This window comes from Pseudomonas fluorescens (assembly GCF_018614775.1).
GTDB lineage: Bacteria > Pseudomonadota > Gammaproteobacteria > Pseudomonadales > Pseudomonadaceae > Aquipseudomonas > Aquipseudomonas fluorescens_BY.
On record NZ_JAGGOF010000046.1, the window covers coordinates 1 to 56,662 of the forward strand.

Genomic DNA, 56,662 nt, shown 5'->3' on the forward strand with positions numbered 1-56,662 from the left:
GCGCACCATAAAAAAAACCCGAACCTGAGTTCGGGTTTTTAATCAGCCGCTCATCACGCCATCAGAAAACGTTGATCGGGTAATCCACGAACACCCGCAACTCGTTACCACTGACGTTGTACTCGCTGGACTTCTGCGAAACGCGCAGGACGGAGCTGCGCAACCTTACGCTCAGGTCCTTGGCCGGGCCACTCTGGACCACATACTTGAACTGGTTGAAGATCTCGCGCTCGGTGCCGCCTTCACTGGTGGACGTGGTGATGTTATCGCCACGCACATAAGCGACGTTGTACGTCAGGCCGGGTACGCCGAACGTGGTGAAGTCCAGGCCGTAGCCCAACTGCCAGCTGCGCTCGTCTTCGGCGTTGAAGTCGGACCAGTAGGAGTTCGCCAGGTAGATGGTATTACCACCGTCCCCCACGCGATTCTGTCCGCGCTGGTAACCGCCATAGGCGTAACCAAGATTGCTGTCACCGGTGCTGCGCTGGTGGGCGAGCGTGAAGCTGTGCGGGCCGGTGGCGAAGGTAGCCGCCAGGCTCCAGATCTTGTTGTCGTCGCCAGTGACGTTGTTTTCACGTACGTAGCTGTCGTCCAGCTTTGTGCGGTAACCGTTGAAGTCCAGGGTCAGGGACTGATCCTTGGCCAGCGGGAACACATAGTTGGCATTCACGTACTGCTTCTTCAATACGTCTTCGACGTCCGACGCATAGAGCGCCGCCTTGAACTGCTCGGTGAATTGATAGCTGCCGCCCAATACGTTGATCGATTTCAGGCCGCCGCTGTCACGGCCTTCTGCGCTCTTGCGCGATTCGGCGGTGAAGCGACCGGCATTCAGTTCCAGGCCCTTGATCTCCTTGGAAGTGATCAGCGTGCCGGTGTAGCTTTCCGGCAGCAGGCGCCCGTTGTCGTAGCTCAGCACCGGCAGGGCCGGCATCTGGTCACCGTAGGTCAGCACCGTGTTGGAGACACGGAATTTGACCGCTGCGCCGAACTTGGACAGGTCATCGGCGGCGTTACCGCTGTCGCCTTGCTTGAAAAAATCGATGCCTTGCGCGCCGCTGCGCCCCTTGCCGCCGTCCAGGCGCAACGCGTACAAGCCAAACGCGTCCACGCCCACACCGACGGTGCCTTGGGTGAAACCGGACGAGAACGTACCGATGGCCGCTTGGCCCCACTCGGCCTTGTCTTCGTTGCCATCTTTGTAGTCGCGGTTGATGTAAGCGTTGCGCAGCAGCACTTTCAGGCTGCTGTCTTCAACGAACCCCTTGGCCTGTGCCTGGTCGTTGGCCATGGCGTGTGTCGTGCTCAAAATCCCCAGTGCGATCAGACCGATGCGCGTATTCAACATGATTATTTTCCTTGTACGGGTTGATACGCACTGCGACCGGCAGCCGAAATGGCGCTTTTGCGCTCTTTTTCGGACTCTTGCTCCTGAAATAATGAAAAGGCCCGCCCACGAGTGATCGTGTCGGGCCTTTTTATTATTTAAGAGTCATGGCTGTCAGCCACAGGCGTGGGGCGAATCCTAGTCGCGCCCTCAATCGCGTGTCAATTTCGTGAATCGTCTGTAATAAGGCGAAAAACGTCTAAGAACCGATCAGCGGGCACAGCCATCCAGACCGCAGACCATCGACGGAGTAGAGGACTGCACCGGCAGGGCTTGCTGTAACCATTGGCCGAAGGCTTCGGGCTTGCCTAGCCATGGACCGATGTCGATCAACGTGAAGCGGCCATCCTGCTCCAGGGCAAAGGTCGGAAACCCCTGGCCGCCGACTTGGGCGAGCAAGGTGCGACTGGCCTTGATATGCCCTTGCACATCCACCCCGTGCAAGGCCGACTCGAACGCTTGGGCCGGTAGGCCAATGGATTGGGCCAGTTCCAACAATACGCTTTCATCGGCAATACGCCGACCTTCGACGTAGTGCGCGGTTTGCAGGCGCCCGAGCAGTTCCAGGCCATGGCCACCGAGCTGTTCTGCAGCGAGGATGGCGGCGGTCGGCGGGGCGGAATCGAACACTGCGCTGCCGTCCCGTAGCAAGCCCTCGAAATAGGCTTCGCCAAAGGGTTGTCCGGTGTATTCGGCGATGCGTCGGTCGTGGGGCATCACGTAATTGCGCAGCTGCGGCGAGACCTGCTGGCGGTTCGCGCCGGTCATCATGCCGCCGCCATGGGCGATCACCGGCAGCAAAGCCTGGGCAGCCTGCACCAGGGGTTTGGCGCCGTAGCACCAGCCGCACAGCGGGTCGTAGAGGTAATGAAGGGTAGGCATGGAAACTCCGCTCACGGGTGGATTCGATGACAGCAGGGTAGTCTTGAAAGCACTGCGGAAAAATGCCGGAACGGTGTTCAGTGTGTTTCGCGGATCGGGCGAATATTGCCTGAATGCACACGAACTTGTGGGAGCGGGCTTGCTCGCGAAAGCGGTCTGCCAGCCTTCGAACGTCGAATTGAATGCCGCCTTCGCGAGCAAGCCCGCTCCCACACAGACTGTGTGAAAACCTAGCCAACCAAGCGCCAATCCATAAAAATGCCTGCATCGGACGATGCGGGCGTTTTTATGGCTTACATTCAAGGCGAATCCAGAAATCAGACCAGTTTGTTTCCTGTTTCAATCGATGAGCTCATTCCTGAGGACCATTTGGTTCGGGTGATCGATGCCTATGTCGCACGACTTGACCTGGTCAAACTCATGTTCGATAAGGCCATCCCCAAGGGCAACGGTCGGCCGCCTTATCATCCCGGCGATTTACTCAAACTCTATCTGTACGGCTATTTCCAGCGCATCCGCTCTTCGCGCCGGCTTGAGGCTGAGTGCCAGCGCAACATCGAAGTCATGTGGCTACTTAATCGTCTCAAGCCCGATTTCAAAACCATCGCCGACTTCCGCCGAGACAATGCGACCTGCTTTTCCGCAGTTTGCCGAGCCTTCGTGCAGTTCTGCCGTAGCGCGGGTTTGGTCAAGGGCGATCTGGTGGCTATTGACGGCAGTAAGTTCAAGGCCGTCGCTTCTGCCCGGCGCCATATCAGCATCAAACACCTCAAGCGCGATCAGGAAAAGCTTGAGCGTCGCATTGCCCAATATCTAGCTGATATGGATGAAGCTGACCGCAACGAGGCCGGGGAAGTGGTGGACCACAATGCGGTCAAAGCAGTGTTGGAGAAACTCACCGCCAAGCGGGCCAATAATCTGACCTGTCAGGCCCTGATGAACGAGTTGGAAATAACCCAGTTCATTAGCACTGAAAGCGACGCGGATGATGAAGGCCCCACAAGGAATGTGCGTGGCGTACAACGTACAAACCGCAGTGGACGCTGAGCATTGCCTGATCGTGCATCACGAGGTGACTCAGGACAGCGATGACAGACGCCAGCTCGAGCCAATGAGCAAGGCAACTTTGAACGTGCTGGAACAGCCAGAACTGAATGTGACCGCTGACGCGGGGTACTCCAATGCCAGCCACTTCCAGGCCTGTGACGACTCGGGTATCACAGCCTACGGCCCTATTAACAGGACAGTGAACAGCCAGGTTGAAGAGCCGTTATTTTTTAAGCGTGAGGACTTTACCTATGATCAGGCGAATGACTGTTACCAGTGCCCGGCAGGCCATCTTCTGACGCTGTCTCAACGCAACAAAGGAAAGCGTATCTATCACGCGAAAGCCGGCGATTGTGCTAACTGCCCGCTCAAAGCCCAATGTACAAAAGCTCGGCGTCGGTCTCTTAAACGTCATGCTCATGAGGAAGCGTTTGAACGAATGTCACAGCGAATGCAGGCCCACCCAGAGATGGTGGAGCGTCGAAGAAGTATCGTTGAGCATCCTTTCGGCAACCTCAAACAATGGATTTACGGCAATGGCCGGTTCTTACTACGTCAGCTCAGAGGTGCCCGAGCGGAAATGGCGCTGGCGGTGAGTGCTTACAACCTGAAAAGAGCTCTCAATGTGCTTGGAGGGCGCAGAATGCTTGAGTTGCTGGCCTGAGAAGGCCAGTTTTTCCGCGTGTGAATGATCGGATGCCTCAAGCGAGTCGAGGCATCTGGAGATTTGAACTGGTGATTTTGGGTTTTCACACAGTCTGCACAAGAGATCGGTAGTGTTTTCAAATCCGGCGCACAAAAAAAGCGCTGCCATTACGGCCAGCGCTTTTTATCGATCCTTCGAATTCTATCCTTGCATGACGTCCCACAGCGCTTCCAGCTCCGCCTCGCTGAAAAGCCCGGCCGGGTAGCGTTCAACGATCATCCGGCGCGGATCAGGTTCTCTGATCTGACGCGTGCCGTTGGACTTCAACCACTGCGCCAACGCTTGAAGCGACTCACCATTGACTGCCAAGGGATGGCATGTGCGCTCGCTTGTCATATTCATTCCAGCGCCCTCTCCTGGTTGATGAGCGGCCAATTTATCCAAGGTTTATGACAAAACAACTCAGTTCTCTCCCCGGAACTGCAAGCGTTCCGATACAAGAGCTATGCCAATGTATGGGTTGCGCCAATGAGCAGGCACAAAAAAGCCCGCGGCCCAATTGGGCTGCGGGCTTGACAGGATGGATCCAAAACCGCCGGCATAGAGCCTGCGCAGTGGATCTCACCGCGCTGTTACATCGCCACTCATTTTGCCCGCGGCGCGGGCTGTTGTTGGGTAAGGCAGTGGATGTTCCCACCCCCCAGTAACAGTTCGCGCCCCGGCACCATGACCACTTCGTGCTGTGGAAAAAGGTTCTGCAGGATGTCCCTGGCCGGGCCATCCAGCGGATCGTCAAAACTCGGCGCGATGATGCCGCCGTTGACGATCAGGAAGTTCACGTAGGAACCGGCCAGCCGCACCGTCGGGTTGCGCTCCTGGGAGCCTTCCACGGCGTCCACACCTGCGCACTCTTCTTCGGTGGCATACAGTGGCCCCGGAATCGGCATCTTGTGCACGATAAACGGGCGCCCCTTGGCGTCGGTGCTGTTTTGCAGCACGTTCATCGCCGCGTGGCAGCGGCTGTAGTTCGGGTCTTGCGGGTCGTCGGTCCAGGCGAGCAACACTTCGCCAGGGCGCACGTAGCAGCAGAAGTTATCCACATGGCCATCGGTTTCATCATTGAACAGCCCGTCGGGCAGCCAGATGATCTTGTCCACCGCCAACTGTGCGCTGAGCACGGCTTCGATTTCTTCACGGCCCAAGTGTGGGTTGCGATTGCGGTTGAGCAGGCATTCCTCGGTGGTGATCAGCGTACCTTCGCCATCGACATGGATCGAACCGCCTTCGAGGGCAAACCCTTCGGTGCAATACCGCGGGCTGCGCTCCATCTCGAGGATTTTGCTGGCCACCTGCGAATCACGGTTCCACGGCGCATACAGGCCACCGTCGAAGCCGCCCCAGGCGTTGAAATCCCAGTCGACACCGCGCACTTCGCCGCTGTCGTTGATGACGAACGTCGGGCCGGTGTCGCGAACCCAGGCGTCGTCGCTGGACATCTCCACCAAACGGATATTCGGCACGTCGAGGCGCGCACGGGCGTTTTCGTACTGTGCTGCGGACACCGCCACGGTCACCGGTTCGAAACGGGCAATGGCCTTGGCCACCGCCACGTGAGCGGCCTGCGCAGGCTTACCGCCCAAACGCCAGTTATCCGGACGCTCGGGCCAGATCATCCAGACCTGGGTCTGGGTTGCCCACTCGGCAGGCATGTGAAAACCATCCGCGCGGGGCGTGCTGTGCAAAGTTGTCATGGATCAGGACTCCGATGAGTCATCGAGGGCAGTGGCGACTTTATAGACGATAAAAATCGGCTTTAACAGTTACAAAATCGAAAAACCACTAAGAAAGACAAAAAGTACACCAACAAAATTCGAATTATATCGGCAAACCCGATGAGTGCAGGCTTCTGTGGGAGCCGAGCTTGCTCGCGATGGCGATTTTTCAGCTGACATTGGCGTCGACTGACCTGACGCTATCGCGAGCAAGCTCGGCTCCCACAAAACCAAGTCCCCAGGGAATAAGGGGTCAGCCGTTCACCTGGTCAGAGCCCTTCATCCAACACCTTCGTCAACATATCGACGAAGAAATCCACGCTCTGGCGCGAGGTCACCATCGGCGGTTTGATCTTGAGGATATTCAAGTAGTCGCCCGTTGGTTGCATGAAGATCCCCAGCTCTCGCAGGCGGTTGCACAGCGCCGTGGTTTCTTCAGTGGCCGGCTCCAGCGTGTCGCGGTTGCGGATCAACTCCACGCCCAGGTAGAACCCCGAGCCATGCACCGCGCCGACCAATGGATAGCGGTCGATCAAGGCTTGCAGCCGCGCCTTGAAATGGCCGCCGACCACTTGGGCGTTTTCCCAGAGCTTTTCTTCCTCCAGGACATCCAGCACGGCCATGCCGATCTGACAGCTGACCGGGCTGCCACCGGCTGACGAGAAGAAATAGCCCTCGGCTTCCAGCGCCTCGGCGATTTCCCGGCGGGTGATGACCGCCCCCAGCGGTTGGCCATTACCCATGCCTTTGGCCATGGTGATGATGTCCGGCACCACGCCTTGCTCTTCAAAGCCCCAGAAAAATTCGCCCATGCGCCCGTAACCGACCTGCACTTCGTCGGCGATGCAGACCCCACCGCGCTCGCGAACCATCGCATATACCTGCTTCAGGTAGCCGGGCGGGAGTGCAATCCCACCGGCGTTGCCGTACACCGGCTCGCAGATGAAACCGGCCAGTTGGCGCTGGCTTTCGGCGATTTTCGCCAGATTGTGCTCGACGCTGCGCACGTAGTCCGGGGCGCTGTCGAGGCCACGGAATTCGCCGCGATAGGTGTTCGGGGCGGTCACCGGATGCACCCAGTCGGGACGACTGCTCAAGGCCTGGGGATTGTCGGCGATGGAGGTCGACACTGCATCGGCCGCCACCGACCAGCCGTGATAAGCCTCCAGCACGCTGAGCATGTCCCGCCCGCCGCTGTAGGCCCAGGCCAGGCGAATCGCCAGGTCGTTGGCCTCGGTGCCGCTGTTGACCAGAAACACCCGGTCCATATTGGAAGGTGCAAGTGCCAGCAGGCGCTCGGAAAACTCGGCAATCGCCGCATAGTGAAAACGCGAGTTGGTGTTGAGCAGCGACCACTGCCGCGCGGCCACGGCCGCCATGCGTGGATGACCATGGCCCAGCACTGCGACGTTGTTGAGCATGTCCAGGTAGGACCGCCCCTGCATGTCGATCAGGTGGTTGCGCCAGCCGCGCTCGATGCGCGGCGGATCGACGTAATAGTGCTTTTGCGAGCGGGCAAAACTGGCATCTCGACGAGCCAGCAGCGCCTCGGGATCGATCTCCGGCTCGGCATCGCAAGCCAGCCCCAGCAGCGCCGCCGGCGAGGGGCAAAGCGCCTGCCAGGCCGCAGCCCGGGAGGGCGTGCAGAACAACGGCGGATTCAACCCGACGCCACGGCACAACTGGACCTGCAACGGTCCCGCTACCTCGCCCAGCACCTGCCCCTTCACCAGGGCCGCCCCGGAATGCAACGGCGAGGTCACGCCCCACAGCCGAACGCTCAACTGCGCACTGTCCAGCTGCAACATGCCATTGGCGCCCTTGTGCACGACCCCGGCGAACGGTGATTCGAGCGCAGTTCCATCCGGCACGCTCAGGGCCACGTGCAACGGATACGTATCCGGCTCAACGGCACTGTCCAGCCGGGTGCGGGACAACCGGTACTGGCCGTAACGGCTGGCAGCCAGCCCATGGACAGCGGCAGCCTCATCCAGCAGGCGCTGGTCGATCCCCGGCTGCTCCCAATTGCCCGCCTCGAAGTGCGGGCTCAGTACCCCCAGGTCAATCAGCGCGAACTCGCGCCCCACCAGGGTTGGCATCAGTGGCGCGAAGCCTTCGCTGGCGATGGGCGCCAGGCCCTGGCCTACAGCACTGAGGATCGCCGCGTCCATCAGTTCGAAAGGCACGGAGTGGGCGACTCGGAAAATCTCCCATTCATGTCCCAGATTGTCGCGGCTGTATTGGTTACCCGGATCGACAGCGACCTGCTGTTCACCGCTAAGCACCAGGACCGCAGCACGCGCAACGATCAGCGGCCACAGCGCCAACAGTTCTTCGCGCTGCAACGGGTTCACCGCGTGATAGGCCTTGATGGCCGGCAAAATGAAGAACGGATCGCCGTCGGCGTGGTGCAACAGAGCTGCACAGGTCACCGACAGGTCGGTGATCCGCCAGGTACGGATCAGGTCGCCAAAATCGATGACGCCCTGCAGTTGCCACTCGCGCTGGGCATCACGCTGCCAGACCACGTTGTCATCGGTGATGTCCATATGGATCGCCTGCACCGGCAGGCTGGCCTTGAGCGACTGCAAACGCCGTTCGGCCTGCTGCGCAACGTCGGCGATCAACTGGCGCTGCCGATCATCCTGGATCACCGGCAACAGATGCTCGATCAGCGTATTGGCGTGGCGGGCATCCCATTGCAGCGTGCGTTCCAGGCCAGGGTGGTCGAATGTCGCCAGGGCCAGGTCGATTTCCGCGCACAAACGCCCCAGCCCGGTCACCAGTCCACGCCCCAGGTGTTTGAACTGAGTCAGGGACTGGCCGTCGATGTACTCCAGCAGCCGGACATGCACCGCTTGTCCGTCGACCTCCAGCGTCAGCAGGTCCTGGCCGTCGTTGGCGGTTATCACCCGCGGCACCTTTACCGCGCTGTGTTCGGCCAGTTGCTTGAGGGCCGCGTGCTGGGCCTCAAGCTCCTGGACAGCGTAGCTGCCATGGCAGATCTTGAGCACGAACCGTCCGTGGCCGGTGTCGACGCGGTAATTGAGGTCTTGCTGGCTGCCAAGGGGTCGCAGGTCACCGCTGAGTCCGTAATTTGCGCGCAACAGCACCAACGCCTGTTCGGCGCTGACCTGTGGGCTTGGCAAACTGGCACGGTGAACCAACGTAGCGAGTGGCATACAACAACCCCTGTGGTGGTTTTATCGGATGCCTATCACGCCACTGAGTCGGGGGATAAGCAACCCCTCTCTTACCACGAGTTGCCACTGCCCCCTCGGGCTTATCCGAATATCGCGCTTGCGTCCCCCCCCGCCCTGACGACAAGCTATGCTCCTACGCTTTGTCGTCTCACGGAAATAAGGTTTAAACCGGATGCGCATTCTTATCACGGGTGGTGCCGGCTTCATCGGCTCAGCTCTAATACGGCACTTGATCCTGGAGACCGAACATCAGGTCCTGAACCTGGACAAACTGACGTACGCCGGCAATCTCGAATCGCTGAGCAGCGTCGATCACGACAGCCGCTACGAATTCGTGCAGGCCGATATCGTCGACCAGGCGACTGTCAGTGCGGTACTGGCGCGGTTCCAACCCGACGCCATCATGCACCTGGCAGCCGAATCCCATGTCGACCGCTCGATCGATGGCCCGGCCGATTTTATCCAGACCAACATCGTCGGCACCTACAGCCTGCTGGAGGCCAGCCGAGCCTATTGGCAGTCGCTGCCCGAATCGCAGAAGCGCGCGTTTCGCTTCCACCACATTTCCACCGACGAAGTGTATGGAGACCTGCACGGGGTCGACGACCTGTTCACCGAAACCACCGCCTATGCCCCCAGCTCGCCCTATTCGGCCAGCAAGGCAGCATCCGATCATCTGGTACGCGCCTGGCAGCGTACCTACGGCTTGCCGGTGTTGCTGACCAATTGCTCGAACAACTACGGGCCGTTTCACTTCCCCGAAAAGCTGATTCCGCTGGTGATCCTCAATGCGCTGGCGGGCAAACCGTTGCCGGTCTATGGCGACGGCCTGCAGGTGCGTGACTGGTTGTACGTGGAAGACCATGCACGGGCGCTGCTCAAGGTTGTCAGCGAAGGCGCAGTCGGGGAGACCTACAACATCGGCGGCCACAACGAACAAAAGAACATCGACGTCGTGCGCAGCATCTGCGCACTGCTCGAAGAACTGGCGCCGCGCAAACCCGCCGGCGTCGAGGGTTACGCCGACCTGATCACCTTCGTCAAGGATCGCCCCGGCCACGACCTGCGCTACGCCATCGACGCCGGCAAGATCGAACGGGAATTGGGCTGGGCGCCACAGGAAACGTTTGAGACCGGCCTGCGCAAGACCGTGCAGTGGTACCTCGATAACCTGCAATGGTGCCGGCGGGTCCAGGACGGTAGTTATCAAGGCGAGCGCCTGGGCTCGCTCGACAACAAGGAATTGCTTACATGATCAAGGGTATTGTTCTGGCCGGCGGTTCCGGCACACGTCTGCACCCGATAACCCTGGGGGTTTCCAAGCAGTTATTGCCGGTTTACGACAAACCGATGATCTATTACCCGATTTCGGTACTGATGCTGGCCGGCATCAAGGACATTCTGCTGATCTCTACCCCTCAGGATCTGCCGCAATACCGCAACCTGCTGGGCGATGGCAGCCAGTTCGGCGTGCAGTTCAGTTATGCCGAGCAGCCCTCACCCGATGGCCTGGCCCAAGCGTTTCTGATTGGCGAGCAGTTCATTGGCGACGACTCGGTGTGCCTGATCCTGGGCGACAATATTTTCCACGGCCAACATTTCGGCGAACAATTGCTGAGCGCTGCCAATCGGCAAAGTGGTGCAACGGTGTTCGGTTACTGGGTCAAGGACCCCGAGCGCTTTGGGGTGATCGACTTCGACCCCGAGGGGCGGGCGATTTCCATTGAAGAAAAACCGGCCGTGCCGAAGTCCAGCTACGCAGTGACGGGCCTGTATTTCTACGACAATGATGTCATCCGGATTGCCAAGGCTGTAAAGCCTTCCAAGCGTGGTGAACTGGAGATCACCGACGTCAACAACGCCTACCTGCAACGCGGTGACCTGCACGTCGAACGTTTCGGCCGCGGCTTCGCCTGGCTGGACACCGGTACCCACGACAGCCTGCTGGAAGCCTCGCAGTACGTGCAGACCATCGAGCATCGCCAGGGCCTGAAAGTCGCGTGCCTGGAAGAAATCGCCTACCAGCAGGGCTGGGTCAGCCGTGAACATGTCCTTGAGCGTGCCAAGTACTTCGGCAAGACCGGCTATGGACAATACCTGTTCAGCATCGCCGGAGAAGCCCGATGAAGGTTAGCGCTACCTCGTTGCCTGAAGTCTTGATCATCGAGCCAAAGGTCTTCGGTGATGACCGCGGCTTTTTCTACGAAAGTTTCAATGCCCGGGCGTTTGCCGATGCCACCGGATGCACCTTGCCGTTTGTCCAGGACAACCACTCGCGCTCGGCCAAGGGCGTGCTGCGGGGCCTGCATTATCAGATCGAACAGGCCCAGGGCAAACTCGTCCGAGTCACAGCCGGGCGAGTCCTGGACATAGCGGTGGACATTCGCCGCAGTTCGCCGTCATTCGGCCAGTGGGTGGGCGTCCACTTGTCGGCGCAGGACCATCGCCAGCTATGGATACCGCCAGGATTTGCCCACGGTTTTGTGGTGCTGAGCGAATCAGCGGATTTCCTCTACAAAACCACGGACTACTACGCGCCCTCGGCTGAGCGCTGTATCCGCTGGAACGACCCCGACCTGGCCATCGACTGGGCGCTGGACCGCGAGCCGATCCTGTCCTCCAAGGATCAGGCTGGCAAAACCCTGCATGAGGCCGACCTGTTCCCATGAATGCTTCCCTGCGCATTCTGATCATCGGCGAGAACGGCCAGGTATCCCGCGCCCTTCAGTCGCGCCTGGTGGGGATGGGCGAGCTGATGGTGTTGGGCAGCCGCCAGCTCGACCTGGCGCGCCCTGATCTCATTCCACCGTCCATCGACACCCTGCGTCCCGATCTGATCATCAACGCCGCTGCGCATACAGCGGTCGATCAGGCCGAGAGCGAGCCAGAACTGGCGTTTGCGATCAATGCAACGGCCGCGGGCATCCTGGCTCAGGTCGCCGCTGAGCACGGCGTGCCGCTGATCCACTACTCCACCGATTACGTCTTCGATGGTCGCAAACCGGCGCCCTACATCGAGGACGATACGCCGAACCCGATGAGTATCTACGGGCAAAGCAAACTGGCCGGCGAAAACGCCATTCGCCAGGTCGCCGGGCAACATCTGATCTTGCGCACCAGTTGGGTGTACTCCATAGAAGGCCGCAACTTCCTGCTGACCATGCAACGCCTGCTCCAGGAAAAGCCGCATCTGCGCGTGGTAGCCGACCAGATCGGCGCGCCCACCTGGGCCGGCAGCATCGCCGACAGTACCGCTAGGCTCATCGAACGCTGGCAGATGGAACGGTGCGGCGCCTGGGGCACTTATCACCTGACGGCGCAAGGCGAGACCTCCTGGTTCGGCTTCGCCCAGGCCATTGGCGAACACCTGGTCGAGCAACACAAACCTTGCGCGGTGATTGAGCCGATTCCGTCCAGCGACTACCCGACGCCGGCCCCACGTCCGCTGAACTCGCGCCTGGACTGCACGCGTCTGCTCCAACAGTGGGGGGTTAGCCAGCCCGACTGGCGAAGCGCGTTGCAACAGTGTCTTGCCGGGCAAGCGTAGGCATAATGCGCCTGTCCCCACAGGCGCCTGATGCTCATGAACTCCACCCTTCCCCGCAGACCCCGCTGGCGCAGCCTGGCCTTGCTTGCACTGTGCCTGGCGCCATTGTTGTGGCCGCTGGAGCATCTGGCCGAGCGTTATTACCGCAGCGAACTGGCCGGGCAGAACCGCCAGACCCTCGATCTCTATGTCGCCAACCTGTTGGGCACCCTGCACCGCTATGAAGTGCTGCCGCAGATCCTCGCCGATCTCCCCGCGCTGCGCGCCGCCCTGTCGGCCCCGGACGACGGTGTCATCCAAGGCAATGCCAACCGGCTGCTGAAAAATATCAGCACCCAGACCGGCGCCGAAGTGATGTACCTGATGGACGCCAACGGCAAGACCCTGGCTGCTTCGAACTGGGACAAGCACGACAGTTTCGTCGGGCGTAATTTCGCCTTTCGGCCGTACTACATCGAAGCCATGGCCGGGCGCCTGGGGCGTTTCTTCGGCTTGGGCACCACCTCGGCCAAGCGCGGTTATTTCTTTGCCGCCGCGGTGCGCGACCGCGAGAAAGTCATTGGCGTGCTGGTGGTCAAGGTCGACCTGGACCACACCGAAAGCCTGTGGGGCAAAACCCCCGAGCAACTGCTGGTGACCGATCACAATGGCGTGGTCATCCTCACCTCGCGGCAGGATTGGCGATTCCGCGCGACGCGCCCCCTCAGTGATGACGAGCGCAACGCCATCAGCGCCGTGCAGCCCTATCCCACCCGTGATCCAAAGCCGCTGAACCTGGACGCCAACGCCTGGCTGACCCAGACCCAGGCCATCGAAGAAACCGGCTGGAGCGTGAGCATTCTCGCCCCGCGCACATTGATCGACCGCCCGGTGCGCACGGTGCTCACGATCGGCGGCGCGGCGTTGCTGGTGCTGATGCTGTTGCTTGGCTTGATGATGCAGCGCCGGCGCCACTACCTGGATCGAATCGCCTTCGAAGCCAAGGCCCGGCACGAGCTGGAAGGCCGGGTGGCCGAACGCACCAGCGACCTGGAAGGCCTGAACCGACGGCTGAAACAGGAAGTGCTGGAGCGTGAGCAGGCCCAGCAGGAACTGGTCCGGGCCCAGGATGATCTGGTACAGGCCGGTAAACTGTCGGCCCTGGGCACCATGTCGGCGAGCATCAGCCATGAACTCAACCAACCGCTGGCGGCGATTCGCAGCTACGCGGAAAATGCCGAAATCCTGCTCGATCATCAGCGCACCGACGATGCCCGAGGCAATCTCAAGCTGATCAGCGAGCTGACCGGGCGCATGGCGTCGATCATCGCCCACCTGCGCGCCTTCGCCCGCCGCGATCGCCATGCGCCGGAAAGCGTGGCCTTGCAGCCGGCGCTGGACGATGCCCTGGCGTTGCTCGCCAAGCGTCGGCGCAGCATGGAAGTGGAACTGATCCGCGACCTGCCGGCCGCCACGCTGTGGGTGGAGGCCGGGGAAACCCGCTTGCGCCAGGTCCTCGGCAACCTGCTGGCCAACGCCCTCGACGCCCTGACCGAGAAAGGTCCGCCACGCAGGCTCTGGCTCAGTGCCCAGGCCACCGATACTGGCGTCAACCTGTACATCCGCGATAACGGTCCGGGGTTTTGCATGGAGGCCCTTGGCCGGGCCGGCGAACCCTTCTACACCACCAAGACCCGCACCCAGGGCCTTGGCCTGGGGCTGGCGATCTGCGACACCTTGATGCGTGCCTTCGGCGGTGAACTGTCGTTCGCCAATCACAAGGAAGGCGGCGCCCTGATCACCCTCAAACTGCGCGCCGGCGCGCCCGGGGTGAGCCTGCAACCGTCCGAGGACCGAAGTGTATGACCATCGATAACCGGATTGAGGTGGTACTGATCGACGATGATCCCCACTTGCGTCAGGCCTTGAGCCAGACCCTCGACCTGGCCGGCCTGAAAATCCTGCCCCTGGCCGAAGCCAAGGGTGTGGCCGGGCAATTGTCCCGTGACTGGCCCGGCGTGGTGGTCAGCGACATTCGCATGCCGGGCATGGACGGCCTCGAACTGCTGGGCGAGCTGCACGCCCAGGACCCGGAGCTGCCGGTGCTGCTGATCACCGGTCACGGTGACGTGCCGCTGGCGGTGCAGGCAATGCGCGCCGGGGCCTACGACTTCCTGGAAAAACCCTTCGCCAGCGATCACCTGCTCGACAGCGTGCGCCGTGCCCTGGCCTTGCGCCGGCTGGTGCTGGACAACCGAAGCCTGCGCCTGGCCCTCAGTGATCGCCATGAACTCAGCGCCCGGCTGGTCGGCCAATCGACGCCGATGTTGCGCCTGCGCGAGCAGATCGGCGCACTGGCGGCCACCCGCGCCGATGTGCTGATCCTCGGCGAAACCGGCGCCGGCAAGGAAGTGGTCGCCCGTGCCTTGCACGACCTTTCAGGACGCCGCAACGGGCCATTCGTGGCGATCAACGCCGGGGCCCTGGCCGAGTCGGTGGTGGAAAGCGAACTGTTCGGCCACGAACCCGGCGCGTTCACCGGCGCGCAGAAACGCCGTATCGGCAAGTTCGAGTTCGCCAATGGCGGCACGCTGTTTCTCGATGAAATCGAAAGCATGAGCCTGGACGTCCAGGTCAAGCTGCTGCGTTTGTTGCAAGAGCGCATGGTGGAGCGGCTGGGCGGCAATCAGCAGATCCCGTTGGACATCCGCGTCATCGCCGCGACCAAGGAAGACCTGCGCCAGGCCGCCGATCAGGGGCGTTTTCGTGCCGACCTGTATTACCGCCTGAACGTCGCGCCGCTGCGCATCCCGCCCCTGCGCGAACGGGGTGAGGACGCGCTGATGCTGTTCCAGCACTTCGCCAACGAAGCCAGCACCCGCCACGGCCTGCCACCCCACGAGTTGCAGCCGGCGCAACGGGCGTTGCTGCTGCGTCACAGCTGGCCGGGCAACGTGCGAGAGCTGCAAAACGCCGCCGAACGCTTTGCCCTGGGCCTGGAACTGGCCCTGGACAACCAAGCGCCAGACGGCAGCCCCGGCGCCCCGGTGGAAATGGTCAGCGGCGGTTTGAGCGAACAGGTGGAGAACTTCGAGAAAACCCTGATCGCTGCTGAACTGGCCCGTCCCCACAGCTCGGTACGCAGCCTCGCCGAAGCCCTGGGCATCCCGCGCAAGACCTTGCACGACAAGTTGCGCAAGCACGGGCTGAACTTCGGCGACAGCAGCCACGGCGCCGCCGATGAGTCCGATTGAGTTATTGTCATCCTCCTTTCACGCAAGAGGCCCCGTGATGAACCGCGACAGTCGTTACCTGGAATCGATCCTGCACCACGACATCCCGCTGACACGGGACATGGGCCTCAAGGTGCTCGATTGGCAGGCCCGGCAGCTGCGGCTGTTTTTACCGCTGGAGGCCAACGTCAATCACAAGAGCACCATGTTCGGCGGCAGCCTGTATTGCGGCGCGGTGCTCGGCGGCTGGGGCTGGCTGCACCTGGCCCTGCGCGAAGAGGGCATTGAGGACGGCCATATCGTGATCCAGGAAGGGCAGATCAGCTATCCGCTGCCGGTCACCAGTGATGCGACCGTCGTGTGCGACGCGCCGGATGAAAAGACCTGGAAACGCTTCCTGGCCACCTACCGGCGTTACGGACGGGCGCGCCTGGCCTTGCAGACGCGGGTCCTGAATACCGGAAGCGAGGAAGCGGCGGTACAGTTTGAGGGGCAATACGTGTTGCACCGTTGAAACACCGCTGTCCCCCCTGTGGGAGCAAGGCTTGCCCGCGATGGGAGCGATGCGGTATTTCAGGATCGAGTCGCCTGTTTCGCGAGCAAGCTTTGCTCCCACAGAAACCCGCCCCGGCACTCAGGAACGTGCCAGCTCCAGCAGTTTTGCCCGCCACGCAGCCTTCGCCGGCAACGCCAGGAACGACGCATTCAGCAGCGACGCTCGCGCCGGATAGCAGAACGGCTCACCGCTCAAGCCCAGCACCTCGCCACCCGCACCTTCCAGCACGCCTTGGGCGGCTGCGGTGTCCCACTGGGACGTTGGCGCCAGCCGTGGATAGCAATCCGCCGCGCCTTCGGCCACCAGGCAGAATTTCAACGAGCTGCCGATGCTGGTCAGTTGCAACTCACCCAGGCTGCCGCTCAAGCCCTCCAACAGCCGCTCCTGCTCCGGGCTGGTATGGCGGCGACTGGCAACCACGGTGAAGGCTTCGCCCGCCGCCGGTTCGTTGCGAACCGCGACAGGCAATGGTTCGCCCCCCTTGTCACCGCGCCAGGCCCCGAGGTTGGCACCGCCGACGTAGAAGCGGCCATTGGTGGGCATCGACACCACGCCAAACACCACTCGCCCGTGTTCCACCAAGGCAATGTTGACGGTGAATTCCTCGCTGCCGGAAATGAACTCCTTGGTGCCATCCAAGGGGTCCACCAACCACCAACGCTCCCAGCCGGCGCGCACACCCTGGGCAATGTCTGCGTCCTCTTCGGAGAGAATCGCAATGTCGGGCGCCAGCGCCGCCAGCCCGGCGACGATCACCTCGTGGGCCGCCATGTCGGCGGCGGTCACCGGCGACTCGTCAGCCTTGTGGTTGACCTGCACGTTGGCACGCCAGAACGGCAAAATCGCCTCACCAGCCTTGAGCGCCAGCTCAACCACGGGGGCCATCAGGGGATGGGGGAAATTCATGACAAGAACGCTCCACGCTGGGCCAGCAGATCACGGGCCAGGTACAAGGCGGCCAGGGCTCGGCCTTCCGTGAATTGGGGGTTTTGCGCAAGGGTCGACAGCTCACGCAGATTGACCTTGTCCACGCGCATCGGCTCGGGCTCATCGCCCTCCAACCGTTCTTCGTACAGGTCGGTCGCCAGCACCACCTGGATCTTCTGGCTCATGTAGCCGGGGGACAGCGACAGTTCGGTCAGGTGTTCCAGCTGACGCGCGCCGAAACCTGCTTCTTCCTTGAGCTCGCGCTCGGCGGCCGCCAGTACGTCCTCACCCGGTTCGATCAAACCCTTGGGCAGGGACAATTCGTAGGCATCGGTGCCACCGCAATACTCCTCCACCAACACCGCGTGGTCGGCGTCGAGCATCGCCACGATCATCACCGCGCCGTAACCCGCCCCCTTGCTCGCCAAACGCTCGTAGGTGCGTTCCACACCGTTGGAAAAACGCAATTTCAGCTCTTCCACGCAAAACAGACGGCTGGTGGCGACGATCCGACGATCGAGTATGGTGGGTTTCTGGCGCATAAACGGCTCCCTGGGCGATAGCGGGCTACTATACCCGGCCTATTCTGATTGTTTGTGTCGGATATCCGATTACCGCTGGAGAAGTTTTTATGGCCTTGCTGCCCTGGCATGAGATCGATACGGTTCTGCTGGACATGGACGGCACCTTGCTGGACCTGCATTACGACAACCATTTCTGGATGGAACACCTGCCCCAGCGCTACGCCGAAGTGCACGGCGTGAGCCGGGCGATGGCCGAGCTGGAACTGCAGCCGCTGTTCGAACGCAACGCCGGCCAGTTGCAGTGGTATTGCCTGGATTTCTGGAGCACCGAGCTGAAACTGCCGGTGCGCGAATTGAAACTGGAAACCGCGCACCTGATTGCCCTGCGCCCGGACGCCGATACCTTCCTGGCCGCAATCCAGCGGGCCGGCAAACGGGTGGTGATGATTACCAACGCCCACCGCGACTCGCTGTCCCTGAAACTGGAACGCATTGAATTGGCACCCTACTTCGAGCGCCTGATCAGTTCCCATGACTACGGTTTTCCCAAGGAAAGCCGGCAATTCTGGGACGCGTTGCAGGCCGACCTGGACTTCGAACCGGCCCGCAGCCTGTTTATCGACGACACCTTGCCGGTATTGCGCAGCGCCCGGGATTTCGGCGTCGCGCACTTGCTGGCCGTCAGCGAACCGGACAGCCGAAAGGGGCCGAAGGACACGGGGGAGTTTAAGGCATTGGGAGACTACCGAGATCTGATCGAAGGGCTCTGAAAACCAGTCGTCCCCATCGCGAGCAGGCTCGCTCCCACAAGAATTGACAACACAACAGCCCTTGTGGGAGCGAGCCTGCTCGCGATAAAGGCTACGCGGTCCTCTTGCAAAATGTCATTCAGGAATACGCAACACCTGCCCCGGATAGATCTTGTCCGGGTGCGACAACATGGGTTTGTTGGCTTCGAAAATCTTGTTGTACTGGTTCGCATCACCGTACTCAGCCTTGGAGATGGCGCTGAGGGTGTCGCCTTTTTTCACGGTCACGAAACGCGCCGCTTTCGCCACCGGGCCGGTCACCGTGATCTGATCGTCAACACTGCCGACACCGGCGATGTTGCCCACCGCCAACAGAATCTTTTCCTTCTCTTCCTGACTTGCCACTTCACCGGTGACGATGACTTTATCGCCCTCAAGAGTGGCGTGGACATTCGGATTACCGAGGCCGACCTTGTTGATGTGCTGTTTCAACTGCTCGCTCGCATCGGCATTGCCGGGCGTCAGCAGATCGATAAGCTTTTCACCTGCTTCCTTCACAAAACTAAAAATACTCATGGCGCACGCTCCTTGGGTTGATGTGTCCAGACGCAAAAGACTAGACCAGGCCGGGCCAACCCGGTTCCCCGCCGACCAATGACCCCGCCACGCGCAAGCGCTAGAATTCGAGTCTCCCCGCGCCCATGGAGCGAAGATGGACATCAAGCAGCTGAAATTTCTCATCGCCCTGGATGAAACGCGCCACTTCGGCCAGGCCGCCGCACGTTGTCACATCACCCAGCCGACCCTGTCGATGCGCTTGCGCAGCCTTGAAGAGGAACTTGACCTGCCGCTGGTCAACCGCGGCCAGCGTTTTGAAGGGTTTACCGCACCCGGCGAACGGGTACTGGCCTGGGCGCGCACCGTGCTGGCGGCCCATGATGGCCTGCTGGCCGAAGCAGCGGCCTGTCGCGGCAACCTGGCAGGGACGCTGCGCCTGGGCGTGGTGCCGTTGTCGGACTTCGATCCTTTATCGATGATGCAACGCTTGCACGGCGAGCACCCTAACCTGCGTTTCGAATTGTCGTCCCTGAGCTCTGAACAGATCCTCGAACAACTTGCGAACAACCGCATCGACCTGGGCATTTCCTACTTGGAGCGGCTGGATAATGAACGTTTCGAGGCCCTGGCCTTCAGCCAGACCCGCATGGGCCTGCTGTACGACCAGCGTTATTTCTTTTTCGGTGAGCAAGCGCTGAGCTGGCAGGCGTTGATCGAACTGCCCTTGGGCATGCTGACCAGCGGCATGCATTTTCGCCAATCCATCGACTACCACTTCCACAGCCGCGGCCTCACGCCTCAACCGCTGTTGCAAACCGACGCCGTGCATCAGTTATTGCAAGCCGTGCACGGCGGGCTGTGTTGCGCCGTAATGCCGTTGGACAGCGGTTTGGACGTCCTGACCCAGGATTTGCGTATCCAGCCCATCGAAAGCGCGCAGACGCTGGTTCCACTGGGGCTGATCATGCGCCGCGGTGCGCCACGTTCGGCCCTGGCGGAAGCTTGTTTTGCGCTCTATCAGAAATCAATGACAGTCTCTTGATCGACGTCATCTATCGAAAGATCAGTAATAGCGATTAGACGTGGCAGATTGCCGCATTTAGTCTTACCACTATTCCTACTTTCAGTGATGCCCATGAACGACAAGCCGCCTGTCCGTCCGGCCCCCCCGGTGGCAACACCAGGGCCGGCCGCCAGCCAGAGCTATCACTACTGCAATCTGGACCACTCCCAATCGGACAGCGCCGCGCTGGCCGAGGAAGTGGCGTTGGCGATTGCCTATAACGGCATCAGCCAGGCGGTCATGCTGGTCACCCCCACGGACCTTGAAGACTTCATCGTCGGCTTCAGCCTCGGCAGCGGCATCATCGAAGATGCATCGGACATCTATGACCTGCAATTTAGTGGCGCCGGCTCGGCCCAATCAGCCCAAGTGACTATCGCCAACCGTGCCTTCTGGAACCTCAAGCAGCAACGCCGGCAGCTGGCCGGCACCAGCGGTTGCGGGTTATGCGGTGTGGAAGCGCTGGAACAGGCGTTGCCGAACCTCAGGGCGTTGCCCGGCGCGCCATTGCCTGCGGCGCAATGGCTCGATGGCCTGCGGCAACGCATCAGCCAGTTCCAGCCGCTGGGCCAGTATTGCGGCGCGGTCCATGCGGCATTATTCATGAACGCCCAGGGCGAGTTACTGCTGGGCCGCGAAGACATTGGCCGGCACAACGCTCTCGACAAGCTCATTGGCGCGCTGATCCGGCAACAGATCCCGGTCATCGGTGGCGTGGCAATCGTCACCAGCCGTTGCAGCCTCGAACTGATCCAGAAAGTCTTGCGTGCCGGTATCCAGACCCTGGTCAGCCTGTCGTCGCCCACCGGCCTTGCCGTGCAGTGGGCCCGTCAACACAACCTCAACCTTATCCACCTGCCGCAAAAAAGTGCGCCGCGGGTCTACAGCCCTGCGATGGAGAGTCAAGCGTGAGCAATCATCAACAAGCCGACCAGACACCCGTACCGCGCTACAAGCCCTACAAGGGCCCGGCCGGTGGTTGGGGCGCGCTGATCAGCGTTGCCCAGGCCTGGTTGACCAGCGACAACGCGCTGAAAAACATTCGGATGATGCTCAAGACCAACCAGAACGGTGGCTTCGACTGCCCAGGCTGTGCCTGGGGCGATTCACCGGAAAGCGGCATGGTCAAGTTCTGCGAGAACGGCGCCAAGGCGGTGAATTGGGAAGCCACCAAGCGCCGCGTCGATGCAGCGTTCTTCGCCAGGCACAGCGTGACCTCACTGCTGGAGCAGAGCGATTACTGGCTCGAATACCAGGGCCGCCTGACCGAGCCGATGCGCTACGACGCTGAAACCGATCGCTACAAACCGATCAGTTGGGACGCCGCGTTTGCCCTGATCGGCCAGCACCTGCAAGGGCTGTCCAGCCCGAACCAGGCCGAGTTCTACACCTCGGGCCGGGCCAGCAACGAAGCGGCCTACCTGTATCAGCTGTTCGTGCGCGCCTACGGCACCAACAACTTCCCCGACTGCTCGAACATGTGCCACGAAGCCAGCGGCGTGGCGCTGTCCCAGAGTGTCGGCGTGGGCAAGGGCACGGTGACCTTCGACGACTTCGAGCACGCCGACGCGATTTTCGTCTGGGGCCAGAACCCCGGCACCAACCATCCACGAATGCTCGAACCGCTGCGCGAGGCGGTGAAACGCGGCGCCCAGGTGGTGTGCATCAACCCGCTCAAGGAACGTGGCCTGGAGCGTTTCCAGCATCCACAGCACCCGTTCGAAATGCTCACCAATGGCGACAAGCCCACCAATACCGCCTATTTCCGCCCGGCGCTGGGTGGCGACATGGCGATCTTGCGCGGCATGGCGAAGTTCCTGCTGCAATGGGAACGTGATGCACAGAAGGCCAGCGCTCCAGCGGTGTTCGACCACGCGTTCCTCAACGAACACAGCGCCAACGTGCTGGATTACCTGGCCGCGGTCGACGACACCTCGTGGGAACAGATCGTCGAGCAGTCGGGCCTGACCCTGGTGGAAATCGAGCAAGCGGCGCGCATGTACGCCAAAAGCAAGAGCGTGATCATGTGCTGGGCGATGGGCATCACCCAGCATCGCCATTCGGTGGCGACCATCCAGGAAATCGCCAACCTGATGATGCTGCGGGGCAACATCGGTCGGCCCGGCGCGGGCTTGTGCCCGGTACGCGGGCACAGCAACGTGCAGGGCGACCGGACCATGGGCATCAACGAGTGTCCGCCGGTGGCATTCCTCGACGCGCTGGAGCGGCGTTTCCAGTTCAAGGTGCCGCGCGCATACGGCCACAACGTGGTCGAGGCGATCCAGGCCATGGCCAGCGGCGAGGCGAAGGTCTTCATCGCCCTAGGCGGCAACTTCGCCCAAGCCACACCGGACAGCCATCGGACCTTCCAGGCCTTGGCCAACTGCGACCTGACCGTGCAAATCAGCACCAAGCTCAACCGCAGCCATCTGGCCCACGGGAAGGACGCGTTGATCCTGCCGTGCCTGGGCCGTACCGACATCGACCGGCAAACCGAAGGCGCGCAAGCGGTCACCGTCGAGGACTCCTTCAGCATGGTCCACGCCTCCAAGGGCCAATTGCAGCCGCTGTCGAACCAGATGCGCTCCGAACCGTGGATCATTGCCGGCATCGCCGCCGCGACGCTAGGCAGCCGCCCGGTAGACTGGAACTGGCTGGTGGCCGATTACAGCCGCATCCGCGATCTGATCGCCGACACCGTACCCGGCTTCAGGGACTTCAACGAAAAGCTCAAGAACCCTGGTGGGTTCTACCTGGGCAACAGCGCCGGTTCGCGTCGCTGGAACACCCCGTCGGGCCGGGCCAATTTCAAGGCCAACCTGTTGCCGCACGACCTTGTGCATGAACGCACCCGCGCCACCGGCCAATTGCCCGACCTGATCATGCAATCGATGCGCTCCCACGATCAGTACAACACAACCATCTATGGCCTCGATGACCGCTATCGCGGCGTGAAGGGCCAGCGGGACGTGCTGTTCGTCAACGAGGCGGACATCATTCGCCTGGGCTTCAAGCCGGGGCAGAAAGCCGATATCGTCTCGCTATGGGACGATGGGCGCGAACGTCGGGTCAAGGGCTTTACGCTGTTGGCGTTTGACATCCCTGCCGGACAGGCTGCGGCCTATTACCCGGAGGTCAATCCCCTGGTACCGCTGGAAAGTGTTGGGGACGACAGCCACACACCGACATCCAAATTCGTGGCGATCCGCCTGGAGGCGGCGAGAGAAAGTGGTTTGATCCTGGCCAAGTCGGCCTGATGACGTCTGTGGCGAGGGAGCACGCTCCCTCGCCAGGCATATTTTTCAACGCCCACAAAAAAGGCCGTTTCCCAAAGAAAACGGCCTGTCCGAAGTAGCAAAAGACCGGCCAAACGACCTTAAGTTCCGGACTAAAAACAATAACTTAGAGAATTGTGCAGCAGTCGTGTTACTCGTCGGATTTCGATTGTCACCCAACGAAGCCAGCCTCAGGATCGCGCCGTCATCCCTTTGAGGCTCCTCTATGAAGTTCTCCTCCATTCTCTTGTTGTCCCTTGGCCTGTTCAGCGGCATCGCTTCTGCTGGCGGTACTGCCGAAGCAGGCGTTGGCGGCGCATTGGGCGGGGTTTTGGGTTCGGTCGTCGGCCAGTCCCTGGGCGGCAACACCGGCTCCACTATCGGCGCGTCCCTGGGCGGCGCAGGCGGTAGTGCGGTCGGCGCAGACAAACACAGCCGCGGCGAAGCGGCCATCGGCGGCGCGCTGGGTGCAGCCGGCGGTAACGTGGTCGGTCGCAGCGTAGGCGGCAACACCGGCAGCCTGATCGGTGCGGCAGCGGGCGGTGGTGCTGGCGGCGCGCTGGGTAACTACATGGGCAAGGACGACGACGATGACCGTCGTTATGACAATCGCCGTGGTGACCGTCGTTACTACCGTGACGACCACCCGGGTCGCGGCCATGCCTACGGGCATCGCAAGCATAGGCACCACTATCGCGACTGATCGCTGAGTTTCAGTAGCCGCGATAGAAGGTCGCAGCCCGCGCCGATGCATCCAGGATGCCCGCCCGCAGGCTGCGATTTTTCGTTTCAGACCACCAGGTTTTCCAACGCCCCACGCAGCTGATCCGGAATGGCCACGGGCCGATTCGACGCCCGGTCCACGAACACGTGGACAAAGCGCCCCGCCGCGCACGCCTCCTCCTCGCCCGCCTTGAAGACCGCCAACTCGTACTGCACTGAGCTGCTGCCCAGTTTCCCGACCCGCAAGCCGATTTCAATCCGGTCCGGGAATGCGATCGACGCAAAATAATCGCAAGCCGAACTCACCACGAACCCCACCACCTCCCCATCATGGATATCCAGGCCGCCGACTTCAATCAGGTAGGTATTCACCGCCGTGTCGAAAAAGCTGTAGTAGGTGACGTTGTTGACGTGACCGTACACATCGTTGTCGTGCCAGCGCGTGGTGATGGGTTGCAGATGCGGGTATTCGCTACGTTGCGGCATCAGGTGTCCTTTGTGGTGGTTAAATGGTTTGGGGCGCGACCTGCCGTTGCGCGAAACCCTTGCCCTGCGCTGCCAGTTCGCCGATCAGACGCGCAGGCTTCCACTGGTCGCCCTGCTTCGTTTCGAACTCCAGCAGGCGCGCGTGGATTTCTTCAAGCCCCTGGCTGTCCGCCCAGGCCATCGGGCCGCCCTTGTCCGCCGGAAAGCCGTAACCGTTGAGATAGACCAGGTCGATATCGTGGGCCGACTCGGCAATGCCTTCCTGCAGGATCTTTGCGCCTTCGTTGACCAACGCCAGCAAGCAACGCTCGAGAATTTCCTCCGGGCTGATCTCGCGACGCTGGAAACCCAACGCTTCGCTGACCTTCTGCACCAGCGCATCGACTTCAGCATCCTGCTCGGCCTGCCGACTGCCGGGTTCGTAGTGATAATAGCCGTTGCCGCTTTTCTGGCCGAACCGTCCCAGCTCGCACAAGCGGTTGTCCACCTGCACCTCAGGCGCATCCTGGCCCTGTCCCGCCAGCTCGCGGGCGCGCCACTCCAGGTCGATGCCCACGACGTCGTACATGCGGAACGGCCCCATGGCGAAACCGAAGCCCTGCAAGGCCGCGTCCACTTGATGGGGGAACGCACCCTCCAGCAGCATCTTGCGAGCTTCCAGCACATAGGGATGGAGCATGCGGTTGCCGATGAATCCATGGCAATTGCCCGAGACCACGCTGACCTTGCCCATGCGCTGGCCCAACACCAGCGCCGCATCCAGCACCGCTTTGGACGTTTGTTCGCCGCGAACGACTTCCAGCAATTTCATGATGTGCGCCGGGCTGAAGAAATGCAGGCCCAACACCTGGGCGGGCCGCCGGGTCACGGCGGCGATGGCGTCGATGTCCAGTGCCGAAGTGTTGCTCGCCAGGATCGCCTCCGGCTTGAGCAGGCCATCCAACTCGCGAAAGATGTTCTGCTTGAGTTCGAGGTTCTCGTAAACCGCTTCGATCACCAGGTCCACATCGCGGATCGCCGCGTAATCGTCCGCCCGCGTCACCCGGCCGATCCGGGCATCGGCCTCGCCCTGGTCGATACGGCCCTGGCGCACGTTATGGGCATAGGTCTCGGCCACGGCAACCAGCGCCTGCTCGAGCATCTGGGGGTTGTTGTCGACCCACTGCACCGTCACGCCGGCATTGGCCAGGCACATGACGATGCCTCGGCCCATGGTGCCTGCACCGACCACGGCGGCGCGCTGAATATCGAAGGGTGTCTGGCTCATGTCTGTTCTCTTGTTGGCGGCTCGAAGACAGCGTTCACCTTAGTCAGCGCCCGAATATTTTTGAAATTTATTCGTGTGATGGCGGGCATTCATCGGATGGATGCAGTTCACAGGTGCGCCTGGGCCCATTGCCGGACATCAGCGTAGGGGTACTCCTCCAGTGCCGGGTACCCCCGGATCGTCCGCGCTTTCAATCGAGTGAACAGCGGTACGCTGATGCCGCACAGAAACCGGGTCAGCCGCTCCGCAGAAGGTATTCCACCCGTGTGCTGCTCATGCCTGTGGATAAAATCACCACAGAGCCCGTCGAAGCTTTTATCCACAAGTGCCGGCAAAGGTGGCGGCTCCGGCAGACGTGCAACATGCCCTTGGCACACCGAACAGTGCCCGCACTGCCGGGGCGCATGCTCGTCGCCGAAATACGCCGCCAGCCGATGATCAAGGCAGCGGTCAGTGCCGAACAACTCAAGCATGGCGTGGATCCGGGATGCCCGGCATCCGATGCAGGCGTTGGAGGAGCGGTTCGCCATCGACCTTATCGACTACGACGCGTATCGCTATTTTCAACCCGAAGGCTTCGACGTGTTTTCAAAAGCGCAGGGTCAAGGGCCGTGGTGGGAAAGTGCCGTTGACCATTGTTGAAAGTGCCGCCGTCATAGCGAGCTCGCTCCCACAGGATGAGTCAATCACCAATGAACGAAAGCACAGCAATCAGCGTCATACCCTCCCGTAGGCTAGTGTAGGAAACGTGCCGTCGAGCCCTGCGATTAGTCCTTAGCCGCCTATTCATGTTTAACTTGAACGTTCATTCAAGTTAAACCATCGGTTTGCTGCCCGCTCACAACAGGAGGCTTGTCTTTGCCGACTCCGTTTTCAACCCTCGCTTTTTCGCGTCCCGGGGCGCTTCGCCCATGAGCGCCTCATCCGTTCCACCCAGCGGCCTGGTCCGCGTGAATCCACCGGTCTTTTACTTCGCCGCGACCGTTATCCTGCTGTTCGGCCTGGTGGTGATTACCTTGCCCGAGCAGGCCGGTGCCTGGTTGCTGGCAGCGCAGAATTGGGCGGCCAATACCGTTGGCTGGTACTACATGCTGGCGATGACCTTGTACCTGATCTTCGTGGTGGTCACCGCCTTGTCCGGCTACGGCAAGATCAAGCTCGGCGCCGACCATGACGAGCCCGAATTCAGTTACCTGTCCTGGGCCGGCATGCTGTTCGCCGCGGGCATCAGCATCACGCTGTTCTTCTTCTGCGTCTCCGAACCACTGACCCACCTGGTGCAGCCGCCCCAGGGTGAGGCCGGTACGGCCGATGCGGCGCGCCAGGCCATGCAGATATTGTTTTTGCACTGGGGCCTGCACGGCTGGGGCGTGTTCGCGTTTGTCGGCATGGCGCTGGCGTACTTCGCCTATCGGCACAATTTGCCGCTGGCCCTGCGTTCGGCGTTGTACCCCTTGATCGGCAAACGCATCAACGGCCCTATCGGCTACGCGGTGGACGGCTTTGGCATCATCGCCACCGTGTTCGGCCTCGGTGCGGACATGGGCTTTGGTGTGTTGCACCTCAATTCCGGGCTGGATTATCTGTTCGGCATCCCCCATACCCAATGGATCCAGGTCGGCCTGATCGTGCTGATGATGGGCGCGGCGATCCTCGTGGCGGTGGCCGGCGTCGACAAGGGCGTGCGGGTCATGTCCGACATCAACATGCTATTGGCCTGTGCGCTGCTGCTGTTCGTGCTGTTTGCCGGTCCGACCCAGCACTTGCTCAATACCCTGATCCAGAACCTGGGCGATTACCTCGGCGCCTTGCCGATGAAGAGTTTCGACCTCTACGCCTACAACAAGCCCAGCGACTGGCTGGGCGGCTGGACGGTGTTCTACTGGGCCTGGTGGATCGCGTGGGCGCCGTTCGTGGGGCTGTTCATCGCGCGGATTTCCCGTGGCCGCACCATCCGCGAATTCGTCTTCGGCGTACTGCTGATCCCGTTGGGTTTCACCTTGGCGTGGATGTCGATTTTCGGCAACAGCGCTATCGATCAGGTGCTCAACCACGGCATGAGCGCCTTGGGCCTGTCCGCCCTGGAAAACCCGTCGATGAGCCTTTACCTGCTGCTGGAAACCTATCCCTGGAGCAAGACGGTCATCGCGGTCACGGTGTTTATCAGCTTCGTGTTTTTCGTCACGTCCGCCGACTCCGGCACCGTGGTGCTGTCGACGCTCTCGGCCAAGGGCGGCAGCCCCGATGAAGACGGGCCGAAGTGGCTACGAGTGTTCTGGGGCGCGATGACGGCCCTGGTGACCAGTGCGTTGCTGTTTTCCGGCAGTATCGATGCCTTGAAGTCGGCGGTGGTGCTGACCTCCTTGCCGTTCTCGCTGATCCTGTTGTTGATGATGTGGGGGCTGCACAAGGCGTTCTACCTGGAATCCCAGAAGCAGATCGCGCAGCTGCATTCCCTGGCCCCGGTGTCGGGCTCGCGTCGGGGCACGGGCGGCTGGCGCCAGCGCTTGAGCCAGGCGGTGCATTTTCCGTCCAGAGACGAGGTGTACCGATTCCTCGACAGCACGGTGCGCCCGGCCATCGAAGAAGTGAAAGCGGTGTTCGCCGAAAAGGGCCTGACGGTGGTGACGCAACCAGACCCGGCCAATGACAGCGTCAGTCTGGAGATCGGTCACGGCGAGCAGCACCCGTTCATCTACCAGGTGCAGATGCGCGGCTACTTCACGCCGTCCTTCGCTCGGGGCGGCATGGGCTCCAAGGAGCTCAACAACCGCCGCTACTACCGCGCCGAAGTGCATTTGAGCGAAGGCAGCCAGGATTACGACCTGGTCGGCTACACCAAGGAGCAGGTGATCAACGATATTCTCGACCAGTACGAGCGGCATATGCAGTTTTTGCACTTGGTGCGGTAATCGCTTGCGGGCAGGGGTTCGGGTGATTGCTCCCAGATCAAAGGCTCGCCGAGGCGGCCTGACAGCCGACCTGTTTTTTGGAGAGTACGCGTTCCCCCTGTGGGGGCGAGCTTGCTCGCGAAGGCGGCCTGACAGCCGGCCAGGCTCTTGCGGCTGTACCGCAAACCATTGTGGGTGCGGGCCTGCTCGCGAAACAGCGGTTCAGACCAGTCCGCCGTTGGCCCGCAGGATCTGCCCGTTCACCCAGCCGGCGGCCGGGCTCACCAGGAAAGCGATGATGTTGGCGATGTCTTCCGGCTGGCCGAGGCGTTCCAGGGGCGGCATCCTGGCGAAGTGCTGAATCTGCTCTTCGCTCTTGCCGTGCATGAACAACTCGGTCGCGACAGGGCCGGGGGCCACGGCGTTGACGGTGATCTGGCGGCCGCGCAGTTCTTTGGCGAACACCTGGGTCAGGGATTCCACGGCGGCCTTGCTGGCGATGTACACCGAGTAGCCGGGCAGGTTGAGGCCGACGGTGCTGCTGGAAAAATTCACGATCCGACCGCCGTCGTTCAGACGGGTCGCGGCTTCGCGCAGGGTGTTGAAGGTGCCACGGGTGTTGATGGCGAACGTCTGCTCGAACAGCTCGTCGCTGTGCTCCGCCAGGGGCATCACCTTGAGGATGCCGGCGTTGTTGATCAACACGTCGACCTTGCCCAGTTGCGCTTCGGCTTCATCGAACATCCGCCGGACATCAGCGGCTGAAGACACGTCAGCCTTGATCGCTATGGCTCGATGACCGGCCTGGCGCAACTGCACGACCAGTTGCGAGGCTTCGGTGGCGCTGCTGGCGAAGTTGATGGCGACGGCGAAACCTTCGCGGGCCAATTGCTTGGCGATTTCGGCGCCGATGCCGCGGGAGGCGCCAGTGATGATGGCAACCTTGGGCGTCTGAGTGGTCATGGTGGTGTTCCTCTTCAAGTGGGTGAAGTCAGGCTCACATGTTTACTCATGGCGATAAATGCACGAGAGTTGCCTTGGCTGTTCAATAATCATCAACAATCGGGGCGTGAATGGATCAGGTCAAGGCGATGAAAGTGTTCGTGCGCATCTACGAGCGCAGCAGCTTCACCCTGGCCGCCGCAGACCTGAATCTGCCCCGCGCGACCTTGACCCACACACTCAATCAGTTCGAAGCCTGGCTCGGCGTGCGTTTGCTGGAACGCAGCACCCGTAAGGTGCGTCCGACCCTCGACGGCGAAGCCTACTACCCACGCTGCGTGCAATTGCTGGCGGAACTCGAAGAAGCCGAACTGGCGTTTCGCGGCGTGGCGCCCAAAGGCAAACTCAGGGTAGACCTGCATGGCACCCAGGCCAGGTATTTCGTGATTCCGGCGTTGCCACAGTTCATGGCCCGCTACCCCGAGATAGAGCTGCTCATCAGCGAGGCGGATCGTTTCGTCGACCTGATTGCCGAGGGCGTGGATTGCGTGCTGCGCTCCGGTACGCTGACGGATTCGTCATTGATCGGCCGACGTGTCGCCAATCTTCGGCAGATCACCTGTGCCAGTCCCGGTTACCTGCGCCAGTATGGCGAGCCGAAGCGCCTCGATGACTTGAAGCATCACCGGGCGGTGAATTACGTCTCGCGGACCACCGCCAAGCGCTATCCGTTTGAGTTCATGGTCGATGGCGAACTCAAGGAAGTGCCGATCGAGGGTTCGTTGTCGGTGTCCGGCGCCGAGATCTACGCCGCCTCGGCCATCGCTGGCCTCGGCTTGATCCAATGCCCACATTATCGAATGGAAGAGCAGATTCAGCAGGGCCTGATCCAGGAAGTCCTCGCCGCTACGCCACCACCGTCCATGCCGGTGTCGGTGCTCTATCCGCGTAACCGCCACCTGTCGCCACGGGTTCGCGTATTCGTGGATTGGGTGGCGGAAGTGTTTGCGCAGGCGCGTTAATGGGGTCCGTGGTTGTCGCTGGCCTTGCTCGCGATGAGGCCTTGCCAATCTACTTTCGTTGACTGATCCACCGCTATCGCGAGCAAGCTCGCTCCCATCCCATGCGAACTTTCAGCCTGACCGAGGCGTCTGTGAAATGTTAGCTTCTGCCACCAGCCGTCCGAACAGAGAGCTTTTTCGATGACCTACACCGCTGCGCAAAACCGCTACGAGTCCATCCCTTACCGCCGCGTCGGTCGCAGCGGGCTGGTGCTGCCGGCGCTGTCGCTGGGGTTGTGGCATAACTTTGGCGACAGCACGCCGATCGACACCCAGCGTTCGCTACTGCGTACGGCGTTTGACCTGGGCATCAACCATTTCGACCTGGCGAACAACTACGGCCCGCCTTACGGCAGCGCCGAGATCAACTTTGGCCGCTTGCTGCGCGAAGACTTCAAGCAGTACCGCGACGAGTTGATCATTTCCAGCAAGGCCGGATGGGACATGTGGCCCGGCCCGTACGGCCAGGGCGGCGGGTCGCGCAAGTACGTGCAGGCCAGCCTGGACCAGAGCCTGCAACGACTGGGGCTGGACTATGTGGATATTTTTTATTCCCACCGTTTTGACCCCGACACCCCGCTGGAAGAAACCGCCAGCGCATTGGCCACGGCGGTGCAGCAAGGCAAGGCCTTGTACATCGGCATCTCTTCGTATTCCGGGGTGAAGACCCGGGAAATGGCGGCGCTGCTCAAGGAATGGAAAGTCCCGCTGCTGATCCACCAGCCCGCCTACAATCTGCTCAACCGCTGGGTGGAAAAGGATCTGCTGGACGCCACCGAGGAGCTGGGTACCGGTGTGATCGCCTTTACCCCGTTGGCCCAGGGCCTGCTGACCGACAAATACCTCAAGGGCATTCCGGCCGACGCGCGGGTCAATCGCCCGGGCGGTGGTTCGTTGCAGGCTTCGCACCTGTCGGACGACAACATTGCCCATGTGCGCGCCCTCAATGAGATCGCCCAGCGCCGCGGCCAGAGCCTGGCCCAGATGGCGCTGGCCTGGACCCTGCGCGATCCCAGGGTCACCTCCGCACTGATCGGCGCAAGCCGTCCGGAACAGATCATCGAGAACGTTGGGGCGCTGAAGAACCTGGCATTCAGTGCCGAGGAACTGGCGCAAATCGATCGGTTTGCCCAAGAGGGCGGGATCAACCTTTGGGAAAAGCCGTCAATGGCGGAGTAACGGCACAGAACCTGTGGGTTGACTGACTGGCCTTGAGCACAGCCCCCTGCTCACTCGAAAAACGGCACGTCCCCCAACACCGTCGCCCGGTGCATCACCCGCCGGGCGGGGCGGTAGTCGTCCACGGCGAAATGCTGGGTCACGCGGTTGTCCCAGAACGCCACGTCGTTGGCCTGCCAACGCCAGCGCAGGGTGAACTCGGGGCGAGTGGCGTGGGCAAACAGCAGCTTCAGGATCACCTCGCTTTCGGCTTCCGACAGTTCATTTATTCGCGTGGTAAATCCTTCATTGACGAACAGCGACCGGCGCCCGCTCACCGGATGGGTACGGATCACCGGATGGGACAGCGGTGGGTTTTTCCGGCGCGCTTGCTCCCAGCGGGCCAGGTCTTCGGCGGTGTTGCCAAAGCGTTCCAGCGGAAATGAACGAGTAAAATCGTGGGTCGCCGTCAGGCCTTCCAGCAACCGCTTCATGGGCGCGGACAGCGCTTCATACGCCGCAATGCCGCTGGCCCATAACGTATCGCCACCGACTGCCGGCAACAGCTTGGCGCTGAGCACCGCGCCCAGGGCGGGCGTCGGTAAGAAGGTCACGTCGGTGTGCCAGACGGCGTTGTCGCGGACATCGGTGACCGCCGTGTCGAGCACCAGCACTTCGGGCTGCTCCGGCACGTTGGGGTAGATCGGATGAATATGCAGGTCGCCAAAGTACGCGGCGAAGCGTGCCTGCTGCGCCGGCTCGATCGGCTGGTCGCGAAAGAACAGCACCTGATGCTCAAGCAAGGCCTGTTCAATGATCTCGCGTTGTTCCGGGTCCAGAGGCTGACTGATATCGATCCCGTTGATCTGCGCGCCGAGGGCTGTGCTCAAAGGGGTAATGGTCGGGCGGCTCATCGGTAGGTTCTCGGTTCGGGCGCCGAAGGGTCGGCGGGGTCGTTGAATTTCAATGGGCCTGGCCGTGCCATGGCACGAGTTTGCGTTGCAGGGCGCGCAAGCTCATTTCCATCGCGAAGGCGATCAAAGCGATGACCAGGATTCCCAGCACCACCACATCGGTCACCAGGAACTGCGCCGCTGACTGCACCATGAACCCCAGGCCGCTGGTGGCGGCGATCAGTTCGGCAGCCACCAGCGTCGACCAGCCCACGCCCAGGCCAATGCGGATGCCAGTGAGGATGTCCGGCAGGGCGCTGGGCACGATGACATGGCGAATCAACTGGGCTCGCGTGGCCCCCAACGATTGCGCGGCCCGCAACTTGGCCGGGTCGACGGTGCGCACGCCAGTGGCCGTGGCGATGGCAATCGGGGCGAAAATCGCCAGGTAAATCAGCAGCACTTTCGACAGCTCACCAATGCCGCACCAGATCACGATCAGCGGCAGGTACGCCAACGGTGGAATCGGTCGGTAAAACTCGATCAACGGGTCAAGCACACCCCGGGCGATGCGGTTGGCACCGATGGCAATACCGACCGGCACCGCCGTCAGCACCGCAAACAACAGACCCAGGCCGATTCGCCCAAGGCTTGCGCCCAAGTGCTGCCAGAGGGTGGCGTCCATGTAGCCGCTGGTTGCCAGTAGCCAGCCTTTTTGCAGGACGGCGGAGGGCGGAGGCAGGAACAACGGCTCGATCAGGTCACTGGCGGTGACGACCCACCACACGGCGAGCAGCGCGACCAGGGTCAGGCCGCTGATCCAGCGGATGCTCAGGGTGAGCTTCGCACCGACAACCGAACGCCTGGCTACCGGTTCGCTGGCCACGGCTGGGATTTCATAGCTGCTCATGCGCGCTCCCGTGTGGCGCTGCGTTGGGAGAACACGCGGGCAAGCACATGCTCGCGGGTTTCGATAAAACGCGGGTCGGACTTGATCGATCGCGCCGATTCCCCGGCCCCGTAGCGCTGGCCGAAGTCCAGGCTCAGGCGTTCGACGATCTGTCCCGGATCGGGCGCCAGCAAGATCAGGTCAGTGGCGAGAAATACCGCCTCTTCGATGTCATGGGTGATCAGGAACACCGGCTTGGCAGTGCGTTGCCAGACTTGCAGCAACAGCTCCTGCATCTGTTCGCGGGTGAAGGCGTCCAAGGCACCGAAGGGTTCATCCATCAGCAGCACGCGCGGGTCGGCCGCCAATGCACGGGCCAGGCCGACGCGCTGTTTCTGACCGCCTGAGAGCTGCCAGACACGGCGTTGTTCGAAACCGGCCAGGTCCACCAGCGCCAGCATTTCCCGGGCGCGGGCCTCACGCTTTTCCTTGGAGACACCCGCCAGCTCCAGGCCGAACCCAACGTTTGCCAGCACATCCTGCCAGGGCAACAGCGCATCGTCCTGGAACACCACGCCGCGCTCGGCACCCGGACCCTTGACGGGTACGCCGTCGAGGGTGATCTGCCCGGCGCTGGGCTCGACGAACCCGGCAATCAGGTTAAGCAGTGAGGTCTTGCCACTGCCAGATGGGCCCAGGGCAACCAGCAATTGCCGGGGCCCCAGGGTCAGTGAAATATCCGCCAGCACCGGTGTCGCGGCGCCGGGGTACTGTGCGCTGATGCGCTCCAGCTGTAGCAAGGCCATTGCAGTGTCTCCCCTGAGGATCAGCGAGTGATGTATCGGGCGCTGACGTAAGGCGCATAGTCCGGCAGTACGGCATCGACCTTGCCTTGTTCCTTGAGGAACGCGGCGGTGTCGGTGATGGCCTGGGTGGTGGGAGCGCCGAGGCTCACGACCTGATCGGCCGCCAGGGGGAATACGTTGCCTTGCAGCAACAGCGGGATATCGCTGGCCTTGGCCCCGGAGAGTTTCACCAGCTTGTCGATGTTGGACGCATCGGCGAGCCAGGCTTGGGGATCCTTGCGGTACCGGGCGTAGGCATCCAGGGTGACTTTGGCGAAAGCCGTGACGATTTCAGGGTGTTTCTGGGCGAAGTCCTTGCGCACGATCCAGGCGTCGAAGGTCGGCGCGCCGAACTGGGCCAGCTCGGCGGACGTGATCAGCACCTTGCCGTTTTCCTTGGCCACGCCCAGGGCCGGGTCCCAAACGTAGGTGGCGTCGATGTCGCCGCGTTTCCAGGCCGCGATGATTGCCGGTGGCGCAAGGTTGAGCACGGTGACCTTCGAAGGGTCGATGTTCCAGTGCTTCAGCGCGGCGAGCAGGCTGTAATGACCGGTAGACACGAACGGTACGGCGATCTTCTTGCCGATCAGGTCTTGCGGCGTCTTGATCCCGGAACCATCGCGGGCTACCAGGGCCTCGGCAGCGCCGATCTGGGTGGCGATGAGGAAGGTTTCCACTGGAACCTTGCGGGTGATGGCGGCGGTCAGCGGACTGGAGCCGAGGTAACCGATCTGCACATCGCCCGAGGCAATGGCGGTGATAACGTCGGCGCCGTTGTCGAACTTGCGCCAGGCGATGCTGGCTTGGGTGGCTTTTTCATAGGCGCCGTCAGCCTGGGCGACTTTGGCCGGGTCGACGGTGGTCTGGTACGCGACGGTCAGGTCGGCCGCTTGGGCGAACAGACTCGCTGCAGCCAGGGTGGCGGCCGCGAGAAGGCGAAGGGGGACACTCAAAGTCATGGGAAAGCTCCTCAACAAGCCGCCGGATGGTTGGCGTTGAAGAAGACTAAATGATCTAAGAATTCAAAAATAAATAACTTTTTCGCATGAGCTTATCAGCGAAAAAAAGCACGGTAGGGAGGACAGGCATGTGGCGACGGAGCAAGCTCCCTCGCCACAACGATCTGCTCGACAAGCGCTATCTAGTTGCTGATCGCCAGAATGCTGGCCTGATACGAACCCACGAACACATCGAAATCACCCACTTCGTTCTGCTCCAGCTCAACCTGCTGAACCAGGGACGCGCGGGCGGCTTCTTCAAACGCCCTCTGCTCCTGGGCGGGCAAAGGCTCGGCGCGGAAGAACTCGGCGTGGGCCTTGCTTTGGCGCAGGGAGAACTGGGCGAAGCTTTCCTGATGCTCCGCCATGGCGGCCAACACCTGGGCTGAGGGGGTCAGGGACGGATCCCGGACCTTCGCCAGTTGCGCGTCCAGCGCCTGGCGGTGGGCGTCGCCACCCTGGCTCTGGTCGAGCAACGAAGCCAGCGGTGCGATTTTTTCCAGCAGCTCGATGGCCCAGCCCTGCATGTCCACCGCCTGACCGTGGCGTTGCAATTGAAGGCCCGGCTTGCGGCCTTCCTTGACCACGGTCAGGAAGTTGCTCGTGGCGTTGCTGCATTCGTTGTTTTCCAGCTGCGGGCTGTCGTTGAGACCACAATACAACAGGAATGCATCGAGGAACCGCGCTTCAGTGAGGTCGATGCCCATCGGCAGGAACGGGTTGATGTCCAGGCAGCGTACTTCGATGTACTGGATGCCTCGGGCCATCAGCGCCTGGATCGGCCGCTCGCCGGTATAGGTCACGCGTTTCGGGCGGATGTTGGAGTAGTACTCGTTTTCGATCTGCAGGATGTTGGTGTTGAGCTGGACCCACTCACCGTTCTGGTGGGTGCCGACTTCGACATAGGGCGCGTAGGGCGTCGCCACCGCCTTGCGCAGGCTGTCGGTATAACTCGCCAGGTCGTTGTAGCACGGCGTAAGGCCGGCCTGGGCGTTGCTCTGGTAACCCAGGTCGCTCATGCGCAGGCTGGTGGCGTAGGGCAGGTACAGGGTGTCGGGGTCCAGTTGTTCCAACTGGTGCGGGCGACCGCGCAGGAAGCCGGCGTCCAGGGCCGGCGAGGCGCCGAACAGGTACATCAGCAGCCAACTGTAGCGGCGGAAATTACGGATCAGCGCGATGTAGGCCGAGGACTGGAAGTCACGATCACTCACGTCGACGGCTTCGTTCTGGCGCAGCAGCGGCCAGAGCTTTTCCGGCAGGGAAAAATTGTAATGGATCCCGGCAATGCATTGCATGGTCTTGCCGTAGCGCAGGGCCAGGCCCTGGCGGTAGACGTACTTGAGCCGCCCGATGTTCGAGGTGCCGTAGTACGCGATCGGGATGTCCTCTTCCGCCGGCAATGGGCAGGGCATCGAGGGACTCCACAGGTATTCGTCGCCAAGTTTGCTGTAGGCAAACCGGTGGATCTTGTCCAGGCTGTCCAGGGTGTCGGCCGGGTTGGCCAATGCCGGGGTGATGAACTCCAGCAGCGACTCGGAATAGTCGGTGGTGATCTGTTCGTTGGTCAGCGCCGAACCCAGCGCCTCGGGGTGCGGGGTCTGCGCCAGGCGTCCGTCGTCGGTGACGCGCAGGCATTCACGCTCGATGCCGTGCAGGCACTGCTCGAGCAGGGAGAGGTTGGCGCGCTCGCCGAGCAGGGCCAGGCGGCGGTTTAAAAGGTCGCTCAAGTTGAATTCCTTCACGCGTCAGTCGCCCCAATATGGGGGTGGACAGGACGGTCTACAAGGGTGAAGTTAAAACTGGCGTTTTCGCCTGGTTTTTGTACGGCCAAAGACAGATTGCCGCAATCCCCTGTGGGAGCGAGCCTGCTCGCGATAGCGATAGCGATATGTCAGTCGACTTTAGGTTAACTGGTCAATCGCTATCGCGAGCAGGCTCGCTCCCACAAGGGGGCGGCGCGACACTCATGGCACCGAAATTAACCCAAATTGATGACAGGGAGCTATAGGACAGCGAACGTGCCTTGCGCTTTTGCGACCAATTTTTCGCCCTGCATCACCTCGGCCTCCACCACCAGCGTGCGCCGGCCCGGGTGGATGACCCGGGCGGTGCACAACACTTCGCCGTCGGACACGGCGCGAATGTAGTTGATCTTGCATTCGATGGTCGCGCTCTGCTGGTCAAAGCCGTGGACGCTGGAACAGGCCAGCCCCATGGCGATGTCCACCAGGCTGAACAGCGCGCCGCCGTGCAGCTTGCCGCCGCGATTGCGCAACGGCGGCTCCAGGCTCAGGGCGACCTGCGATACCCCTTCCTCAAGGCTGTGCAGACGGCAGCCGAGCAGATTGAAAAACGCGCTCTCCACCAACCCGGCCGGCGTATCCATCAGCGTTTCTTCAACTGTTTGGCGTTGGCGAACAGCGAGGCCATGGCGTTGTTCGCCGGGGCCGCCGTGGCGGTTTCCTTGCGCGGTGCGGTGTTCTGCGACTGACGCGGCGCCGAGCCCGGACGAGCACCACGGGCACCGTCGACCTTCTCGCCCGGCGTGTCGCTCATGCGCATCGACAGGCCGACGCGTTTGCGCGGGATGTCGACTTCCATGACCTTCACTTTCACCACATCACCGGCCTTCACGGCCTCGCGCGGGTCCTTGATGAACTTCTCCGACAGGGCCGAGATGTGCACCAGGCCGTCCTGGTGCACGCCGATGTCGACAAAGGCGCCGAAGTTGGTGACGTTGGTCACCACGCCTTCGAGGATCATCCCCGGTTGCAGGTCCTTGAGGTCTTCGACGCCGTCCTGGAACTCGGCGGTCTTGAACTCGGGACGCGGGTCGCGGCCCGGTTTCTCCAGTTCCTGGAGAATGTCGGTCACGGTGGGCAGGCCGAAGGTCTCGTCGGTGAATTTCTTCGGGTCCAGGCGCTTGAGGAACGCGGCGTCACCGATCAGCGAGCGGATGTCGCGGTCGGTCTGGGCGGCGATGCGTTGCACCAGCGGATACGCCTCGGGGTGGACGGCGGACGAATCCAGCGGGTTGTCGCCGTTCATGACACGCAGGAAACCGGCGGCCTGCTCGAAGGTTTTTTCACCCAGGCGCGGGACCTTCTTCAACGCGGCGCGGGTCTTGAATGCGCCGTGTTCGTCGCGGTGGCTGACGATGTTCTGGGCCAGCGTCGCATTGAGGCCCGAGATACGGGCCAGCAGCGCCACCGAAGCGGTGTTCACGTCCACGCCCACGGCGTTCACGCAGTCTTCCACCACGGCGTCCAGGCCGCGGGCCAGCTTCAACTGGGAGACGTCGTGCTGGTACTGGCCGACACCGATGGATTTCGGGTCGATCTTCACCAGTTCCGCCAGCGGATCCTGCAGGCGACGGGCAATGGAGACCGCGCCACGGATCGACACGTCCAGGTCGGGGAACTCCTTGGAGGCCAATTCCGACGCCGAGTAAACGGAAGCGCCGGCTTCGGAAACCATGACCTTGGTCATTTTCATCGCCGGGTATTTCTTGATCAGCTCGGCCGCCAGCTTGTCGGTCTCCCGGCTGGCGGTGCCATTGCCGATGGCGATCAGGTCCACCGAATGCTTGGCGCACAGCGCGGCGAGTACAGCCAGGGTCTGGTCCCACTTGTTGTGCGGCACGTGTGGGTAGACGGTGGCGTGGTCCAGCAGCTTGCCGGTGGAGTCCACCACCGCCACCTTGCAACCGGTGCGCAGGCCCGGGTCCAGGCCCAGGGTGGCACGCGGGCCGGCCGGCGCGGCCAACAGCAGGTCGTGCAGGTTATGGGCGAAGACGTTGATCGCCTCGGTCTCGGCGTTGTCGCGCAGCTCGCCCAGCAGGTCGGTTTCCAGGTGGGTGTAGAGCTTGACCTTCCAGGTCCAGCGCACCACTTCGGCCAGCCATTTGTCGGCGGCGCGGCTCTGGTTCTGGATGCCGAACTGTTGGCCGATCATGCCTTCGCATGGGTGCATGGTGCCCGGCAACTCATCACCGACCTTCAGCGCGGAGCTGAGGATGCCTTCGTTGCGGCCACGGAAAATCGCCAGGGCGCGGTGGGACGGCATGCTCTTGAGCGGCTCGTCGTGTTCGAAGTAGTCGCGGAACTTCGCCCCTTCCTCTTCCTTGCCGGCGATCACGCGGGCGCTGAGGATGGCTTCCTGCTTGAGGAAGTTGCGCAGTTTTTCCAGCAGGTTGGCGTCTTCGGCAAAGCGTTCCATGAGGATGTACTTGGCGCCTTCCAGCGCGGCTTTCACATCGGCCACGCCTTTTTCGGCGTTGACGAAGCGCGCGGCTTCGGCTTCCGGCGCCAGGGTCGGGTCGTTGAACAAGCCGTCAGCCAACTCGCCGAGGCCGGCTTCCAGGGCGATCTGACCCTTGGTGCGGCGTTTTTGCTTGTAGGGCAGGTACAAGTCTTCGAGGCGGGTCTTGGTGTCGGCCAGCTTGATGTCGCGCTCCAGTTGCGGGGTCAGCTTGCCCTGTTCCTGGATGCTGGCCAGGATGCTGATGCGCCGTTCGTCCAGTTCGCGCAGGTAGCGCAGGCGCTCCTCCAGATGACGCAATTGCGTGTCATCGAGGCTGCCAGTGACTTCTTTCCGGTAACGGGCGATGAAAGGCACCGTGGAGCCTTCATCGAGTAGCGCGACGGCCGCTTCGACCTGCTGCGGGCGGACGCCGAGTTCCTCGGCGATGCGGCTGTTGATGCTGTCCATAAAACCACCTGACAAATGTGTGTAATCAGGCTCGCCACCGCAGAGCCGGGTTCGGCGAGACTGGTTGAGCGGCCTGGCCTGCGCCGCTGCCTGGGTCAACAGGCGGCCTGTTGACCCGCGAAATTCAAAAAGTGCTGCCTGGCCAGGGAAAAAAGGGGCCGCCGGGTCACGATCCGGCCTCTCCTGGCACCAAAGGCCGCGCATTATAACCAGCGTTCCAGGGTTCGGGGTGCGTCATGGTCTGTAGGCTGAATGCCCGAATTTCTGTAGGCAGAGGAAAAATCTGCTAACAATGCACACGGTGCGTATAACGGCAGCTAGGCCATAATGCGCGCCGAGATCAAAGGAGCTTCCTATGAGCAGCACTGCACAAACTGCTGAAGGCGAAAAAATTCTTATCGTTGACGACGACCCGGGGCTGAGCAGCCTGCTGGAACGCTTCTTCGTCAGCAAGGGCTATCGCGCCCGCACCGTCCCCAACACCGAGCAAATGGATCGGCTGCTGGCCCGCGAGGTATTCAACCTGGTGGTGCTGGACCTGATGCTGCCCGGCGAAGATGGCCTGACGGCCTGCCGCCGCCTGCGCGGCGCGAACAACCAGATCCCGATCATCATGCTCACCGCCAAGGGCGACGAGTTGAGCCGTATCAAAGGGCTTGAGCTGGGCGCCGACGACTACCTGGCCAAGCCGTTCAACCCGGACGAGCTGATGGCCCGCGTCAAGGCGGTACTGCGCCGTCAATCGGCGCCGGTGCCGGGTGCGCCGGGCAGCGAAGACGAGAGCGTGACCTTCGGCGACTATGAACTGTCCCTGGCCACACGCGAGCTCAAGCGCGGCGATGAGGTCCACATGCTCACCACCGGTGAGTTCGCGGTGCTCAAGGCACTGGTGATGAATGCCCGCCAGCCGCTGACCCGCGACAAGCTGATGAACCTGGCCCGGGGTCGTGAATGGGACGCGCTGGAGCGCTCCATCGACGTACAGATCTCCCGTCTGCGCCGGATGATCGAACCCGATCCTTCCAAGCCGCGTTATATCCAGACCGTCTGGGGCGTGGGTTATGTCTTCGTGCCGGATGGCGCCGCCAGCAAGTGATCGGCGATTTGTAGGAGCGGGTGGCCTGGCGGGTTGATGTCTTCCTCCTGGCGACTCGCGATCCGTCATTGTGCGAGCATGGCTCGCTCCTGCAAGTGTGTAGCGGTTATTCATGAAAACCCCCGTTTGGTTCCCCCAGAGTTTTTTCTCCCGCACCCTCTGGCTGGTGCTGATCGTCGTGCTCTTCTCCAAGGCATTGACACTGGTTTACTTGCTGATGAACGAAGACGTTCTGGTGGACCGGCAATACAGTCACGGCGTGGCCTTGACCCTGCGCGCGTATTGGGCCGCCGACGAAACCAATCGAACCAGGATCGCTGAAGCCGCGACGCTGATCCGCGTCGTCGGTGCGGGCGTGCCAGAGGGCGAGCAGCACTGGCCCTACAGCGAGATTTACCAGCGACAGATGCAGGCCGAGCTGGGCGCCGACACCGAGGTCCGCTTGCGCATGCACTCGCCTCCGGCGCTTTGGGTGCGGGCCCCAAGCCTGGGGGATGGCTGGTTGAAAGTGCCGCTGTATCCCCATCCGTTGCGCGGCCAGAAAATCTGGAACGTGCTCGGCTGGTTCCTGGCCATCGGCCTGTTGTCCACCGCTTCGGCGTGGATATTCGTCAGTCAGCTCAACCAGCCGTTGAAACGCCTGGTCTACGCCGCCCGCCAGTTGGGCCAGGGTCGCAGCGTGCGACTGCCCATCAGCGATACACCCAGCGAGATGGCCGAGGTCTACCGGGCCTTCAACCAGATGGCCGAGGACGTCGAACAGGCCGGGCGCGAGCGTGAACTGATGTTGGCCGGCGTTTCCCACGACCTGCGCACACCCTTGACCCGGCTGCGGCTGTCCCTGGAGTTGATGGGCGAGCACACCGACCTCACCGACGATATGGTCCGTGACATCGAGGACATGGACGCGATTCTCGACCAGTTCCTGGCGTTCATTCGCGACGGCCGTGATGAGTCTGTGGAAGAAGTGGACCTGACCGACCTGGTGCGGGAAGTGGCGGCTCCCTATAACCAGAACGATGAGAAAGTGCATTTGCGCCTGGAGCCGATCCAGCCGTTCCCGCTGCGCCGGGTGTCGATGAAACGTCTGCTCAACAACCTGATTGGCAATGCCCTGAACCATGCCGGGACCGGCGTCGAAGTGGCGGCCCATGTCTCTGGCGACGCCAATGCGCCTTATGTGGTGCTGAGTGTCATGGACCGAGGCGCCGGCATTGATCCGGCGGAACTTGAAGCCATTTTCAACCCCTTCACCCGTGGCGATCGCGCCCGAGGCGGAAAGGGCACGGGGCTGGGCCTGGCCATCGTCAAGCGGATCGCCTCGATGCACGGTGGTAACGTCGAACTGCGCAACCGCACCGGCGGCGGGCTGGAAGCGCGGGTGCGGTTGCCGTTGGGGCTGATGCTGCCCAGGGATGCGGTTTAGAAGCAGCTGCTCCTACCCCTTACCCTTGGTCCGGGTCATGTTCGGCCCGCCATTCTTTTCCAGATGCTCGATGATGATCCCGGCCACGTTCTTGCTCGTGGTCGTTTCGATCCCCTCCAGGCCTGGTGAGGAGTTGACTTCCATCACCAGCGGTCCGTGGTTGGAGCGCAGGATGTCGACGCCCGCCACGGCCAGCCCCATGACTTTGGCCGCACGCAAGGCGGTCATGCGCTCTTCCGGGGTGATCTTGATCAGGCTGGCGCTGCCGCCGCGGTGCAGGTTGGAACGAAACTCGCCGGGCTTGGCCTGGCGCTTCATCGAGGCAATCACCTTGTCGCCGACCACGAAGCAGCGAATGTCCGCGCCACCGGCTTCCTTGATGTATTCCTGCACCATGATGTTCTGCTTCAGGCCCATGAACGCCTCGATCACCGACTCCGCCGCCGTCGCGGTTTCACACAGGACCACGCCGATGCCCTGGGTGCCTTCCAGCACCTTGATCACCAGCGGCGCGCCGTTGACCATTGCGATCAGGTCGGGAATGTCGTCGGGGGAGTGGGCGAAGCCGGTCACCGGCAAGCCGATACCGCGCCGCGACAGCAATTGCAGCGAGCGCAGCTTGTCCCGGGAACGGGCGATGGCCACGGATTCATTGAGGGGGTACACCCCCATCATTTCGAACTGACGCAATACGGCGCAGCCATAGAACGTCACCGATGCGCCGATGCGCGGGATCACCGCATCGAATCCCTCCAGCGGTTTGCCCCGGTAATGGATCTGCGGCTTGTGACTGGCAATGTTCATGTAGGCGCGCAGGGTGTCGATCACCACCATTTCATGGCCACGTTCGGTGCCGGCTTCAACCAGGCGACGGGTGGAATACAGACGCGGGTTACGCGACAGCACAGCGATCTTCATGCAACACCTGTGGCAGAGAGAGTGGACACCGGGAATGCCGGCTTGTCTTGAACGTATTTGGTACCCGGATTGACCACCAGTTGGCCGTCGATCAAGGCTTTGGAACCCAATAGCAGGCGATAGCGCATGGACTTGCGGCAGGCCAGGGTGAACTCGACCCGCCAGACCCGGTCACCTAGCGCCAACGTGGTGCTGATCACGTAGCGGACCTGGGCGTGACCGTTGGAACTCTTGATGGTCTTGCGCGCCACCAGTGGGGCTTCGCAACGGCGATGGCGCAACTGCACCACGGTGCCCAGGTGCGCAGTGAAGCGCACCCACTTTTCGCCATCGCGCTCGAATGGCTCGATGTCCGTGGCATGCAGGCTGGAGGTGCTGGCGCCGGTGTCGATTTTTGCCCGCAGGCCCGCCACTCCCAGATCCGGGAGCGCCACCCACTCGCGCAGACCGACAACGGTCAAATGGTCAAAAGTCTTCAATAAAACAACCTGCGATCAGTACATCGGATCGTGGACTCCGCGAATCGCGGTATTCACGCAGAATAATCACAAACTGGCGACAGTTATCTACCGACCTGTTTGCGCTTGTAAATTTCTACACTCCCAGGCCTGAAGTCGGCCGGGTGGGCATTCTATCCGTCGGGCCGGATTCGTGCGCCCGACAAAAACGGTAGTACAGTTCTGACTATTGGAAGAATGAGGAATTGCAGTGACACAAAAAAAGGAAGAGGACGACAAGGTCCGTCTCGATAAATGGTTGTGGGCGGCGCGTTTTTACAAGACACGCGCGCTTGCCAAGGCCGCCATTGAAAGCGGCAAGGTCCATCACCGGGGCGAGCGTTGCAAACCGGGCAAGGAACCCCGCGTCGGCGATGAGTTTGTCATCCGCACCGGGTTCGACGAGAAGACCGTGGTGGTCGAGGCCCTGTCGATCGTGCGTCGCGGTGCGCCAGAGGCCCAGGCGCTGTATCACGAAACCGAAGCGAGCATCGCCAGGCGCGAGGCCGCTGCCGCCCAGCGCAAGGCCGGCGCCCTGGGTGTCAGCACCGAGGGCAAGCCGAGCACCAAGCAGCGCCGGGACCTGTTCCGGTTTCGTGGCCGCAATAGCGAGTAAAAGCGCTTCCAAGTGACATGCGGATTGCTTGGAACCCACCCCGAATGCCCATAAAATGCCTGTCATCAATTGTCATCACCTCAGATACCAGACCTTATGACTGATCTACCGGATACCGACTACACCCAACGTTTCATCTTCGATGACAGCGACGCCAGGGGCGAGCTGGTGGCGTTGGAGCGTAGCTACGCCGAAGTCCTCGCCAAGCACGCTTATCCAGAGCCGGTCGCGCAACTGCTCGGCGAACTGATGGCGGCTGCGGCGCTGCTGGTGGGCACGCTGAAGTTCGATGGCTTGCTGATTCTCCAGGCCCGTTCCGAGGGCCCTGTGCCGCTGCTGATGATCGAGTGCTCCAGCGAACGCGAGATCCGGGGCCTGGCCCGCTATGACGCCGAGCAGATCGCACCCGACGCAACCCTGGTCGACCTGATGCCCAATGGCGTGCTGGCCCTGACCGTCGACCCGACCCACGGCAAACGCTACCAGGGCATTGTCGATCTCGACGGCGCGACCCTGGCCGAATGCTTCACCAACTACTTCGTCATGTCCCAGCAGACCAATACCCGCTTCTGGCTTTACGCCGACGGGCGGCGTGCCCGTGGTTTGCTGCTGCAGCAATTGCCTGCCGATCGTCTTCGTGACCCCGAAGAGCGAGACGCCAGTTGGCAGCACATCACGGCGCTGGCCAGCACCTTGAGCGCCGATGAGCTGCTGGGCCTGGACAACGAAACCGTGCTCCATCGCCTCTACCACGAAGAAGTCGTGCGCTTGTTCGACGGCCAGCCGTTGCGCTTCCAATGCAGTTGCTCCCGTGAACGTTCCGCCAATGCGCTGGTCAGTCTGGGTCTGGAAGATGCGCAGCAACTGGTGATCGAGCATGCTGGCGCCATTGAGATCGATTGCCAGTTCTGCAATGAGCGCTACCTGTTCGACGCGGCGGACATCGCACAATTGTTCGCCGGTGCGGGTGTCGACACACCGTCAGATACTCGTCACTAAAACGCTTCAGCGCAGGTAAATCTCCTGGCAAACGCCGGATTTACGCCGTACTGACGGGAGGGCCCTACTCTTTTTGGGCTTTTCTGGCATAATCCGGCCCACTTTTTTCGGGTAGTAGTGCGCGACTTCCTACTACAAAACGTTTGGAGCACTCGGCCACAGGCCGACGGGGAATCTCATGACGCAAGCCAATAACGCCGTGTACACCGATCTGAGTGTCGATGAACTGGTCAAAGAAGCCCTGAATCGCGGTGAAGGCGAGCTTGCCGATACTGGCGCGCTGGTTGTTCGTACCGGTCACCGTACCGGTCGTTCGCCAGTCGACCGTTTCATTGTGGAAGAGCCGACCACCCAGAACGCCATTGCCTGGGGCCCGATCAACCGCAAGTTCCCGGCCGACAAGTTCGATGCCCTGTGGAGCCGCGTTGAAGCCTATCTGGGTGAGCGCGAGCGTTTTGTCTCCCACGTGCATGTAGGTTCCGATCCTGCGCACTACCTGCCGGTCAAGATGACCACCGAGACGGCCTGGCACAACCTGTTCGGCCGCTGCCTGTTCATCAACCCCGAGCACTACAACGCCGGTGGCAAGGACGAATGGCAGATCCTCAATGCCCCAAACTTCGTCTGCGAGCCTGAGCGCGACGGCACCAACTCCGATGGCACCGTGATCATCAACTTCGCGGCCAAGAAAGTGCTGATCGCCGGCATGCGTTACGCCGGTGAAATGAAGAAAGCCCTGTTCTCCGTGCAGAACTTCCTGCTGCCAGCCGTTGACGTGCTGCCGATGCACTGCGCCGCCAACATGGGCGAAGAGGGCGATGTGACCCTGTTCTTCGGCCTGTCGGGCACCGGTAAGACCACCCTGTCCGCCGACGAAAGCCGTTACCTGATCGGCGACGACGAGCACGGCTGGGGCGTGGGCGTGGTCTTCAACATCGAAGGCGGTTGCTATGCCAAGTGCATCGACCTCTCCGAGAAGAACGAGCCGGTGATCTGGAAAGCCATTCAGCACGGCGCCGTGCTGGAAAACGTCGTGCTGGACCCGGTGACCAAGAAAGCCGACTACGCCGATGACAGCCTGACCCAGAACAGCCGCGCCGCCTACCCGCGTGAACTGATCGAAAAACGCGCACCGAAGAACCTCGGTGGCGAGCCAAACGCCGTGATCTTCCTGACCTGCGACCTGACCGGCGTCCTGCCACCGGTGTCGATCCTCAGCGAAGAACAAGCCGCCTACCACTTCCTGTCCGGCTACACCGCACTGGTGGGTTCGACCGAAATGGGTTCGGGCAGCGGCATCAAGTCGACCTTCTCCACCTGCTTCGGCGCGCCATTCTTCCCGCGTCCTGCCGGTGAATACGCTGAGCTGCTGATCAAGCGTATCCGTGGCTTCGGTTCCAAGGTCTACCTGGTCAACACCGGCTGGACCGGCGGCGGCTACGGCGTCGGCAAGCGCTTCAACATCCCGACCACCCGCGCGGTGATCGCGGCGATCCAGAGCGGCGCGCTGATCGGTGCCGAAACCGAACACCTGGACATCATCAACCTGGACGTGCCGCTGGCTGTTCCAGGCGTCGAAACTGGCCTGTTGAACCCACGCAACACCTGGGCTGACAAGGCCGCCTACGACGAAGCGGCCAAGGCATTGGCCGGCTTGTTCATCGAGAACTTCAAGAAGTTCGACGTGAGCGACACAATCAAGGCCGCTGGCCCGCAGCTGTAAAAGCTCGGTCGGCAAATGGAAAACCGCCCTTCGGGGCGGTTTTTTTATGGGCGGCTATTTGTCTGAGAGATGAAACGCGGGCGCCATATCGTTCTGCTCACGCCTGGATAACCTCAACGCGCCAGCCAACACCGGCCATTGGCTCACTACTTCTTTAAACTGCGCGATGATGTCCTGTGCGTCCGGCTGGCTTACCCGGAAGTACCCAACCACCTCCAGGGCCAGCTCCAGATCCAGAGCGTTGTCCGCATCGGTAATATTGAGCTTCAGTCCATCGGCGTGTGCAGATTGCTGTCGCGAGCAAGCTCGCTCCCACAGGATGCCAGTCTCAGGACTCAAAGACATCCAACCCTGCTGGCTTACTTGCCGATTGCCGGTTGCCCACGAATATCCGCATGCCTATAGTCCAGACATCTCCTGCAATCAGTACGGCGCAATGATCAAACAACAGCTGGCCCGCTTTAACCGCCTCGACCTGCTCGGCCCCCCTACCCCGCTGGAAAAACTCGAGCGCCTGTCCACCTGGCTCGGCCGGGATATTTATATCAAGCGTGACGACCTGACGCCCCTGGCGATGGGCGGCAACAAACTGCGCAAGCTTGAATACCTGGCCTGTGATGCCATCGCCCAAGGCGCCGACACACTCATCACCGCCGGAGCGATCCAGTCCAACCACGTGCGCCAGACCGCCGCCCTGGCGGCGAAGCTGGGCCTGGGTTGCGTGGCCTTGCTGGAAAACCCCATCGGCACCGAGGACTGCAATTACCTGGGCAACGGCAACCGGCTGCTGCTGGAACTGTTCGACGCCAAGGTCGAATTGGTCGATAACCTGAATAACGCCGATGAGCAGTTGCAGGCCCTCGCCGCTCGCCTGAGCAGCAATGGGAAAAAACCTTACCTGGTGCCAATTGGCGGTTCGAATGCCTTGGGCGCGCTGGGGTACGTGCGCGCGGGCCTGGAATTGGCCGGGCAAATCAACGACACCGGCCTTGATTTCGCCGCCGTCGTGCTCGCCTCCGGCAGTGCCGGCACCCACAGCGGCCTGGCACTGGCGCTGAGTGAAGTGCTGCCGCACCTACCGATCATTGGGGTAACGGTTTCGCGCAGCGAAGAAGACCAGTTCCCCAAAGTCCAGGGCCTGGCCGAACGCACCGTCCAACTGCTGGACGTGGCCCTTCCCGCGGCCTTCAAGGTCAACCTGTGGGACGAATATTTCGCCCCCCGTTACGGCGAGCCCAACGCCGGGACACTCGCCGCGATCAAGCTGCTGGCGAGCCTGGAAGGCCTGCTGCTGGATCCGGTCTACACTGGCAAGGCCATGGCTGGCCTGCTCGACGGCATCGGTCGCAACCGCTTCGACGAGGGCCCGATCCTGTTCCTGCATACCGGCGGCGCGCCGGCGCTGTTTGCCTATAACACGGCGTTCTGAACCTTAAGGAAAAACCCTGTGGGAGCGAGCCTGCTCGCGATGGTGTGTCAGCCAAATCAATTGTTGCTGATCCACCGCCATCGCGAGCAGGCTCGCTCCCACAGAGAAGCAATTCCATATTGGAATATATGGATGATTTAATATTATTTTCCAATCTAACAGCGCCGACCTATAGTCGCGCCGCAGGCCTATTTGTCGCGAGACGTCCAGGCCGTTTTTAGGGCAGGATGTGGCAATCTTTTCAGAGCGCGGCTACGCCTTTCTCTTCCAGATAACTGTCTTCATAAGAAAACACAGAGGCTTGTCATGAATTTTTCCGCACTACGTCGCAACCTGTTGGTGGGTTCGCTGGGCCTGGCATTGAGCGCCGGCCTGTTGGGGCAAGCGGTTGCCGGTGAGCAACTGCAGAAAATCAAGGATGCCGGTGAAATCAAGATTGGCCTGGAAGGCACCTATCCGCCGTTCAGCTTCGTCGATGACAGCGGCAAGCTGACCGGCTTCGAAGTGGAGTTCTCCGAAGCCCTGGCCAAGGAGCTGGGTGTGAAGGTCAAGCTGCAGACGACCCCATGGGCCGGCATTCTTGCGGCATTGGAGTCCAAGCGCCTGGACGCCGTGGTCAACCAGGTCACCATCTCCGAGGAGCGCAAGAAAAAATACGACTTCTCCGAGCCGTACACCGTTTCCGGAATTCAAGCGCTGGTACTGACCAAGAAAGCCGACGAGCTGAACATCAGGAAGGCTGCGGATCTGGACGGCAAGAAGGTCGGCGTGGGCCTGGGCACCAACTACGAGCAGTGGGTCAAGGCAGAAGTGCCGGGCGCCCAGGTCAAAACCTACGATGACGACCCCACCAAATTCCAGGACCTGCGCGTCGGCCGTATCGATACCATCCTGATCGACCGTCTGGCCGCGCTGGAATATGCCAGGAAAGCCAAGGACACCAGCGTCACCAGCGAAGCCTTTTCGCGCCAGGAATCCGGGATTGCCCTGCGCAAAGGCGAGCCTGAGCTGTTGGCAGCCGTGAACAAGGCCATCGAGAAACTGCGCGCCGACGGTACGCTGAAGAAGCTTTCGGAAAAATACTTCAGCGCTGACGTTACCCAATAATGGAAGCAGCTTTTCAACTCGCGCTGGAGTCCGCGCCCTTCTTGCTCAAGGGCGCGTACTACACGGTCATCCTCAGCCTGGGCGGCATGTTCTTCGGTTTACTGCTGGGCTTCGGCCTGGCGCTGATGCGCCTGTCGCGCTTCAAGTTGGTGAGCTGGATCGCCCGCATCTACGTGTCGTTCTTTCGTGGCACGCCGTTGCTGGTGCAGTTGTTCGTGATCTATTACGGGTTGCCTCAACTGGGCATCGAGCTGGATCCGTTGCCGGCGGCACTGATCGGCTTCTCGCTGAACATGGCGGCCTATGCCTGTGAAATCCTGCGGGCCGCCATCAGTTCCATCGAGCGTGGCCAGTGGGAAGCCGCGGCGAGTATCGGCATGACCCGCGCGCAGACGCTGCGCCGGGCCATCCTGCCGCAAGCCGCGCGCACCGCCCTGCCGCCCCTGGGCAACAGTTTCATTTCGCTGGTCAAGGACACCGCGCTGGCGGCCACCATCCAGGTACCGGAGCTGTTCCGCCAGGCGCAGTTGATCACCGCGCGAACCTTCGAAATCTTCACCATGTACCTTGCCGCCGCGCTGATCTACTGGATTCTGGCGAGCGTGCTCGCGCACCTGCAGAACGTCCTGGAAGCCCGGGTCAATCGGCATGACCAGGAGTCCTGAGCCATGATTGTCGTGGAAAAACTGACGAAGCAGTTCAAAGGCCAGGTGGTGCTCAACGGCATCGACCTGAAGATCGAAGAGGGCGAAGTGGTGGCGATCATCGGGCCCAGTGGTTCGGGCAAGACCACCTTCCTGCGTTGCCTGAACTTCCTCGAAGAACCCAGCAGTGGCCGGATCAAGGTCGGCGACATCGAGATCGATGGCAGCCGCCCACTGAACCAGCAACAGGGCCTGGTGCGTCGCTTGCGCCAGCAGGTGGGTTTCGTGTTCCAGAACTTCAACCTGTTTCCCCATCGAACCGCCCTGGAAAATGTCACCGAAGGCCCGCTGGTGGTGAAGAAAACGCCCCGCGCCGACGCCGAAGCCCTCGGGCGCAAGCTCTTGGCCAAGGTGGGGTTGGCCGGTAAGGAAGACGCCTACCCGCGGCGCTTGTCTGGTGGTCAGCAGCAGCGTGTGGCGATTGCCCGGGCGCTGGCGATGGAGCCGGCGGTCATCCTGTTCGATGAGCCGACCTCGGCCCTCGATCCGGAATTGGTCGGGGAAGTACTGGCGACCATTCGCGGCCTGGCCGAAGAAAAACGCACCATGGTCATCGTGACCCACGAAATGGGCTTTGCCCGGGACGTGGCAAACCGCGTGGTGTTTTTTGACAAGGGCGTCATCGTCGAACAAGGCGAAGCCAAGGCCTTGTTTGCGGCCCCCAAGGAAGAGCGCACTCGGCAATTCCTCAGCAAGTTCCTCTCGGCCGGACACGGTACCTCGTAAGTTATTCACCGCATCATCACTTCCAGGGACGGAAGTGAGCAACTACAGAATCAACACAACAGCGATTTTCAACTTATCAAGCACGCAACAATTTGCAACTTGCGCACTAACTTACCACCTCGACACAAATCTTCGGCAACAATTTCCCTCCGGCAAGAGTGCCAAACCACATCAACCGCCAGATTCCCCAAAAGCTTGTTTCGCGATGGACTAGCCTAGGAAAAGTACGTTTAACGTGAAGCATTATGAACATGAGCGCGTAGGAAACTTCTGAACCCTGACTCAATGTTTTATTAAGCAAGTGCCTCTATTGACACTGAAACGAGAGACCCCGTATCTAGTGGCCCATGGGCGAGACACTCTAATTAATTTTGCACAGTGACTGCCGCACTCAGCGTCAATACCTGTGCAAATAAAAGAGGTCATGATTACTAAGCGCCTTTGATCTTCCCGAAACGGACTTCGTTTTCAAGCATCAAGGAGAACACCATGACATGTACGTCGAATATTCCTCGATTGGCCGCGCCTACGCTGGTCAATGCCCACCCCGCCGGCATCAACCTCGCCAGCGCCGCGTGCCTGGAGGTCGCCATTGCCCCCTACCCCGGCATGGACGCCGGCGACCTGATCGAGCTGTTCTGGGACAACTGCTATGTGGGCTCCCGCCTGCTGTCGCAGGAAGACGTACAAGGCAGCGTCACGTTGCGGGTACCGGAGAGCTTCATCGCCAACGGGACCTCGCGCCTGCATTATCGCGTGATGCAAGTCGGACGCGGTCCGGCGCTTTCAGCCACGCAACGGATACAGGTGAAGCTTGATTGTCCGGGTGGCCAGCCGTCAGCCGTGAGCGGCGATGAAAACCAGGGCCTGGCACCGGTGTGTATTCCTGAAACGATACGGCGCCAAGGCGTGAACCCCCGCCAGATCAAGCGCGGCGTACCCGTGACGATCGAACCCTACCGGAACATGGCCGCTGACGATGCGATAACCCTGCGCTGGGGCGATGTACGCATGGACCTGCCTCCGATCAAACCCTGCGAGGTCGGCCAGCCGATCCATATCTGGGTCCCGCCGCAGATGATCCTGGAAGCGGGAGAAGATCTGCGCCTGGAAGTGAGCTATTGCATCCTCGACCGTGTGGGTAACAACTCCCAATGGGCACCGCCACGGATGTTGAAGATCGGTTGCGCCAATCCGTATCGGCATGGCGCGTCGAAAGAGGCGTTGATGGCTGCCGAGCCGAGCCGCAAAAAAGTCTGAAACCACCCTGTACCCGTGGCGAGGGGCCTGCTCCCTCGCCACAACAGCCCGCTCGGCAAGAAGCGCTCTATCAATATTCCTAAAAGTTAGTTCAAAAATAATTTATACACGTTTAGGGTATATACACCGGACCACCGGACATTCCTGATTGTCATTCGCCGCTTTCATCGCGGCGTTTCTAGAGATGTGAGGTGGGTATGGTACGGAACACAATCACCCCAGCGCAGTTTGCCAAGGCACTGCCTGCAGCCACGGAGTGGCTGTGATGTCGGATTTGGCCCAGGCAAAGGTCCAGAGCGACCAGGACATCGCACCGCTGCTGCTCCCCGCGCAAGTACTGCGCAACGATGCCGAGGCGATCAAGGCCGCCCACGAGTTGGCGCAGATTGCCCGCCAGCAAGCCGCGCGGCGCGATCAGCAGCGCAAGTTGCCCTGGTCGGAAATTGAACAATTCACCCGCAGCGGCCTGGGCAGCATTGCCATCCCCCGTGCATACGGCGGCCCACAGGTTTCATTCGTCACCCTCGCCGAGGTGTTCGCGACCATTTCCGCTGCCGATCCGGCACTTGGACAGATCCCACAGAATCAGTTCGGCGTGCTCCAGCTGATTCTCGGTACGGGCACGGAGCGGCAAAAGAAAATCCTCCTCAAGAGCGTGCTCGAAGGCTGGCGCATCGGCAACGCCGGGCCGGAGCGTGGCGTGCGCAATACGCTGGAACTCAAGGCACGGATCACGGCCGACGGCGATGGATTCATCATCAACGGCCAGAAGTTCTATTCCACCGGTGCGCTGTTCGCCCACTGGGTGGCGGTCAAGGCGCTGAATGACGAGGGTCGCCAGGTGCTGGCGTTCGTGCGGCGCGGCACCCCAGGCCTGCGCATCGTCGACGATTGGTCGGGGTTCGGCCAGCGCACCACGGCCAGCGGCACCGTGCTGCTGAACAATGTGCGGGTCGATGCCGAGCTGGTGCTGGACAACTGGCGCGTCAATGAGACGCCGAACGTACAGGGGGCGATTTCGCAACTGATCCAGGCCGCGATTGACGCGGGCATCGCCCGTGGCGCCATCGACGATGCCATCGCCTTCGTGCGCGAGCGGGCCCGACCCTGGATCGACGCCAAGGTCGAGCGGGCCAGCGACGATCTCTATGTGATCGCTGATGTCGGCAAACTGAAAATCGAATTGCACGCTGCCGAAGCGCTGCTGCGAAAAGCCGCACGGGTGCTGGATCAAGTCACCGCCGCCCCCATCACCGCGCACTCCGCCGCCCGCGCCTCGATTGCCGTGGCCGAAGCCAAGGTCCTCACCACCGAGATCGCCCTGCACGCCAGCGAAAAACTGTTCGAACTGGCCGGCAGCCGCGCCACCCTGGCCGAATTCAACCTCGACCGTCACTGGCGCAACGCGCGGGTCCACACCCTGCACGACCCGGTGCGCTGGAAGTATCACGCGGTAGGCGCCTATCACCTGAACGGCACGTTGCCGGCCCGGCATTCCTGGATCTGACGACCCGACCTCTGGAGCAGTACATGACGCTTTCCCAACACGTCGCGGTGATCACCAGCGATGAACAAGCCCTGATCGTGGCCAGCGACCTGGCCGACGACTTCAAGCGCGACAGCTCCCTGCGCGACCGTGAACGGCGCCTGCCGCACCCGGAACTGGAGGCGTTTTCCCGCTCCGGCCTGTGGGGCATCAGCGTGCCCAAGGCCTATGGCGGCGCGGGGGTTTCCAACGTCACCCTGGCCAAGGTCATTGCGCTGATCGCCCAGGCCGACGGCTCCCTCGGGCAGATCCCGCAGAACCACTATTACGCCCTGGAAGTGCTGCGAGTGAACGGCAGCGAAGCGCAAAAACAGCGGCTCTACGCCGAAGTACTGGCCGGTCAGCGCTTTGGCAACGCGCTGGCGGAACTGGGCACCAGGACCGCCCACGACCGCATCACCCAGCTGCGCCGCGACGGCAACGGTTTTCGCATCAACGGGCGCAAGTTCTACGCGACCGGGGCGATCTACGCCCAGCGCATCCCCACCTCGGTGGTGGATGAAAATGGCGTGCAGCAGCTGGCGTTCGTCCCACGCGACAGCAAGGGCCTGATCGTGATCGATGACTGGAGCGGTTTCGGCCAGCGCACCACCGGCAGCGGTTCGGTGGTGTTCGAAGACGTCCAGGTTACCGCCGAAGACATCGTGCCGTTCCAGAGCGCCTTCGAGCGCCCGACGCCGGTGGGCCCGCTGGCGCAGATCCTCCACGCCGCCATCGACACCGGCATCGCCCGCGCGGCCTATGAGGACGCCTTGCACTTTGTCCGTAGCAAAACCCGGCCCTGGATCGACGCCACCAGCGACGTCGCCACCGAAGACCCGCACACCCTCAAGAGCTTCGGCCAGTTGAGCATACGCCTGCACGCCGCCGAAGCCCTGTTGGAACGGGCCGGCGAGTTTCTCGACCGGGCCCAGGTCGATACCCATGCCGGCACGGTCGCCGCCGCCTCGATTGCCGTGGCCGAAGCGCGCGCCATCAGCACCGAAGTGTCCCTGGCCGCTGGCAGCACGCTGTTTGAACTGGCTGGCAGCCAGGCGACGCTCGCCGAGCATGGCCTGGACCGTCATTGGCGCAACGCCCGGGTGCACACCCTGCATGACCCGGTGCGCTGGAAATACCACGCGGTGGGCAACTTTTATCTCAATGATGAAAATCCGCCGCTGCGGGGGACGATCTGATGGCGTCCGACAAGAAAAAGATCCTGCTCAATGCGTTCAACATGAACTGCATCGGGCACATCAATCATGGCTTGTGGACTCATCCCGAGGACACCTCGACCCAGTACAACACCCTCGAATACTGGACCGCACTGGCGCAGTTGCTTGAGCGCGGACTCTTCGACGGGCTGTTCATCGCTGACATCGTAGGCGTCTACGACGTGTACCAGCAGTCGCTGGACGTCACGCTGAAAGAGTCGATCCAACTGCCGGTCAACGACCCGCTGCTGCTGGTCTCGGCGATGGCGGCCGTGACCCGGAACCTGGGGTTCGGCCTCACCGCGAACCTGACCTACGAGCCGCCCTACCTGTTCGCCCGGCGCATGAGCACCCTGGATCACCTGAGTCGCGGCCGGGTCGGCTGGAACATCGTCACCGGCTACCTGGACAGCGCCGCCAAGGCGATGGGGTTGAGCGCCCAGGTCGAGCATGACCGCCGCTACGACCAGGCCGACGAGTACCTGCAAGTGCTCTACAAACTGTGGGAGGGCAGTTGGGAAAACGACGCGGTGCTCAACGACCGCGAGCAACGGATCTATGCCCAGCCGGAGAAGGTGCACAAGGTCCGGCACCAGGGCGAGTTCTATCAGGTCGAGGGTTATCACCTTTGCGAACCCTCGCCCCAGCGTACACCGGTGTTGTTCCAGGCCGGCAGTTCGGAGCGCGGCTTGCAGTTTGCCGGGCGGCATGCCGAGTGCGTGTTCATCAGCGGCCAGAACAAACCTGCGACCAGGGCGCAGGTGGACAAGGTACGCGCCAGCGCCGCCCGTGCCGGGCGCAACCCCGAAGACATCAAGGTGTTCATGGGTCTGAACGTGATTGTCGGCGACACCGAAGCCGCCGCCTGGGCCAAGCATGCCGAGTACCTGAGCTACGCCAGTGCCGAGGCCGGGGTGGCACATTTTTCCGCGTCGACCGGGATCGATTTTTCCGAGTACGCACTGGACGAGCCGATCCAGTACGTGAAGAGCAACGCGATTCAGTCGGCCACCAAGACCTTGCAGAACAACGACTGGACGCGACGCAGATTGCTCGAGCAACACGCCCTGGGCGGTCGCTACATCACTGTGATCGGTTCGCCCGCGCAGGTGGCCGATGAGTTGGAATCGTGGATCGCCGACACCGGCCTCGATGGCTTCAACCTGACCCGCATCGTGACGCCGCAAAGCTACGTGGACTTCATCGAC

Annotated in this window: 50 protein-coding genes and 3 pseudogenes (1 of these 53 cut by a window edge); 31 read left to right on the forward strand and 22 right to left on the reverse strand. The window is 61.7% G+C overall.

Annotated features, from left to right (window positions below; all coding sequences use genetic code 11):
- Positions 1–61: 61 nt before the first annotated feature.
- Positions 62–1,348: an OprD family porin gene (locus J7E36_RS13000; protein ID WP_215003478.1), complete on the reverse strand. Its 1,287-nt coding sequence runs from the start codon at positions 1,346–1,348 to the stop codon at positions 62–64.
- 249 nt (positions 1,349–1,597) lie between these two features.
- Positions 1,598–2,269, reverse strand: a complete 672-nt coding sequence (locus J7E36_RS13005) for a DsbA family protein (RefSeq protein WP_215003480.1) — start codon at positions 2,267–2,269, stop codon at positions 1,598–1,600.
- On the opposite strand from J7E36_RS13005, the gene J7E36_RS13010 reads away from it, so the two are divergent.
- Together J7E36_RS13010 and J7E36_RS13015 are read left to right on the forward strand one after the other, a co-directional pair.
- The gene (locus J7E36_RS13010; protein ID WP_215003482.1) at positions 2,268–2,495 is read left to right on the forward strand and encodes a hypothetical protein; all 228 of its coding nucleotides are present in this window, start codon (positions 2,268–2,270) and stop codon (positions 2,493–2,495) included. The genes J7E36_RS13005 and J7E36_RS13010 overlap by 2 nt on opposite strands.
- 62 nt (positions 2,496–2,557) lie before the next feature.
- A pseudogene (locus J7E36_RS13015) lies at positions 2,558–3,980 on the forward strand (IS1182 family transposase).
- A 183-nt stretch (positions 3,981–4,163) separates the two neighbouring features.
- Here J7E36_RS13015 and J7E36_RS13020 read toward each other — a convergent pair.
- From J7E36_RS13020 to J7E36_RS13030, 3 genes are all read right to left on the reverse strand, one after another.
- Entirely contained in the window at positions 4,164–4,364 is a 201-nt protein-coding gene (locus tag J7E36_RS13020; protein ID WP_057449186.1) for a hypothetical protein, read from the reverse strand.
- 242 nt (positions 4,365–4,606) lie between these two features.
- Positions 4,607–5,713: an agmatine deiminase gene (gene aguA / locus J7E36_RS13025; protein WP_215003484.1), complete on the reverse strand. Its 1,107-nt coding sequence runs from the start codon at positions 5,711–5,713 to the stop codon at positions 4,607–4,609.
- 290 nt (positions 5,714–6,003) lie between these two features.
- Positions 6,004–8,916: an aminotransferase gene (locus J7E36_RS13030; RefSeq protein ID WP_215003486.1), complete on the reverse strand. Its 2,913-nt coding sequence runs from the start codon at positions 8,914–8,916 to the stop codon at positions 6,004–6,006.
- Positions 8,917–9,109: 193 nt separating this feature from the next.
- Here J7E36_RS13030 and rfbB point away from each other — a divergent pair, with 193 nt between their 5' ends.
- From rfbB to J7E36_RS13065, 7 genes are read left to right on the forward strand one after another with little or no spacing between them, the layout of a single operon-like run.
- The gene (rfbB, locus tag J7E36_RS13035; protein ID WP_215003488.1) at positions 9,110–10,192 is read left to right on the forward strand and encodes a dTDP-glucose 4,6-dehydratase; all 1,083 of its coding nucleotides are present in this window, start codon (positions 9,110–9,112) and stop codon (positions 10,190–10,192) included.
- Positions 10,189–11,064: a glucose-1-phosphate thymidylyltransferase RfbA gene (gene rfbA / locus J7E36_RS13040; RefSeq protein ID WP_215003490.1), complete on the forward strand. Its 876-nt coding sequence runs from the start codon at positions 10,189–10,191 to the stop codon at positions 11,062–11,064. Before rfbB ends, rfbA begins: the two co-directional genes overlap by 4 nt.
- Positions 11,061–11,606 (forward strand): dTDP-4-dehydrorhamnose 3,5-epimerase, encoded by a 546-nt coding sequence (rfbC, locus tag J7E36_RS13045; protein WP_215003492.1) that lies wholly within the window; start codon positions 11,061–11,063, stop codon positions 11,604–11,606. The genes rfbA and rfbC overlap by 4 nt, the downstream gene beginning before the upstream one ends.
- Entirely contained in the window at positions 11,603–12,484 is an 882-nt protein-coding gene (rfbD, locus tag J7E36_RS13050) for a dTDP-4-dehydrorhamnose reductase (protein ID WP_215003493.1), read from the forward strand. Before rfbC ends, rfbD begins: the two co-directional genes overlap by 4 nt.
- Positions 12,485–12,520: 36 nt before the next feature.
- Positions 12,521–14,329, forward strand: a complete 1,809-nt coding sequence (locus tag J7E36_RS13055) for a sensor histidine kinase (RefSeq protein ID WP_215003495.1) — start codon at positions 12,521–12,523, stop codon at positions 14,327–14,329.
- Positions 14,326–15,717, forward strand: coding sequence for a sigma-54-dependent transcriptional regulator (locus J7E36_RS13060; RefSeq protein ID WP_215003497.1), 1,392 nt, complete (start codon positions 14,326–14,328; stop codon positions 15,715–15,717). The genes J7E36_RS13055 and J7E36_RS13060 overlap by 4 nt, the downstream gene beginning before the upstream one ends.
- 37 nt (positions 15,718–15,754) lie before the next feature.
- Complete coding sequence (locus J7E36_RS13065; protein WP_215003499.1) at positions 15,755–16,210, forward strand: YiiD C-terminal domain-containing protein; 456 nt, start codon at positions 15,755–15,757, stop codon at positions 16,208–16,210.
- 120 nt (positions 16,211–16,330) lie between these two features.
- Here J7E36_RS13065 and cysQ read toward each other — a convergent pair whose 3' ends face one another.
- The gene (cysQ, locus tag J7E36_RS13070; RefSeq protein WP_215003501.1) at positions 16,331–17,158 is read right to left on the reverse strand and encodes a 3'(2'),5'-bisphosphate nucleotidase CysQ; all 828 of its coding nucleotides are present in this window, start codon (positions 17,156–17,158) and stop codon (positions 16,331–16,333) included.
- A complete protein-coding gene (gene nudE / locus J7E36_RS13075) occupies positions 17,155–17,721 on the reverse strand; it encodes an ADP compounds hydrolase NudE (RefSeq protein ID WP_215003503.1) in 567 nt (188 codons plus the stop codon). The genes cysQ and nudE overlap by 4 nt, the downstream gene beginning before the upstream one ends.
- Positions 17,722–17,810: 89 nt before the next feature.
- On the opposite strand from nudE, the gene yrfG reads away from it, so the two are divergent.
- Positions 17,811–18,473, forward strand: coding sequence for a GMP/IMP nucleotidase (yrfG, locus tag J7E36_RS13080; RefSeq protein WP_215003505.1), 663 nt, complete (start codon positions 17,811–17,813; stop codon positions 18,471–18,473).
- 114 nt (positions 18,474–18,587) lie between these two features.
- Here yrfG and lysM read toward each other — a convergent pair whose 3' ends face one another.
- Positions 18,588–19,028, reverse strand: coding sequence for a peptidoglycan-binding protein LysM (lysM, locus tag J7E36_RS13085; RefSeq protein WP_215003507.1), 441 nt, complete (start codon positions 19,026–19,028; stop codon positions 18,588–18,590).
- Positions 19,029–19,164: 136 nt separating this feature from the next.
- Between lysM and J7E36_RS13090 the strand changes: the two genes are divergently transcribed.
- From J7E36_RS13090 to J7E36_RS13105, 4 genes are all read left to right on the forward strand, one after another.
- A complete protein-coding gene (locus tag J7E36_RS13090) occupies positions 19,165–20,052 on the forward strand; it encodes a LysR family transcriptional regulator (RefSeq protein WP_215003509.1) in 888 nt (295 codons plus the stop codon).
- Between the two features lie 93 nt (positions 20,053–20,145).
- A complete protein-coding gene (fdhD, locus tag J7E36_RS13095) occupies positions 20,146–20,985 on the forward strand; it encodes a formate dehydrogenase accessory sulfurtransferase FdhD (RefSeq protein ID WP_215003511.1) in 840 nt (279 codons plus the stop codon).
- Positions 20,982–23,330, forward strand: a complete 2,349-nt coding sequence (locus J7E36_RS13100; protein WP_215003512.1) for an FdhF/YdeP family oxidoreductase — start codon at positions 20,982–20,984, stop codon at positions 23,328–23,330. Before fdhD ends, J7E36_RS13100 begins: the two co-directional genes overlap by 4 nt.
- Positions 23,331–23,574: 244 nt before the next feature.
- Positions 23,575–24,051, forward strand: coding sequence for a glycine zipper domain-containing protein (locus tag J7E36_RS13105; protein WP_215003514.1), 477 nt, complete (start codon positions 23,575–23,577; stop codon positions 24,049–24,051).
- A gap of 86 nt (positions 24,052–24,137) precedes the next feature.
- On the opposite strand, the gene J7E36_RS13110 is transcribed toward J7E36_RS13105, so the two are convergent.
- The 3 genes and pseudogenes from J7E36_RS13110 to J7E36_RS13120 all read right to left on the reverse strand — a co-directional run.
- Positions 24,138–24,557: an acyl-CoA thioesterase gene (locus J7E36_RS13110; RefSeq protein ID WP_215003516.1), complete on the reverse strand. Its 420-nt coding sequence runs from the start codon at positions 24,555–24,557 to the stop codon at positions 24,138–24,140.
- Positions 24,558–24,576: 19 nt separating this feature from the next.
- The gene (locus J7E36_RS13115) at positions 24,577–25,824 is read right to left on the reverse strand and encodes a 3-hydroxyacyl-CoA dehydrogenase (protein WP_215003518.1); all 1,248 of its coding nucleotides are present in this window, start codon (positions 25,822–25,824) and stop codon (positions 24,577–24,579) included.
- Between the two features lie 107 nt (positions 25,825–25,931).
- Positions 25,932–26,312: pseudogene (locus J7E36_RS13120) on the reverse strand (RecQ family zinc-binding domain-containing protein); the annotation flags it as partial.
- Here J7E36_RS13120 and J7E36_RS25300 point away from each other — a divergent pair.
- Positions 26,311–26,557, forward strand: a pseudogene (locus J7E36_RS25300) (hypothetical protein); the annotation flags it as partial. The pseudogenes J7E36_RS13120 and J7E36_RS25300 overlap by 2 nt on opposite strands.
- 217 nt (positions 26,558–26,774) lie before the next feature.
- The gene (gene betT, locus J7E36_RS13130) at positions 26,775–28,736 is read left to right on the forward strand and encodes a choline transporter BetT (RefSeq protein ID WP_215003581.1); all 1,962 of its coding nucleotides are present in this window, start codon (positions 26,775–26,777) and stop codon (positions 28,734–28,736) included.
- Between the two features lie 201 nt (positions 28,737–28,937).
- On the opposite strand, the gene J7E36_RS13135 is transcribed toward betT, so the two are convergent.
- Entirely contained in the window at positions 28,938–29,678 is a 741-nt protein-coding gene (locus J7E36_RS13135; protein ID WP_215003520.1) for an SDR family oxidoreductase, read from the reverse strand.
- A 110-nt stretch (positions 29,679–29,788) separates the two neighbouring features.
- On the opposite strand from J7E36_RS13135, the gene J7E36_RS13140 reads away from it, so the two are divergent.
- The gene (locus tag J7E36_RS13140; protein WP_215003522.1) at positions 29,789–30,679 is read left to right on the forward strand and encodes a LysR family transcriptional regulator; all 891 of its coding nucleotides are present in this window, start codon (positions 29,789–29,791) and stop codon (positions 30,677–30,679) included.
- 180 nt (positions 30,680–30,859) lie between these two features.
- A complete protein-coding gene (mgrA, locus tag J7E36_RS13145) occupies positions 30,860–31,897 on the forward strand; it encodes an L-glyceraldehyde 3-phosphate reductase (RefSeq protein ID WP_215003524.1) in 1,038 nt (345 codons plus the stop codon).
- 50 nt (positions 31,898–31,947) lie between these two features.
- Here mgrA and tauD read toward each other — a convergent pair whose 3' ends face one another.
- The 7 genes from tauD to J7E36_RS13180 form a co-directional block, all read right to left on the reverse strand.
- Positions 31,948–32,790, reverse strand: coding sequence for a taurine dioxygenase (tauD, locus tag J7E36_RS13150; RefSeq protein ID WP_215003526.1), 843 nt, complete (start codon positions 32,788–32,790; stop codon positions 31,948–31,950).
- A gap of 49 nt (positions 32,791–32,839) precedes the next feature.
- A complete protein-coding gene (tauC, locus tag J7E36_RS13155; protein ID WP_215003528.1) occupies positions 32,840–33,679 on the reverse strand; it encodes a taurine ABC transporter permease TauC in 840 nt (279 codons plus the stop codon).
- Positions 33,676–34,464 carry a taurine ABC transporter ATP-binding subunit gene (gene tauB, locus J7E36_RS13160; RefSeq protein ID WP_215003530.1) on the reverse strand — a complete coding sequence of 263 codons (789 nt, stop codon included), beginning with the start codon at positions 34,462–34,464 and terminating at the stop codon, positions 33,676–33,678. Before tauB ends, tauC begins: the two co-directional genes overlap by 4 nt.
- 20 nt (positions 34,465–34,484) lie before the next feature.
- Positions 34,485–35,462 (reverse strand): taurine ABC transporter substrate-binding protein, encoded by a 978-nt coding sequence (gene tauA / locus J7E36_RS13165; protein ID WP_215003531.1) that lies wholly within the window; start codon positions 35,460–35,462, stop codon positions 34,485–34,487.
- A gap of 182 nt (positions 35,463–35,644) precedes the next feature.
- The gene (gshA, locus tag J7E36_RS13170) at positions 35,645–37,228 is read right to left on the reverse strand and encodes a glutamate--cysteine ligase (RefSeq protein WP_215003533.1); all 1,584 of its coding nucleotides are present in this window, start codon (positions 37,226–37,228) and stop codon (positions 35,645–35,647) included.
- A 275-nt stretch (positions 37,229–37,503) separates the two neighbouring features.
- Positions 37,504–37,887, reverse strand: a complete 384-nt coding sequence (locus J7E36_RS13175) for a PaaI family thioesterase (protein WP_215003535.1) — start codon at positions 37,885–37,887, stop codon at positions 37,504–37,506.
- Positions 37,887–40,211, reverse strand: a complete 2,325-nt coding sequence (locus J7E36_RS13180; RefSeq protein ID WP_215003537.1) for a Tex family protein — start codon at positions 40,209–40,211, stop codon at positions 37,887–37,889. The genes J7E36_RS13175 and J7E36_RS13180 overlap by 1 nt, the downstream gene beginning before the upstream one ends.
- A gap of 355 nt (positions 40,212–40,566) precedes the next feature.
- Here J7E36_RS13180 and ompR point away from each other — a divergent pair, with 355 nt between their 5' ends.
- Positions 40,567–41,307, forward strand: coding sequence for an osmolarity response regulator transcription factor OmpR (ompR, locus tag J7E36_RS13185; protein WP_003196691.1), 741 nt, complete (start codon positions 40,567–40,569; stop codon positions 41,305–41,307).
- A 112-nt stretch (positions 41,308–41,419) separates the two neighbouring features.
- Complete coding sequence (locus tag J7E36_RS13190; protein ID WP_215003539.1) at positions 41,420–42,733, forward strand: ATP-binding protein; 1,314 nt, start codon at positions 41,420–41,422, stop codon at positions 42,731–42,733.
- A gap of 12 nt (positions 42,734–42,745) precedes the next feature.
- On the opposite strand, the gene rimK is transcribed toward J7E36_RS13190, so the two are convergent.
- Together rimK and J7E36_RS13200 are read right to left on the reverse strand one after the other, a co-directional pair.
- Positions 42,746–43,651, reverse strand: a complete 906-nt coding sequence (gene rimK, locus J7E36_RS13195) for a 30S ribosomal protein S6--L-glutamate ligase (RefSeq protein ID WP_215003541.1) — start codon at positions 43,649–43,651, stop codon at positions 42,746–42,748.
- Positions 43,648–44,112: an ATP-dependent zinc protease family protein gene (locus J7E36_RS13200; RefSeq protein ID WP_215003583.1), complete on the reverse strand. Its 465-nt coding sequence runs from the start codon at positions 44,110–44,112 to the stop codon at positions 43,648–43,650. Before J7E36_RS13200 ends, rimK begins: the two co-directional genes overlap by 4 nt.
- A gap of 247 nt (positions 44,113–44,359) precedes the next feature.
- Between J7E36_RS13200 and J7E36_RS13205 the strand changes: the two genes are divergently transcribed.
- The 3 genes from J7E36_RS13205 to J7E36_RS13215 all read left to right on the forward strand — a co-directional run bounded on the left by J7E36_RS13205 (position 44,360) and on the right by J7E36_RS13215 (position 47,486).
- The gene (locus tag J7E36_RS13205) at positions 44,360–44,764 is read left to right on the forward strand and encodes an RNA-binding S4 domain-containing protein (RefSeq protein WP_215003543.1); all 405 of its coding nucleotides are present in this window, start codon (positions 44,360–44,362) and stop codon (positions 44,762–44,764) included.
- A gap of 96 nt (positions 44,765–44,860) precedes the next feature.
- The gene (gene hslO, locus J7E36_RS13210) at positions 44,861–45,763 is read left to right on the forward strand and encodes an Hsp33 family molecular chaperone HslO (RefSeq protein ID WP_215003545.1); all 903 of its coding nucleotides are present in this window, start codon (positions 44,861–44,863) and stop codon (positions 45,761–45,763) included.
- 178 nt (positions 45,764–45,941) lie between these two features.
- Positions 45,942–47,486 carry a phosphoenolpyruvate carboxykinase gene (locus J7E36_RS13215; RefSeq protein ID WP_215003547.1) on the forward strand — a complete coding sequence of 515 codons (1,545 nt, stop codon included), beginning with the start codon at positions 45,942–45,944 and terminating at the stop codon, positions 47,484–47,486.
- A gap of 54 nt (positions 47,487–47,540) precedes the next feature.
- On the opposite strand, the gene J7E36_RS13220 is transcribed toward J7E36_RS13215, so the two are convergent.
- The gene (locus tag J7E36_RS13220; protein WP_435304175.1) at positions 47,541–47,831 is read right to left on the reverse strand and encodes a hypothetical protein; all 291 of its coding nucleotides are present in this window, start codon (positions 47,829–47,831) and stop codon (positions 47,541–47,543) included.
- Between the two features lie 91 nt (positions 47,832–47,922).
- Here J7E36_RS13220 and J7E36_RS13225 point away from each other — a divergent pair, with 91 nt between their 5' ends.
- The 8 genes from J7E36_RS13225 to J7E36_RS13260 form a co-directional block, all read left to right on the forward strand.
- A complete protein-coding gene (locus tag J7E36_RS13225; protein WP_215003549.1) occupies positions 47,923–48,915 on the forward strand; it encodes a D-cysteine desulfhydrase in 993 nt (330 codons plus the stop codon).
- A 306-nt stretch (positions 48,916–49,221) separates the two neighbouring features.
- Positions 49,222–50,022: a cystine ABC transporter substrate-binding protein gene (gene tcyJ, locus J7E36_RS13230; protein ID WP_215003551.1), complete on the forward strand. Its 801-nt coding sequence runs from the start codon at positions 49,222–49,224 to the stop codon at positions 50,020–50,022.
- Complete coding sequence (gene tcyL / locus J7E36_RS13235) at positions 50,022–50,687, forward strand: cystine ABC transporter permease (RefSeq protein ID WP_215003553.1); 666 nt, start codon at positions 50,022–50,024, stop codon at positions 50,685–50,687. Before tcyJ ends, tcyL begins: the two co-directional genes overlap by 1 nt.
- A 3-nt stretch (positions 50,688–50,690) precedes the next feature.
- Positions 50,691–51,452 (forward strand): L-cystine ABC transporter ATP-binding protein TcyN, encoded by a 762-nt coding sequence (gene tcyN, locus J7E36_RS13240; RefSeq protein ID WP_215003554.1) that lies wholly within the window; start codon positions 50,691–50,693, stop codon positions 51,450–51,452.
- Positions 51,453–51,941: 489 nt separating this feature from the next.
- The gene (locus J7E36_RS13245; RefSeq protein ID WP_215003556.1) at positions 51,942–52,712 is read left to right on the forward strand and encodes a hypothetical protein; all 771 of its coding nucleotides are present in this window, start codon (positions 51,942–51,944) and stop codon (positions 52,710–52,712) included.
- Between the two features lie 265 nt (positions 52,713–52,977).
- The gene (locus tag J7E36_RS13250) at positions 52,978–54,219 is read left to right on the forward strand and encodes an SfnB family sulfur acquisition oxidoreductase (protein ID WP_215003558.1); all 1,242 of its coding nucleotides are present in this window, start codon (positions 52,978–52,980) and stop codon (positions 54,217–54,219) included.
- A gap of 23 nt (positions 54,220–54,242) precedes the next feature.
- Complete coding sequence (locus J7E36_RS13255; RefSeq protein WP_215003560.1) at positions 54,243–55,436, forward strand: SfnB family sulfur acquisition oxidoreductase; 1,194 nt, start codon at positions 54,243–54,245, stop codon at positions 55,434–55,436.
- On the forward strand, positions 55,436–56,662 hold the 5' portion of the coding sequence (locus J7E36_RS13260; RefSeq protein WP_215003562.1) for an LLM class flavin-dependent oxidoreductase. Its footprint extends 132 nt past the window's final position; only the first 1,227 of its 1,359 coding nucleotides appear in the window; the start codon lies at positions 55,436–55,438; its stop codon lies beyond the right edge, outside the window. Before J7E36_RS13255 ends, J7E36_RS13260 begins: the two co-directional genes overlap by 1 nt.

What these genes read in the sequence shown, in the direction of transcription:
- J7E36_RS13000 (WP_215003478.1), bottom strand. Translation starts at nt 1,348, where the DNA reads ATGTTGAATACGCGCATCGGTCTGATCGCACTGGGGATTTTGAGCACG.
- J7E36_RS13010 (WP_215003482.1), top strand. Translation starts at nt 2,268, where the DNA reads ATGGAAACTCCGCTCACGGGTGGATTCGATGACAGCAGGGTAGTCTTG.
- J7E36_RS13005 (WP_215003480.1), bottom strand. Translation starts at nt 2,269, where the DNA reads ATGCCTACCCTTCATTACCTCTACGACCCGCTGTGCGGCTGGTGCTAC.
- J7E36_RS13020 (WP_057449186.1), bottom strand. Translation starts at nt 4,364, where the DNA reads ATGAATATGACAAGCGAGCGCACATGCCATCCCTTGGCAGTCAATGGT.
- aguA (WP_215003484.1), bottom strand. Translation starts at nt 5,713, where the DNA reads ATGACAACTTTGCACAGCACGCCCCGCGCGGATGGTTTTCACATGCCT.
- J7E36_RS13030 (WP_215003486.1), bottom strand. Translation starts at nt 8,916, where the DNA reads ATGCCACTCGCTACGTTGGTTCACCGTGCCAGTTTGCCAAGCCCACAG.
- rfbB (WP_215003488.1), top strand. Translation starts at nt 9,110, where the DNA reads ATGCGCATTCTTATCACGGGTGGTGCCGGCTTCATCGGCTCAGCTCTA.
- rfbA (WP_215003490.1), top strand. Translation starts at nt 10,189, where the DNA reads ATGATCAAGGGTATTGTTCTGGCCGGCGGTTCCGGCACACGTCTGCAC.
- rfbC (WP_215003492.1), top strand. Translation starts at nt 11,061, where the DNA reads ATGAAGGTTAGCGCTACCTCGTTGCCTGAAGTCTTGATCATCGAGCCA.
- rfbD (WP_215003493.1), top strand. Translation starts at nt 11,603, where the DNA reads ATGAATGCTTCCCTGCGCATTCTGATCATCGGCGAGAACGGCCAGGTA.
- J7E36_RS13055 (WP_215003495.1), top strand. Translation starts at nt 12,521, where the DNA reads ATGAACTCCACCCTTCCCCGCAGACCCCGCTGGCGCAGCCTGGCCTTG.
- J7E36_RS13060 (WP_215003497.1), top strand. Translation starts at nt 14,326, where the DNA reads ATGACCATCGATAACCGGATTGAGGTGGTACTGATCGACGATGATCCC.
- J7E36_RS13065 (WP_215003499.1), top strand. Translation starts at nt 15,755, where the DNA reads ATGAACCGCGACAGTCGTTACCTGGAATCGATCCTGCACCACGACATC.
- cysQ (WP_215003501.1), bottom strand. Translation starts at nt 17,158, where the DNA reads ATGAATTTCCCCCATCCCCTGATGGCCCCCGTGGTTGAGCTGGCGCTC.
- nudE (WP_215003503.1), bottom strand. Translation starts at nt 17,721, where the DNA reads ATGCGCCAGAAACCCACCATACTCGATCGTCGGATCGTCGCCACCAGC.
- yrfG (WP_215003505.1), top strand. Translation starts at nt 17,811, where the DNA reads ATGGCCTTGCTGCCCTGGCATGAGATCGATACGGTTCTGCTGGACATG.
- lysM (WP_215003507.1), bottom strand. Translation starts at nt 19,028, where the DNA reads ATGAGTATTTTTAGTTTTGTGAAGGAAGCAGGTGAAAAGCTTATCGAT.
- J7E36_RS13090 (WP_215003509.1), top strand. Translation starts at nt 19,165, where the DNA reads ATGGACATCAAGCAGCTGAAATTTCTCATCGCCCTGGATGAAACGCGC.
- fdhD (WP_215003511.1), top strand. Translation starts at nt 20,146, where the DNA reads ATGAACGACAAGCCGCCTGTCCGTCCGGCCCCCCCGGTGGCAACACCA.
- J7E36_RS13105 (WP_215003514.1), top strand. Translation starts at nt 23,575, where the DNA reads ATGAAGTTCTCCTCCATTCTCTTGTTGTCCCTTGGCCTGTTCAGCGGC.
- J7E36_RS13110 (WP_215003516.1), bottom strand. Translation starts at nt 24,557, where the DNA reads ATGCCGCAACGTAGCGAATACCCGCATCTGCAACCCATCACCACGCGC.
- J7E36_RS13115 (WP_215003518.1), bottom strand. Translation starts at nt 25,824, where the DNA reads ATGAGCCAGACACCCTTCGATATTCAGCGCGCCGCCGTGGTCGGTGCA.
- J7E36_RS13135 (WP_215003520.1), bottom strand. Translation starts at nt 29,678, where the DNA reads ATGACCACTCAGACGCCCAAGGTTGCCATCATCACTGGCGCCTCCCGC.
- J7E36_RS13140 (WP_215003522.1), top strand. Translation starts at nt 29,789, where the DNA reads ATGGATCAGGTCAAGGCGATGAAAGTGTTCGTGCGCATCTACGAGCGC.
- mgrA (WP_215003524.1), top strand. Translation starts at nt 30,860, where the DNA reads ATGACCTACACCGCTGCGCAAAACCGCTACGAGTCCATCCCTTACCGC.
- tauD (WP_215003526.1), bottom strand. Translation starts at nt 32,790, where the DNA reads ATGAGCCGCCCGACCATTACCCCTTTGAGCACAGCCCTCGGCGCGCAG.
- tauC (WP_215003528.1), bottom strand. Translation starts at nt 33,679, where the DNA reads ATGAGCAGCTATGAAATCCCAGCCGTGGCCAGCGAACCGGTAGCCAGG.
- tauB (WP_215003530.1), bottom strand. Translation starts at nt 34,464, where the DNA reads ATGGCCTTGCTACAGCTGGAGCGCATCAGCGCACAGTACCCCGGCGCC.
- tauA (WP_215003531.1), bottom strand. Translation starts at nt 35,462, where the DNA reads ATGACTTTGAGTGTCCCCCTTCGCCTTCTCGCGGCCGCCACCCTGGCT.
- J7E36_RS13175 (WP_215003535.1), bottom strand. Translation starts at nt 37,887, where the DNA reads ATGGATACGCCGGCCGGGTTGGTGGAGAGCGCGTTTTTCAATCTGCTC.
- J7E36_RS13180 (WP_215003537.1), bottom strand. Translation starts at nt 40,211, where the DNA reads ATGGACAGCATCAACAGCCGCATCGCCGAGGAACTCGGCGTCCGCCCG.
- ompR (WP_003196691.1), top strand. Translation starts at nt 40,567, where the DNA reads ATGAGCAGCACTGCACAAACTGCTGAAGGCGAAAAAATTCTTATCGTT.
- J7E36_RS13190 (WP_215003539.1), top strand. Translation starts at nt 41,420, where the DNA reads ATGAAAACCCCCGTTTGGTTCCCCCAGAGTTTTTTCTCCCGCACCCTC.
- rimK (WP_215003541.1), bottom strand. Translation starts at nt 43,651, where the DNA reads ATGAAGATCGCTGTGCTGTCGCGTAACCCGCGTCTGTATTCCACCCGT.
- hslO (WP_215003545.1), top strand. Translation starts at nt 44,861, where the DNA reads ATGACTGATCTACCGGATACCGACTACACCCAACGTTTCATCTTCGAT.
- J7E36_RS13215 (WP_215003547.1), top strand. Translation starts at nt 45,942, where the DNA reads ATGACGCAAGCCAATAACGCCGTGTACACCGATCTGAGTGTCGATGAA.
- J7E36_RS13220 (WP_435304175.1), bottom strand. Translation starts at nt 47,831, where the DNA reads ATGTCTTTGAGTCCTGAGACTGGCATCCTGTGGGAGCGAGCTTGCTCG.
- J7E36_RS13225 (WP_215003549.1), top strand. Translation starts at nt 47,923, where the DNA reads ATGATCAAACAACAGCTGGCCCGCTTTAACCGCCTCGACCTGCTCGGC.
- tcyJ (WP_215003551.1), top strand. Translation starts at nt 49,222, where the DNA reads ATGAATTTTTCCGCACTACGTCGCAACCTGTTGGTGGGTTCGCTGGGC.
- tcyL (WP_215003553.1), top strand. Translation starts at nt 50,022, where the DNA reads ATGGAAGCAGCTTTTCAACTCGCGCTGGAGTCCGCGCCCTTCTTGCTC.
- tcyN (WP_215003554.1), top strand. Translation starts at nt 50,691, where the DNA reads ATGATTGTCGTGGAAAAACTGACGAAGCAGTTCAAAGGCCAGGTGGTG.
- J7E36_RS13245 (WP_215003556.1), top strand. Translation starts at nt 51,942, where the DNA reads ATGACATGTACGTCGAATATTCCTCGATTGGCCGCGCCTACGCTGGTC.
- J7E36_RS13250 (WP_215003558.1), top strand. Translation starts at nt 52,978, where the DNA reads ATGTCGGATTTGGCCCAGGCAAAGGTCCAGAGCGACCAGGACATCGCA.
- J7E36_RS13255 (WP_215003560.1), top strand. Translation starts at nt 54,243, where the DNA reads ATGACGCTTTCCCAACACGTCGCGGTGATCACCAGCGATGAACAAGCC.